Source organism: Mariniflexile ostreae, from assembly GCF_042427585.1.
In the GTDB taxonomy this organism is placed as follows: domain Bacteria; phylum Bacteroidota; class Bacteroidia; order Flavobacteriales; family Flavobacteriaceae; genus Pseudalgibacter; species Pseudalgibacter ostreae.
Window position 1 is genome coordinate 115,343 of record NZ_JBHMFC010000016.1, and the last position, 57,671, is coordinate 173,013.

45 protein-coding genes (2 of these 45 running past the window's edge) are annotated in these 57,671 nt (G+C 35.3%); 8 read left to right on the forward strand and 37 right to left on the reverse strand.

Annotated elements, in window-relative coordinates; translation table 11 throughout:
• The 16 genes from ACFFU9_RS05660 to ACFFU9_RS05735 all read right to left on the reverse strand — a co-directional run.
• Positions 1–309, reverse strand: partial view of an ABC transporter ATP-binding protein gene (locus ACFFU9_RS05660; RefSeq protein WP_379860466.1) — the 5' end (the start) only. It extends 393 nt beyond the left edge of the window; the window shows 309 of its 702 coding nt (coding positions 1–309); the start codon lies at positions 307–309; its stop codon lies beyond the left edge, outside the window.
• A 104-nt stretch (positions 310–413) separates the two neighbouring features.
• On the reverse strand, positions 414–638 hold the full coding sequence (locus ACFFU9_RS05665) for a CAMCR motif-containing small membrane protein (protein WP_379860422.1): 225 nt from the start codon (positions 636–638) through the stop codon (positions 414–416).
• 79 nt (positions 639–717) lie between these two features.
• Entirely contained in the window at positions 718–1,257 is a 540-nt protein-coding gene (locus ACFFU9_RS05670; protein ID WP_379860423.1) for a DUF420 domain-containing protein, read from the reverse strand.
• On the reverse strand, positions 1,250–1,996 hold the full coding sequence (locus tag ACFFU9_RS05675) for an SCO family protein (protein ID WP_379860424.1): 747 nt from the start codon (positions 1,994–1,996) through the stop codon (positions 1,250–1,252). Before ACFFU9_RS05675 ends, ACFFU9_RS05670 begins: the two co-directional genes overlap by 8 nt.
• Positions 1,997–2,064: 68 nt before the next feature.
• Positions 2,065–2,778 carry a hypothetical protein gene (locus ACFFU9_RS05680; protein WP_379860425.1) on the reverse strand — a complete coding sequence of 238 codons (714 nt, stop codon included), beginning with the start codon at positions 2,776–2,778 and terminating at the stop codon, positions 2,065–2,067.
• A gap of 174 nt (positions 2,779–2,952) precedes the next feature.
• On the reverse strand, positions 2,953–3,333 hold the full coding sequence (locus ACFFU9_RS05685; RefSeq protein WP_379860426.1) for a cytochrome C oxidase subunit IV family protein: 381 nt from the start codon (positions 3,331–3,333) through the stop codon (positions 2,953–2,955).
• Between the two features lie 54 nt (positions 3,334–3,387).
• Positions 3,388–4,368 (reverse strand): cytochrome c oxidase subunit 3, encoded by a 981-nt coding sequence (locus ACFFU9_RS05690; protein WP_379860427.1) that lies wholly within the window; start codon positions 4,366–4,368, stop codon positions 3,388–3,390.
• Between the two features lie 110 nt (positions 4,369–4,478).
• Complete coding sequence (locus ACFFU9_RS05695) at positions 4,479–5,060, reverse strand: cytochrome c oxidase subunit 3 (RefSeq protein WP_379860428.1); 582 nt, start codon at positions 5,058–5,060, stop codon at positions 4,479–4,481.
• Between the two features lie 2 nt (positions 5,061–5,062).
• On the reverse strand, positions 5,063–5,956 hold the full coding sequence (gene cyoE / locus ACFFU9_RS05700; protein ID WP_379860429.1) for a heme o synthase: 894 nt from the start codon (positions 5,954–5,956) through the stop codon (positions 5,063–5,065).
• 100 nt (positions 5,957–6,056) lie between these two features.
• Positions 6,057–8,147, reverse strand: coding sequence for a gliding motility outer membrane protein RemB (remB, locus tag ACFFU9_RS05705; protein ID WP_379860430.1), 2,091 nt, complete (start codon positions 8,145–8,147; stop codon positions 6,057–6,059).
• A gap of 207 nt (positions 8,148–8,354) precedes the next feature.
• The gene (locus tag ACFFU9_RS05710; protein ID WP_379860431.1) at positions 8,355–9,080 is read right to left on the reverse strand and encodes an energy transducer TonB; all 726 of its coding nucleotides are present in this window, start codon (positions 9,078–9,080) and stop codon (positions 8,355–8,357) included.
• Between the two features lie 58 nt (positions 9,081–9,138).
• Positions 9,139–9,516 carry a VanZ family protein gene (locus tag ACFFU9_RS05715; protein WP_379860432.1) on the reverse strand — a complete coding sequence of 126 codons (378 nt, stop codon included), beginning with the start codon at positions 9,514–9,516 and terminating at the stop codon, positions 9,139–9,141.
• A complete protein-coding gene (gene gcvH / locus ACFFU9_RS05720; protein WP_379860433.1) occupies positions 9,509–9,889 on the reverse strand; it encodes a glycine cleavage system protein GcvH in 381 nt (126 codons plus the stop codon). Before gcvH ends, ACFFU9_RS05715 begins: the two co-directional genes overlap by 8 nt.
• 66 nt (positions 9,890–9,955) lie before the next feature.
• On the reverse strand, positions 9,956–17,203 hold the full coding sequence (sov, locus tag ACFFU9_RS05725) for a T9SS outer membrane translocon Sov/SprA (RefSeq protein WP_379860467.1): 7,248 nt from the start codon (positions 17,201–17,203) through the stop codon (positions 9,956–9,958).
• An 84-nt stretch (positions 17,204–17,287) separates the two neighbouring features.
• The gene (gene ruvA / locus ACFFU9_RS05730) at positions 17,288–17,869 is read right to left on the reverse strand and encodes a Holliday junction branch migration protein RuvA (protein ID WP_379860434.1); all 582 of its coding nucleotides are present in this window, start codon (positions 17,867–17,869) and stop codon (positions 17,288–17,290) included.
• Between the two features lie 60 nt (positions 17,870–17,929).
• Positions 17,930–20,218 carry an NADP-dependent malic enzyme gene (locus tag ACFFU9_RS05735; protein ID WP_379860435.1) on the reverse strand — a complete coding sequence of 763 codons (2,289 nt, stop codon included), beginning with the start codon at positions 20,216–20,218 and terminating at the stop codon, positions 17,930–17,932.
• 351 nt (positions 20,219–20,569) lie between these two features.
• Here ACFFU9_RS05735 and ACFFU9_RS05740 point away from each other — a divergent pair, with 351 nt between their 5' ends.
• Positions 20,570–22,444 (forward strand): BamA/TamA family outer membrane protein, encoded by a 1,875-nt coding sequence (locus ACFFU9_RS05740; protein WP_379860436.1) that lies wholly within the window; start codon positions 20,570–20,572, stop codon positions 22,442–22,444.
• 31 nt (positions 22,445–22,475) lie between these two features.
• Here ACFFU9_RS05740 and ACFFU9_RS05745 read toward each other — a convergent pair whose 3' ends face one another.
• The 11 genes from ACFFU9_RS05745 to ACFFU9_RS05795 all read right to left on the reverse strand — a co-directional run bounded on the left by ACFFU9_RS05745 (position 22,476) and on the right by ACFFU9_RS05795 (position 38,083).
• Complete coding sequence (locus ACFFU9_RS05745; RefSeq protein WP_379860437.1) at positions 22,476–23,678, reverse strand: GAF domain-containing sensor histidine kinase; 1,203 nt, start codon at positions 23,676–23,678, stop codon at positions 22,476–22,478.
• Between the two features lie 175 nt (positions 23,679–23,853).
• Positions 23,854–24,774, reverse strand: a complete 921-nt coding sequence (gene queG / locus ACFFU9_RS05750; protein WP_379860438.1) for a tRNA epoxyqueuosine(34) reductase QueG — start codon at positions 24,772–24,774, stop codon at positions 23,854–23,856.
• 40 nt (positions 24,775–24,814) lie between these two features.
• Positions 24,815–25,837: a Holliday junction branch migration DNA helicase RuvB gene (gene ruvB, locus ACFFU9_RS05755; RefSeq protein WP_379860439.1), complete on the reverse strand. Its 1,023-nt coding sequence runs from the start codon at positions 25,835–25,837 to the stop codon at positions 24,815–24,817.
• Positions 25,838–26,245: 408 nt separating this feature from the next.
• On the reverse strand, positions 26,246–28,039 hold the full coding sequence (locus ACFFU9_RS05760; RefSeq protein WP_379860440.1) for a cytochrome c oxidase subunit I: 1,794 nt from the start codon (positions 28,037–28,039) through the stop codon (positions 26,246–26,248).
• A gap of 27 nt (positions 28,040–28,066) precedes the next feature.
• On the reverse strand, positions 28,067–29,134 hold the full coding sequence (locus tag ACFFU9_RS05765; RefSeq protein WP_379860441.1) for a cytochrome c oxidase subunit II: 1,068 nt from the start codon (positions 29,132–29,134) through the stop codon (positions 28,067–28,069).
• A 30-nt stretch (positions 29,135–29,164) separates the two neighbouring features.
• Positions 29,165–30,493: a quinol:cytochrome C oxidoreductase gene (locus ACFFU9_RS05770; protein WP_379860442.1), complete on the reverse strand. Its 1,329-nt coding sequence runs from the start codon at positions 30,491–30,493 to the stop codon at positions 29,165–29,167.
• 27 nt (positions 30,494–30,520) lie between these two features.
• Positions 30,521–31,066 carry a c-type cytochrome gene (locus ACFFU9_RS05775; protein WP_379860443.1) on the reverse strand — a complete coding sequence of 182 codons (546 nt, stop codon included), beginning with the start codon at positions 31,064–31,066 and terminating at the stop codon, positions 30,521–30,523.
• 76 nt (positions 31,067–31,142) lie between these two features.
• Complete coding sequence (locus ACFFU9_RS05780; protein WP_379860444.1) at positions 31,143–31,673, reverse strand: DUF3341 domain-containing protein; 531 nt, start codon at positions 31,671–31,673, stop codon at positions 31,143–31,145.
• Between the two features lie 9 nt (positions 31,674–31,682).
• Positions 31,683–33,413 (reverse strand): helix-hairpin-helix domain-containing protein, encoded by a 1,731-nt coding sequence (locus tag ACFFU9_RS05785; RefSeq protein ID WP_379860445.1) that lies wholly within the window; start codon positions 33,411–33,413, stop codon positions 31,683–31,685.
• A gap of 25 nt (positions 33,414–33,438) precedes the next feature.
• Positions 33,439–36,633 carry a TAT-variant-translocated molybdopterin oxidoreductase gene (locus ACFFU9_RS05790; RefSeq protein ID WP_379860446.1) on the reverse strand — a complete coding sequence of 1,065 codons (3,195 nt, stop codon included), beginning with the start codon at positions 36,631–36,633 and terminating at the stop codon, positions 33,439–33,441.
• A 157-nt stretch (positions 36,634–36,790) separates the two neighbouring features.
• A complete protein-coding gene (locus ACFFU9_RS05795) occupies positions 36,791–38,083 on the reverse strand; it encodes a c-type cytochrome (RefSeq protein ID WP_379860468.1) in 1,293 nt (430 codons plus the stop codon).
• A 215-nt stretch (positions 38,084–38,298) separates the two neighbouring features.
• Between ACFFU9_RS05795 and ACFFU9_RS05800 the strand changes: the two genes are divergently transcribed.
• Positions 38,299–38,682: an SPOR domain-containing protein gene (locus tag ACFFU9_RS05800; RefSeq protein ID WP_379860447.1), complete on the forward strand. Its 384-nt coding sequence runs from the start codon at positions 38,299–38,301 to the stop codon at positions 38,680–38,682.
• Between the two features lie 535 nt (positions 38,683–39,217).
• On the opposite strand, the gene ACFFU9_RS05805 is transcribed toward ACFFU9_RS05800, so the two are convergent.
• From ACFFU9_RS05805 to ACFFU9_RS05850, 10 genes are all read right to left on the reverse strand, one after another.
• Positions 39,218–39,682, reverse strand: coding sequence for a DUF4168 domain-containing protein (locus ACFFU9_RS05805; protein ID WP_379860448.1), 465 nt, complete (start codon positions 39,680–39,682; stop codon positions 39,218–39,220).
• A 349-nt stretch (positions 39,683–40,031) separates the two neighbouring features.
• Positions 40,032–42,968 carry a translation initiation factor IF-2 gene (infB, locus tag ACFFU9_RS05810; RefSeq protein WP_379860449.1) on the reverse strand — a complete coding sequence of 979 codons (2,937 nt, stop codon included), beginning with the start codon at positions 42,966–42,968 and terminating at the stop codon, positions 40,032–40,034.
• 87 nt (positions 42,969–43,055) lie between these two features.
• Positions 43,056–44,288 (reverse strand): transcription termination factor NusA, encoded by a 1,233-nt coding sequence (gene nusA / locus ACFFU9_RS05815; protein ID WP_379860450.1) that lies wholly within the window; start codon positions 44,286–44,288, stop codon positions 43,056–43,058.
• A gap of 13 nt (positions 44,289–44,301) precedes the next feature.
• The gene (gene rimP, locus ACFFU9_RS05820; RefSeq protein ID WP_379860451.1) at positions 44,302–44,763 is read right to left on the reverse strand and encodes a ribosome assembly cofactor RimP; all 462 of its coding nucleotides are present in this window, start codon (positions 44,761–44,763) and stop codon (positions 44,302–44,304) included.
• A 410-nt stretch (positions 44,764–45,173) separates the two neighbouring features.
• Positions 45,174–46,334: a hypothetical protein gene (locus ACFFU9_RS05825; RefSeq protein WP_379860452.1), complete on the reverse strand. Its 1,161-nt coding sequence runs from the start codon at positions 46,332–46,334 to the stop codon at positions 45,174–45,176.
• Complete coding sequence (locus ACFFU9_RS05830; protein ID WP_379860453.1) at positions 46,321–47,211, reverse strand: TssN family type VI secretion system protein; 891 nt, start codon at positions 47,209–47,211, stop codon at positions 46,321–46,323. Before ACFFU9_RS05830 ends, ACFFU9_RS05825 begins: the two co-directional genes overlap by 14 nt.
• 116 nt (positions 47,212–47,327) lie before the next feature.
• Entirely contained in the window at positions 47,328–48,257 is a 930-nt protein-coding gene (locus ACFFU9_RS05835; protein WP_379860454.1) for a hypothetical protein, read from the reverse strand.
• Positions 48,251–50,689, reverse strand: a complete 2,439-nt coding sequence (locus ACFFU9_RS05840; RefSeq protein WP_379860455.1) for an AAA family ATPase — start codon at positions 50,687–50,689, stop codon at positions 48,251–48,253. Before ACFFU9_RS05840 ends, ACFFU9_RS05835 begins: the two co-directional genes overlap by 7 nt.
• A 6-nt stretch (positions 50,690–50,695) precedes the next feature.
• Positions 50,696–52,432 (reverse strand): hypothetical protein, encoded by a 1,737-nt coding sequence (locus ACFFU9_RS05845; protein WP_379860456.1) that lies wholly within the window; start codon positions 52,430–52,432, stop codon positions 50,696–50,698.
• A gap of 43 nt (positions 52,433–52,475) precedes the next feature.
• Entirely contained in the window at positions 52,476–52,904 is a 429-nt protein-coding gene (locus tag ACFFU9_RS05850) for a GPW/gp25 family protein (RefSeq protein WP_379860457.1), read from the reverse strand.
• Between the two features lie 139 nt (positions 52,905–53,043).
• Here ACFFU9_RS05850 and ACFFU9_RS05855 point away from each other — a divergent pair, with 139 nt between their 5' ends.
• From ACFFU9_RS05855 to tssR, 6 genes are all read left to right on the forward strand, one after another.
• Positions 53,044–53,499 carry a hypothetical protein gene (locus ACFFU9_RS05855; protein WP_379860458.1) on the forward strand — a complete coding sequence of 152 codons (456 nt, stop codon included), beginning with the start codon at positions 53,044–53,046 and terminating at the stop codon, positions 53,497–53,499.
• 18 nt (positions 53,500–53,517) lie between these two features.
• A complete protein-coding gene (locus tag ACFFU9_RS05860; RefSeq protein ID WP_379860459.1) occupies positions 53,518–54,885 on the forward strand; it encodes a DUF5458 family protein in 1,368 nt (455 codons plus the stop codon).
• Between the two features lie 428 nt (positions 54,886–55,313).
• On the forward strand, positions 55,314–55,808 hold the full coding sequence (locus ACFFU9_RS05865; protein ID WP_379860460.1) for a type VI secretion system TssO: 495 nt from the start codon (positions 55,314–55,316) through the stop codon (positions 55,806–55,808).
• Positions 55,809–55,810: 2 nt separating this feature from the next.
• Complete coding sequence (tssO, locus tag ACFFU9_RS05870) at positions 55,811–56,257, forward strand: type VI secretion system TssO (protein ID WP_379860461.1); 447 nt, start codon at positions 55,811–55,813, stop codon at positions 56,255–56,257.
• Between the two features lie 3 nt (positions 56,258–56,260).
• On the forward strand, positions 56,261–57,199 hold the full coding sequence (locus tag ACFFU9_RS05875; protein WP_379860462.1) for a PKD domain-containing protein: 939 nt from the start codon (positions 56,261–56,263) through the stop codon (positions 57,197–57,199).
• Between the two features lie 44 nt (positions 57,200–57,243).
• Positions 57,244–57,671 carry the beginning of a type VI secretion system protein TssR domain-containing protein gene (gene tssR, locus ACFFU9_RS05880; RefSeq protein WP_379860463.1) on the forward strand. It continues 1,915 nt past the right edge of the window, so 428 of the gene's 2,343 nt are visible here — the first part of the coding sequence; its start codon is at positions 57,244–57,246; its stop codon lies beyond the right edge, outside the window.

Below are 57,671 nucleotides of genomic sequence, written 5' to 3' on the forward strand. Positions count from 1 at the left end.
ATTTTCAAGGGCATTTTTATATTTGATAAGGTTAAACGACTGAAAAATAAATCCCAAAAATTTGTTTCTATAAATAGCTGCTTTTTTTTCTGTTAGATTTTTAATGGGCAACCCATCGAGTATATATTCACCAGAATCGGCTTCATCTAAAATGCCTATGATATTGAGCAAAGTTGATTTTCCTGAACCAGAAGACCCCATAATAGCGACCATTTCACCGCTTTCTATAGCTAAATCTATCCCTTTAAGCACATGCAAACTAGAGTCGCCTATAGGATAAGATTTATGAAGTTGATTGATCTCTAACATATTCATGTTTTAAAATTACAAATAGCTAAGCGATTTGCAACCATATTATGACTATAATTAACGGTATTTATTACAAAAAAATGGTACAGAGATTTTATAAAAATCTACGCTTTGTTTTTCGAGTAAAAATATTTTCTATAAATACTAAAGCCTAACCCTGCCAGTACAATATATGGGATTGACATTAAATAAACGATGCCATCATTAATCCCTTTTGCAGTACCTTGGCCTTCTTGGCTTTCCAATACAGCTCGACACATTGCACATTGCGCATGAATATCTAAAATAAAGAAAAAGACGATTAGAAAAAAGAAAACTTTGTTTTTCAAAATAAACAATTTAAAAGATTCTACTTATTACCAGCATTATCCATAAATGCCAAGATATTACAACCTCAATTAACACCTATTACGCATAGACATAGTATGGCGAAATCATGATATAAACCACCACACCGGTTACCGTTACATAAAGCCATAAAGGAAACGTAATTCGCGCTATTTTTTTATGCCTTTCAATATCATTTGTAATTCCTCTTACAAAAGTAATCAGTACGAACGGAATAACGGCAATAGACATTATAATATGCGTAATCAATATAAAATAATATATATATTTAAGTGTTCCTTCTCCCCCAAATTTGGTAGAATCACTTGTCATGTGGTACAGCACATATAATACCAAAAACATAGCAGATAACGCAATAGCCGTAATCATTAACTGCCGATGCAAATTAATTTTTTTATTCATGATTGCAATAAAAGCCAATACTAAAACTAAGGCTGTTAACGCATTTATAGAAGCATATACAGGAGGTAAAAAAACAGGTAACTCCAGCTCTATCTTTATTCCGAAAAGCGCTGCTACTACCAAGGGTATTATAATGGATAGCGCAATAATTAATTTATTATACCTTTTAGGATCCAATATCTCTTTTGAGTTATTCATTAAGCAAGGTTTTAATATCGACTTTTAGGGCACTTATTTCTTCTTTAACACCATCTTCATCCTCTTTTTCGGTTTCTGATACAATTCCACCGTAATAAATAATCGGATTTCCATAATTATCCATCCTAGAACGAATAAAACCTTTTTTATCTATTAAAGCAAAGTTGCCAGAATGCTCAAAACCACCAGCTGCATTAGCTTCTTCTGCCGTATAAAGATTAAAGCCTTGATTGGCCAATGTGTAGATTACGTCTTTATCACCGGTCATTAAATGCCAATTCTCATTTGTGATACCGTAATTTTCTGCATAAGATTTTAAAACTTCGGGAGTATCATGTTCTGGGTCGATGGTAAATGATGCTACGCCAAAATTTTCAAAATCCTTAAATTCATCTTGGATCTGCACCAAATTTTTATTCATTCTAGGACAAATTGTAGGGCAGGTTGTAAAAAAGAACTCCACAACATATACTTTACCTTCATAATCTGTATTGCTTATCGTTTTTCCATCTTGATTTGTAAAAGAGAAAGAAGGCACTTTTCTTGGTTCTCCATTAATCTCTATGTAAACCATCTCAGGAGCATCTGTTTTTTTATCTTTAGCAAAATCACTTCTGCTCTCATTTCTAATAACATCTTTATTGGAAATTCGATCTACAATTTTCGGAACGAAAATAATACCAAAAACAAGAATGATAAAAGCAATACCTATATAGGAGTAATTTGTTTTTTTGTTCATCGTTTTATAAAATATAATTATTTAAAAAATTGATATGAGACTAATTGCAAAACTACAGAAGGGTTTTATTAATATTCATTTTTCAAATCATCTGCCCTGCGAGATTCAGAATTAAATTCACCTTTTCTTTTTTGCCTATATTCCGTAAATAAGATTCGAATATCTTCACTCATCTTATTTTTTATTTCGGACACTTGTATACAGTTGTAGCTTCTTAAGCCGTATATGGGTTTCTTTTTCGCCAACTCATTGTCTGATCTATCATCAATACGCCCTCTTTGGTTCAAATCTTTATCAATAATAAACACATGTTCTGAAGCAAGATTCTCATCTATAGAGCCATCACTTTTCAAACTCTCATATACTTTATGGATGGCGAGACTATCTCCATACACAAAAGACCAGAATCGGACGTCTTCATAAGTAACTATTTCAGACTTAAGTTGCTCCACTTGCTCTTCTGTGCCATGAGGCATTAATATAACAATTTGAAACTTTTTAAAACCCTTAAACTTATCATAGACCAATTCTTTTAAATTAGAAGCAGCTATGACTTTGTCCATGGGGTTTTTACCAAAAAAACCCAATACTGTAATATGATCTTTTAGCATTATAGGAGCCTCAGAAGTAGATTTAAATGCCTCCAAATCTAAAACATGTTCATTAACAATGTCCAATGGTGTATAGTTATGGGTTGCCGGGTACAGCAACAATAAAAAAGTAACAGGAAGAAAGAACAAAATCCCTAAAATTACGTAACGTTTTATTTTCTTGACATCCATTTTAACGATTATTGCTGTATTTTTAAGTAAGTTGCAAAAATAAATAAAGACGGCTTAAAAACCGTCTTTATTAGTCTATTTAACACTTGTACCAAATTGGGTAAACGGTGTTTAAAAATCTGTAGCGTTGTATCTGTTTGCTATAAAACGCGTATACAAATATTAGTATACGTATTAAAAATCTTGTTTTATATAGCCATTTTGGAAAACATCAAAAACATATCCTCCTTCTTGAAGCAAAATAAAAACCAAGTATGAAATTAAAAAGACTCCAGTCCAAACGATCATACGTCTTAGCGATTTCACTTCATCTCTAACATGCATAAAGTCCCAAGTAATATAGTAAGCCTTTACAATGGTTAAGATGATGAATATCCAATTTAGGATTTTCATGCCTATGAAATATCGCATTAAGATTTCAGGTTTATAAATCCCTAAAACCACTTCTACTGCTGTGATAATAGAAAGCAAGATTAAAACCCCCCAAATTTTTTGAATGTTTGATTTGAATTTTATACTGCCTCTAAAAATTTCTAATTTATGTGTGTCTGCCATTTTGATACTATTTTAGATCCCGATAATTCTTGGGATAACAATACTAATAATTTATTAAACCAGGTAAAAGAATGTAAATACAAATACCCACACCAAATCCACAAAATGCCAGTAAAGACCAACCTTCTCTACCATTTCATAACTTCCTTTTCGCTCATAGGTTCCTACTATAACATTAAAAAATATGATGATATTTAATATAATACCCACAGATACGTGAAAACCATGAAACCCTGTTATAAAGAAGAACAAGTCGGCAAATAATGGTGGACCATATTCATTTACATGAAGGTTAGCCCCTTCTACAACTTGTATTCCATTGTTTTTTAATTGTTGTAAAGACTCGCTTCTAGAAAGCACTGTCTTTTCGCCTTGCGCGTTATTGAATTGAGTTCTTACCAAAAGATTTTCATTGGTTTCAAATCCATGCATGACCTCCTCAAGGGTATAAGATGGCAAAGTACCTTCACTTACAAACCACAAACCGCTTTTACGATCTTGTTGTACTCTTTCTGTAGTACCAGCAATTGCAAAATCTTTTAATGCCACACGATTTCCTTCTGCATCAACAAACTGAAGCATATTACCCCCTTTTGTTTGTATCGCGCCATAATCACCTTTAATAAAAGTAGCCCATTCCCATGCTTGTGAACTCACAAAAACGAGCCCTCCAATAATTGTTAGAAACATGTATAGGGTCACTTTTGCCTTATTCAAATGATGTCCTGCATCTACAGCAAGCACCATTGTTACAGAAGACATGATAAGCACAAACGTCATAAACGCCACATAAATCATGGGGTGTTCTTGACCGTGCAAAAATGGCACGTGTGTAAACACTTCATCAGCGATTGGCCAAGTTTCACTAAACTTAAATCTAGCAAAACCATAAGCGGCAAGAAAACCTGTAAACGTTAAGCTATCGGAAACGATGAAAAACCACATCATCAATTTACCATAACTAGCTTTTAGAGGCTCATTACCTCCACCCCAGGTTTTTACCTCGGTTTCAGTATTTACAACTGTAGTACTCATATATAATGGTTGTTTTTTAGTTCGACAAAAATAATCATTTTATTTATTTAAAGAAATATACACATATAAAATTCAAGAAACACCGATAAAACCTCTATTAATCATGGTTTTTACTTCACAAAGTATAAAAATAGAAACAAATATATCCATAGTACATCAATAAAATGCCAAAAATTAGCAGCCAATTCAAGTCCCAGCATATTATCGGCTTGGTATTTTTGCTTAAAATGGTTATAAATAACAACCAACAAACAAACCATCCCCACAAGAACATGAACAATGTGCACCATGGCAATTAAAAAGATATAAGACATGGTTATATTACTTGTTGGCCCGGTAAAGTTATATCCTAAATCAATAATTTGTTGAAAACCTAAGAACTGATTATAAATAAAAACAATTCCTAAAACCAATGTAGCCCATAACAGCACTGTGGTTTGTTTGGCCTGACCCTTTTTTAAAGCTCTTTTTGCTAATAAAAATGTTACGCTGCTTAACAAAATAACAAAAGTACTTACGATAAAAGCATTGGGCAATTGGAAATCACTTAGCCAATCGGGTCTAGAGCTACTCACCACAAAGGCACTGGTCCACCCTGCAAAGGACATGATTAATGACACAATGCCAAACCAAAGCATCATCTTTTTCGCTCTGCTATTTTTTTCTTTAAAAGTCCCTTGTGTTAAATCCATTTTTATCTTATAAATTTATCGATAACATACACTATTTGAACAAGTGAGATGTATAAAACGCTCACCAACATAAGCTGTCTTGCGGCTTTTTCAGTCATTTTATTGAACAATAAAACAGCATAATAAAGCATCCACAAGCCCAGTAAAAACACAATAATTGCCGCTAATACAGACAGTTCTAATTGCCCTGTAAAACCAAAAACGGGAATAATAGATGTAAGAATAGTCCAGATACTGTACATAATAATTTGTACAGCGGTCCCTTTATCTCGTTTTCCAGTTGGCAACATAAAAAAACCACCTTTCTTATAATCTTCGTATAAAAACCAACCTATAGCCCAAAAATGGGGGAATTGCCAAAAAAACTGTAAAGCGAATAAGGTTCCGGGTTCAATCCCAAACCGATCTGTAGCAGCTACCCAACCTAACATAAAAGGAATAGCCCCTGGAATGGCTCCAGCAAAAACAGCTAATGGCGTTTTTGTTTTTAGCGGCGTATAAACACAGGTGTACAAAAATATCGAAATTGCCCCAAACATGGCCGTTTGCTTATTAATACTATATAATATGATAAGCCCAAGCAGGGTAAAAACAGAAGCTATTACAAAGGCGACGTTAACAGACATTCTTCCCGCGGGAATCGGCCTGTTTTTAGTACGGCTCATTAACGTATCTAAATCTTTTTCAATAATTTGATTAAAGGCATTGGAAGCGCCCACCATAAAATACCCGCCAAACGCTAATAAAACAAGTGTTTTATAATCAACCGTTTCTACTCCTAACAAATAACCAGCAAGAGAGGAAAAGACGACACTTAATGACAAACGCATTTTAGTGATCTCTTTAAAATCTGAAATCACGGAAGGTGTTGCTATAGAAGGTTTTGAGTCGCTCAATGTAAAAGTTGATAATAGGCATTTATAATGCGCGTGCAAAGATACTTTAATAAAGCGTTTTTAACAATGCTTTTTACGTAAATAACTTATGTGTTTATTGTTAAAAATCAAAATACCAGTTAAATAAGTCGGTTCGAATTCCAAAATTCAACCAAACGGTATTGTTTTTAAAAGTAGAAACCGTTTCTGCTTCTGGATCAAAATTTCTAAAAGTAATATCTGCAAAAACTTTTAAATTGGTTGCCGAGTTTACCAAGTACCCTGCTTGCAAATTACCGTTAAAGGTTTTTGCTTTTATACCCTGCCCGATTTTAACACCGGTATCAAAAGGTCTATCATTATAATTTCTATATATATCCCCTCCATAACTAAAATTATCTGTTCCATCATTATAATCCAGCCCCCTTACACCAAAGATAACTTTAGCATTTGCGAACCAACGTTTGTAATGGTATCGCCCAATAACGATAGCCTCAGAAAAATTGGCGCCCCATAAATGAGCCATAGATTGATTATTGTGCGCATAGTTAAGCACCATAGTATTGTGAGAGTATGTATAAGGCCTTATTCTATTGTATTCCACCTGAAGCATTAAGTTATCAACAGTAAAAGCATTAAAGTATTTAATGCCTAATTGATATCCAAATTTATTCTTCCAGCTCTTTTCACCTCCTTTGATATCGCTAAGCGAAAACTCATCCAATATAAACTGGCTGTACAAGTTTATATTGTCATGCCACTTATATTTTGCCGATGCTCCAAGCAGTGCATTTCCAGCACCTTGTCCGCTTTCAAATTCAATGGCCCTATAAAACACAATAGGGTTCAAATAATTAATATCAAATCCTCTATTATTACTGTTCGTCCAAACTACAGACTCAAACAATCCTATATTTAAACGTTTTGAAACATTCCAGCTTAAGTAATGGTTCGCTATATACTTTGTTAAAAACGCCTTGTCTTCAGTAGCTTCAGGCCTCACGTCTTTTAACCACATCCAAGTATTGGTATATTTTATTTTCCAGAATTTCGTGTTGAGTTTGAAAAAAGTATGCGGACTGGCAACATCGCTTAAAAACAAAGACCGATAACCGTCTCCTATAAAGTTTTTGCCATGCCCAAATTGAACATTGATGAATTTTGCAGGGGCATAAGACATATACGCTTCCGCTACTGGATAATCATAAGCATCTTCTTTAAATCGTTTTGCAATACCACGTCCAGGAACAATAGCTGGATCTGGACCAAAGGCTTTCAGGCTTTCAGAATACCGATTCACATAATCTGCAAAACGTCCCTGACTCTCAAACACAGAGGTGTGAAAATTAAAGTTTTTACCTAAGCCGCCATTTATTATCAGTCCTCGCGTATTATTATAAGTAGCTCCAATCTCGGAGTCTGAACCCAATTGCAAATCTAAGATAGGGTCTACAGAAAACCAATAATCTTTTCCTTCCAACTGTACTAAATGCTCATTCCATAGTTTTCTACTTAACCACGTTTCACTTGATTTATCCAATGTTTTTTTTTCTGCTTCGAAATCGTAATACGTTGCCACTTCTTCATACAAAAAAGGTTTTGAAGCGGTATGGCTATTTGTTCCCATGAGATTTAAACTTCTATCGAATTTAGAATAATCTCCGTGAACAAAGGGAATGTTTAATTGACTGGAATAAGCACGATTCGAAAAGGGTTGTAGAGCAGAATTCACTTTATCGAACTCTGCTTTAGCTTCTTGTTCCAGTTTAGAAACCGCTGGTGAAGTGTCCACCTCTCGAGATGGCGTGCTTTGATTTTCCAAAGGAATTTTTATAGCTATGGAGTATTGTTTAAATACGGGACGACCATTATATGTACCAGGTTGTATTTTTGGAAACTCACCAAACACTTTTCTGGTTTCTGCTTCTAAATCATCATACATAGCATCTACATACATCACCTTAAACACCCCGCTTGTATCCACTTCAAAAAGAACTATGACCTCCCCTTTATAGTTAGAATCTTTAATTTTATCGGGGACTTGGAAACCATTAAAAACATGCTCGAATACCTGTTTATCAAAACAAGTCTTTAGAGAATGTACATCTAAACTATCACAGTTTGAAAAAACAGGTGGCTTTTCATAGTGCTCATTTTGAGCATAAATTGCTGCATGCAGCAACAGTAGGAGCAATACAACGAATTGCTTCATAAGATAAAAGTAGATTTAAATTTCTTGCGAAAGATAGTATATTTTATTTAGTCAGGTCTTGACTTATGCATAACAATAGATTTCAGTTTTTATCAGCATCTCTATTTTTTTTTGAATTCATTACCAAAAAAAGAAACCCCCGATACAGTGTTTGTAAAGGGGGTTTTATAGTTTTCTTTTTTTTCTTTAGGAAAGTAAAAAAAGGATTTAATCTTGTACTTGGAAAACGATAGGTAACGAATAAGGTACGGTTACAGCTTTCCCTCTTTGTTTTCCTGGCTTCATTTTAGGTAATAAATTGACAACTCTGGCAGCTTCTTTTTCCAGTCCTGGATGTGGAGCTCTAGCACGAACACCTGTAATACTACCTGTTTTATCTATTTTAAAGATTACGTTAATACGCTGTCTTCCAGACAAACCTAATTCACTAGCTAATTCCGTATTGAACTTTTTACCAATAAACTTAGTAATCTCTTCCGACATACAGTTTTTCTTAGCCTCATTTGTTTTTTCTTTCTCACAACCTGGAAATACTGGCACATTTTCAATAACAGCAAAAGGCACCTCAATATCCTCTTCTACCTCAGCAACTTGAACTTCTTGAACTTTTACAACAATTTCTTCTTTTTGATCTGTCTCGGTAGACTCGATAACTGTTTCTTCAATTTCAATTTCATCCTCAACAATCTCAATAACTTCAGGAGCTGCTGGTGGTGGTGGCGGTGGCGGTGGTGTTTGCAACTGTTGTGTAATAGGTATTTCCTCCTCAAACTCATCCTCGAGGTTTAAAGACCCTATATCAATTGCTTCTTTATCGTAGGTTTTGTAATTAATAGCATAGTTGGTTAAAAATAACATCAGTGCTAAACCGATGGCAAAATAAAGCGAACTGTTTCTTCCAACATTTGCTTTAGGACTTTTCTTGGCTTCCATAATTTATTCGTTTTCTAGATTGCTAAAATAACTATTTATTTCTCAAAAAAGCAAGCGTTTATAATTTTTTAATATTCTTAAAATTATAAAAACTCAATGCAACAACAGCTAACAATGCGCCAAGGGTATTAGCCATCATATCGTATATATCAAACGACCTAACTGTTGTTAAAGCTCCTTGTAATACTTCAATAAATATGCCAAAAGAGACTGATATAATAAAAACATATTTTAAAGCCTTTGTTTTTTTATAATTAAAATTATAAAAAAAAGCCAACACCCATAAAATGGTCAACACAAAGTAAGCTGAAAAATGAAATATTTTATCAGCAAAAGATATCTTTATGCTTGGCAGGCCTCTTAAGTTTATTAAGCTTGCTGTAGTTAACAAAGCAGTATACGCTACTGCAGATAAAATCCAAAAATACTTAAGCACCCACAAGAGATTTATAAGCATCGGCAGACATTAAGCCATCCACTTCAGAAAGATTCGAGCATTTTAATTTAATCATCCAACCTTCTCCGTAAGGGTCGGTGTTTACCTTTTCAGGGGCATCCTCCAATCCTTCATTAAATTCTATAATCTCACCAGATAATGGTAAAAAAAGATCTGATACTGTTTTCACAGCCTCTACTGTTCCAAAAATGGCATCAGCCTCAAGTGTTTCGTCCACGGTTTCCACTTCTACATAAACGATATCCCCTAGTTCACTTTGTGCAAAATCGGTAATTCCAATGGTGGCAACATCACCTTCAATACTAACCCATTCATGATCTTTCGTATATTTTAATTCTGATGGTATATTCATTTTTTTTATTAATTAGTTATATGACAAATGTATTTATTCCTACTATAAATTCAAATAATAAGACTGTTAATTACCAAAGTTATAACGTATAGTAATTCCTGAACGAATACTGGTTTGCGGAAATGCCGTAGATATGGCATACTCTGAAAACGTGTAATCGAAATAGAAGATACCTGTTAGGTTTTTACTAAATGCATAATCTGCAGAATATTTAACACCCCAAATGGTTTGCCCTGTGGTAACTTGATTGTTTTCTAAATCTAAATACCTGATTATGGTCTTATTATCTCTTATCGATACATCTGCTTTCATGTTCAAATCACTAACTATCCTTTGTCTTGGTCCTGCCAATTGGGAGCGAATATGCACATCTTTAATTCTATAGCCTAAGCCTAAAACATATTCTTTACCTTGCACTTCTGTCATTAAATTATTATCAAAACTAAGCGACAGCAATCGGTCCTTCTTAATTTCGGCTAAAATCTTAACAGAATTCATCATTTCAAAATCAATTCTGATAAGCGGGCTGAACATTTCTGTTAAATTGACATTACTAAACAAGGTTTCATTTTTATAATTCCCCGATTGGTCTTTAACACTTTGAGACTGGTTATCATAGTCTAAATTAAAGTTAGGCGCCGTATAATCTAAATTGGATTGAAATTGATTAATGGTATATAAAGAGCGATACCCGTGTGTTAATGAAAACCTTTTAAAATGCTTTTTAAACCAGTTAAACTTCATCAAGCCTGTATATTTCATATCCCAATTAGGAATTGGAACATCTCTAAAAGCAGTGAGCTTAACTTTATCTGCATCCTGACCAGTGTATGCTGCAAGAAAAGATGGCAATAACACTTTCTGACTGTTCTTGCCGAAGCCTTTTGGGTAGCCTTGTGCATCTATATTCACCGGATTATTCAAATCGATACCTGCTTCTTGTGCGATGCGATAAGCCACTTTTATTCTATTAGCTCTAAAATCGTTAAAGGCATCACTTACGTTCTCATCACTTTTATTAAAAGCCGTTTTGATCAATATGGTGGAAATATTAAAATTTCCAAACGTATTTGGACTTAAGGCCACGTATTGATTATCGTTATTAACATCTATACGGTAGTTTTCGGCATAATTCCTAAAATAAGAACGATTCCCTATAATATCAATTTTAAAATCTCTGGCAGGCTCTATACTTGCTGAAACATCCAGTTGTTTGGTCTGGGTCTCTGTATATTGCTGATTAAAATCTTGATAATAAGTAAGCCAGCCCTTTCTTGCCGCCAAATCCCTAACATCACTCTGACTACCAAACGTATAGCCTACACTGGGTTTAAAAGTACCAACAAGCCCAGGTGTTCTAGTATAACCAGGCAAAAAGGTTCCATTATTTTCGCTGTAATTAATCTGTATTCTTTTTATGCTTGTTAAAGCATCAATTCCAACATTCAATAGTTTTGATCCCGAGAGCGTGTTCTTTTGGGGCTTTGCGCTGTTAGCATCTCCAGCTGGAGCCAAGCCTTGTGGTGTGCTTCTAGGTCGCACCGTGGTTCTTCTTACCGTCTTTTTAGTAAGACCTAAATACCTATACAACTTAGTCATATCCAGATTGGTATTCAAATTATGGACATTAGCATTTTGAACGGTATTCCCTAAATCGTAAGTTTCTCCATCCAATTCAATATTCCCATACAAATCAGACCCTTTCTGCCATTGGAAATCTCCACTATACTGATAGGTCGCATCGATAAAACTAAGCGTGGGGATTTTACTTAAAGGTAATCTATAGGTAATGCCCAAATTTTGGGACTGCCTGTTAGGGTCTCCAAAATCAAAAAACCCATCCCACACATCCAAATCAGCATCCTGCTCACCGTTTATAATATTATCTTTAAAATAATTTCTAACAATATTATTATTAGATGCGGCGAAGTTTAACTGCAATGATTTTGTAATATTATAATTTATAGCATATTGAAAATCAAAAGTATAATTTCTTCTAAAAAGCTCCTCTATTCCAATATTATCGCCACCCAAATCTATTTCTCTAAATTTCTGTTTATTAAACTGCCTATTAAAATCGGTATTGAGTGTAAAACTTGCAGGCAATAGGTTTAAATTGAAGTCTTTTAATATTTTCCAATATTTCCCAGTGAACAACGAATCGTTTTTCTTAAAAGGCTCTATAGTTACAGGGTTGAAATTATAAGCATAATTCGCACCCACCCGAACGGTTTTATTTGTAGCATTTTCTATTTCGAAATCACGATGTTCTACTTTATTATACGAGTAATTTAAAGTTAGATTCTCTACATCGTAAAATCTTGGCTTTGCTTCACCTGTCCTGATTTTTCTTACCCCAATAAAATTAATACTTTGCCGCTTGGTATAGTCTTCAGAGTTTTGTTTGATCGTTTCTTTTTCAGAAGCCGAACTTGCAGCATCTAAACGAGAGTCTAATGTCAGGTCTTTATAATACTGATCGTATTTTGGTGTAACCAACTCTTCACTTTGCGCATAGTTAAATGGTAACTGAATGCCCCATTTCTTAGGTAACAACTGCCCCAGATTAACATTGGTTACCACATCATACTGTTGCACATCTTCTAAAGCACGCTGACTTGGCCCTTGTTCAATGCCTCCAAATCCAGACGTGCTTTTGTTTCCTGTAGCACTGATACTTGCAAAATCTGCCAAATTGGTATCCATACTTAAAACCGCAGCCCAGCCGCCATCATTATCCAAGTCTGACAACCGCAACTCATTAAACCACACTTCGCCACAGATGTCATTTCTAGAAGTCGTGTTTTTAACCCCTACCATCAAGCTTCGTATATCGCCAAAATTAGGATTTCCTTTTATCGCGACACGCTGCTGGCCTATAGTATATGGCGAGAATTCTGGAACTGAAGTTTCATTTATTTGACCATCAACAACATCATAAAATGTAGGAGTATCATTGGATAACGTCATATTAGAAATGCCTAATGCTTTCATTTTAGACAACACCTCCATAGATAAATTGATTTCATTTTCTTCGGGCCAAAGCGCCTCTCTTGAAACTCCTGTAGATACTTTTAAAGGTATTTCTATTTGATAATAATTTTGTGTTAAATCACTACCCATTCGAATAAACCCAACCAACTCTTTATCTGTAAGTGTTCCTGTGTCTTCATTGCCTGCATGCATAAACATTCTTATACGTTTATACTGGCGCATATCAATATTGATGTTTTTATAAACCGCACGGGCATCTTGCGATTCTAAATTACAGACTTTTGCAACTAAAGATTGCTCATTTTGTCGTACTACCGTATTATTGTTGAATAATTCTTCAGGCTCAACACTTGGAGGGCTTTTATAACTGCCTTCATTTTCTATAGTACCGATAACACCAATTGAAAAATCAGTAATATCATCGGCAGGATTATCTTTATTAGCTTCTAAAGTTTGTGTAAAACGTCTCCAATCGCTGCGCACCAAATCTAGCGAACCAAAACGAAATATTGTGCTTTCTGTAAATTCTTTAAGATACATTCTAGCAAAGCGCACAGATCTTAAATCAGCTATATCATTTACGGCTTTCACATGGCTGCCTTGTACAGGAATTCTAAATTGATACCACCGTACGTTTTTGGTTTCGCCGTTTGCTAAACTACGCGGTCTGTCTTTAAAGTCTCTTAAAAATTCCTTTAACGGATTTGAATCTGGAATATTATTAAAACTATTTTGATCAACCGGTAAGTTTTGTCTTGTTATCTCCAGCTCATATTCAAAATAGCTATCAATCGTGTTCATGGTATTGTCGCGATTAATATCCTCTACATCGGGTTGTGTATTAGACCCTCTGTCGGTATTAGAAAAGGTATCAGGTGTATTACCCTCAACCCCGTTATATTTTTTATAGCGTTCAAAAATACCGCCTTCAGCATTTAAAAAATAAGCATAATTATCTCGAGAGGGATCGTCTCCAAAACCTGTTCCAAAACGAGCTATCTCTTCATCATCATTAATACCATCATACCCTACATCTTGATTTTTACGTTCTTGCCCTTTAGAATCAAAAGCATAAACTAAAGATTGATTTTGAGGCACTACAGTACCCCACTCTGTGGTTTGCAACAAACTCACATCGCCATCTTTTGGCAAACCGTTTTCGTACAGCTTTCTACCGTCTTTAACAATGTCTTCTGAAATATCTCCAAGATTAAAAACCAATTTACCACCAGGATTACTAGGGTTTTCCTGAAAAGGATCTTGCAACCAAAATTCAATATACTCTACATTCGCCTGCTCCAAATCTGTAGAGGTTAATGCCCGTGTGATACCCGCCCATGCTTGACTTGCGTTTAGAATGGTATTGCCATTAGTATTATTGGGATTAAAATTATAAGGCCCTCTTTCTTTAGGATAAAATGCCAGGTCTAAGGTATTTAATACCGATTGTTGGCCTTGCACTAAATCTCTATTTGGAAACAATTCGTTTATAAACACGCGGCTTGTGTACAGGCTAGACATGTCTTCATCTGTCATACCTTTAGGGCGTTGACTACTATAAAAAATAGGATCGATGTTGTACCAATTAAGCATGGCCCGGTCAAAACCATTTTGAATCCCAATTTCATCTTCACCATCTTGGCCAGGATAAACACGTCCTAATCCTAAAGGCCTGCTTGACATGTGCCAAGACTGTTGCGAACTTAAATCGATAGCATTTTGTGACCCTTCAAAATCATCTACGTACGATGTAGACTCGCCATTGAAATTCGTTCTTTTTGGCGCCCCAGGTGCTAAATAAGCAAACTCGCCACGAAAAGAAATATTTGAAGGCACATCTGTATCTATATTTGGTAATTTATTTACCAATCGTGTTAAAAAAGGGACTTCACTAGCGTAATTTCCATTCACACCAAAAATCGTATTATTTATAGACTCTGTGCCGTAATTCGCTTTTTGTGTGATGGGCCGTTCATTTAAGTTTAAAAGGGTGGCACCTAAAAGAAAATTCTCATTAAACTTATGTTCAACGTTTAAACCTGTAAAGCGTTTGGTTTGCTGCCCAAATACCGCGTTATTTTCTGTAGAAACCTCTATAGGTGTGTTTGAAGCTTTTAAAGCCTCGTCTAGAATTTGCACACGTCCTAATTGATAATCCACGGTATAATCAATACCTTCTACCAAAAGTCGGCCACCAGCAGTCACCTTTACAGACCCCCGAGCTACATTAAATGCACCGATGGGAATCCCGTCGCTTCCTTCAGACTTATACTGTCCTTTTAATTGAAATTTGTTTTTTTCTATTTCCTGCAATGCCGCAGTTTTAGTTTGCTTATAAAGAATATCATAAACATACTTCTCCTGATTGGCGTTGTAAGTGGTATTATCATTATAGTTTTCGGAAGCACTTAAGGATAGTTTTTCAAAAAGATATGCACCAAAAGGCTCGGCACTGGTAAAAACAATTTTCCCATTTTGTGGAATTACGGTAATGCCTGGAACGAAGTCAAAAAAACCATCGCCATTGGATTGCGGATCGTTATTAAAATTAAGTTTGTCTAGATTAAAAAACCTTAATAACGGAACCTCCCTAATAGGCAAGTCATCATTCGTATTGGACGTAAAGTTATCAAATGGTGGAAAAGGTGTACCCGTAACCGGGGTTATAAAGTTTAACGGCGTGTTTTCATTATAAAAAATATTCAGTTTAAAATCATCCTGACTTAATTGATACGCCCCCGTATCATAAATATTTTTCATCATCAAATTCCAAATCGGTTGGTTTACGTTGGTAATACTGCTTTTTAACAATTTCACAACCAAGTTACTGTTCACTACAGAAGTTACTTGCCCAGAACTATTCGTGGAAACATTTGTAGCATCTACACCATCATTTGCAAACTCACCTACTTGATATACTTTTCCTCCAACAGTGTATTGAAAGGCTACCGCCAACACCTCATCGTTATTTAAGCGCTGATTTAAAGAAACATAACCCAACTCTGCATTTAAAGTATACTCTTGTCCGCTAATCAGTTTTCGGGCATTTTCGATTTTAGCATAATCTGCACCCTCTTTAACAATAGAAGACAACGCTCCAAACCCTTGCTGTACGGTAGCCACATCTCTAATAGCATTATTAAGCACAGAACCAGAACCTATGGCCGTAGGGTCATAATCATTATTGGTATTGTCTGGCAATCCACTAGGTTTGTTTAAAAACCCACTAGGCAACGGGTCTAGTAAAAAATTATCGTTATCAGCATTTCCGGGATCATAAACAGATTCTCCTAAATCCTGAAGAGCAACAACATTCCTTACGTTATCCGTTCTATTACTTCTATTGGTTACCCATACTTCCAGACGTGTAATTTGCAAACCCTTTGTATTTAAATACGGATAGGTTTTTAAAGCCTCGTCGTAAGAATCCCTAAAGTACTGTGCTAAGAAATAATGTCGGTTTTCATCATAATCTCGTATAAACAACTCAAACTCCTGTAGTGTGCCGCCCCCTTGAGCTACTACTGTTGTAGCTTGCGATTTCTGTTCAGAAAACACACCTGTAACCGTTGTTTTTCCAAACTGCAATTGAGTTTTTACCCCAAACAAACTCTGTGCTCCCGTGATTAAAGAGCTGTTTAAAGGCATACTTACATTACCAACTTCTATTTTTTGAATTATAGAATCTTCGCCACCACCAGCCGTGGGATCATATTCTAATTTTACTAACTGTTGAAAATCAAATGTAGATTGGGTGTCATAATTAGCAGTTACCTGAAGTCTAGTTCCCACCTTACCCATTAAGCTTAAGCTGATGCGCTGATCAAAATCAAAATTAAAATTACTTCTATTTTTAGGTGAAAATGAAGGGTTGTCCTGCTTAGAAAATAAAACCCCTAAATCCATTTCTACAGACCCTTGAGGAACAACCTGAATAGTATCACCTCCAAAAATAGATCTAAAAAGTCCAGACCTTACATAGAAATCTGGCAATAAGTTCTTTTGCTCTTCTTCTGCTCCTTCTTTTTTACCGTCAAAAGCATCTATTTTTTGTTTATAATACGCTTTAAGATTTTCTTTTGCCACCAGTTCATGGTATTCTTTTGGTGTTAAAATAATAGGATAATCAATATTGAAATTCCCTACCTTTTGAGTGTAAATGTATCGATCGATAACAGGGTCGTAGGTATATTTAGCTTCAACACTATTAGGGTCTGGTATTTTCATATAACCCAAATCAAAACCTGTTTCTAAAGAGTCTTGAGGTATAGGTTCTTGTGCTAAAAGACCTGTAGAAAACAATAAACCAATAATAGTCAATAGAACATTCCGATTGCGCGTAGCAGCATAACATCTTTTAAAACTTTTAAAAAAAACAAGGCGAATTAATCTATTCAAAATCTATTATAGGTTTTTTAAAGCTAATTTAATAATGTTTTCAACCGTGGCTTCTGGTTGCGAAACCATAATTTTATCTACAACGCGTTCGGCTTGTTTTTTTACAAATCCTAATACTTCTAATGCAGATAACGCTTCATCTTTATTCGTATTGTTCTTTGAAACAGAAACCTCATCAATATCATATATTTTGAGGATTTTATCTTTCAAATCGATTATCACACGTTGAGCTGTTTTAGCACCAATACCTTTTATGGATTGAATCAAGGCCACATCGCCAGTAGCAATACCTTCTCGAACCTGTTTAGGTGTTAAAGACGACAGCATGGTACGAGCAATACTAGGCCCAATACCACTTACGGAAATTAAGAGCTTGAATATTTCACGTTCTGCAGTAGAAGAGAAACCATATAGCGTATGGCCATCTTCTTTAATTTGAAGATGTGTGTATAATTTTAGGTGGTCTTGATCAGGAATTTGTGAATAGGTATGTAGTGAAATGTTCAATACATAGCCTACACCGTTACAATCAATAACAACATCTGTTGGATTTTTTTCTACAAGTTCCCCTTGAATATGTGTTATCATCTAATACAGTTGGTTTTACGACCAAATGTAAGGAATTTATTTGCATCTCAAATACATTCCTTATTGGCCTTTAATGGTTTCTTTTTGTTTTTGTTGCGCATCGATAACAGCAATAGCAGTCATGTTTACAATTTCATCCACACTGGCATCCAATTGAAGAATATGAACTGGCTTCTTCATCCCCATCATTATTGGGCCTATAGACTCTGCTCCATTAAGTTCTTTTAATAACTTATAGGTAATGTTTGCCGCATCTAAGTTAGGAAATACTAAAGTGTTGACCTTTCTTCCCGCCAATTTAGAAAACGGAAATTTATCTAAGAGCATTTCATTGTTAAGCGCAAAATCTGTTTGCAACTCACCATCTACCAACATGTTAGGAAAACGGCTGTGTAAATAAGAAACCGCTTCTCTAATTTTTGCAGCTCTTGGATGGTTTGATGATCCAAAATTCGAATAAGATATCATGGCTATAACTGGCTCTAATCCAAACATTTTAACCACTTCTGAAGTCATTTTAACTATTTCAGCAAGTTCTTTAGCATCTGGATCAATATTAATAGAGGTGTCACTTAAAAATAAAGGACCTCGTTTGGTCATCATTAAATTAGTAGTTGCTACACGCTTAGCTCCTTTAGCCATACCCACAAGCTCTAACATAGGCTTTACAACAGATGGATAGCTCGTAGAGAAACCAGAAATTAAAGCATCGGCGTCGCCTTCATTCACCATCATTGCAGCAAAATAATTACGCTCTCTTAATAATTTTTGGGCAGCATAGTAAGTAATCCCTCTACGTTTGCGTTCCTGCCAATACACTTTAGCATATTTATTTTTTCGCTCTATTTCATCATCAGACTTAGGGTCTATTATCGGTACATCGGCATCAAATTCAATTTCGGCCATTAAACGCTCAATCACATCTTTTCGACCTAATAGGATAGGAAAAGCAATGCCTTCTTCATAGGCTATTTGTGCAGCTTTTAGAACCTTTAAATGATCTGCTTCAGCATAAACAACTCGTTTTGGGTTTGTTTTTGCACGATTAATAATCATTTTGATTATTTTGTTATCCGATCCTAAACGTTCTAACAAAGTGTTTTTGTACTTCTCCCAATCTAAAATAGGCTCCTTGGCCACACCACTCTCCATCGCTGCTTTTGCTACTGCAGGTGGGATTTCGGCAATTAAACGAGGATCAAAGGGCTTAGGGATAATATACTCTTTGCCAAAGGTTAAACGGGTTTCTCCATAAGCAATATTTACCTGCTCTGGAACGGCTTCTTTAGCTAAATGAGCCAATGCTTTCACTGCGGCCATTTTCATGGCTTCATTTATTTTTGTAGCCCTAACATCTAAAGCGCCTCTAAAAATGAAGGGAAATCCTAATACATTATTAACCTGATTAGGGTGATCACTTCTACCCGTGGCCATGATAATATCTTTACGAGTGGCTACGGCCAACTCATACTCTATTTCTGGATTTGGATTTGCCATAGCAAAAACAATAGGGTTTTTAGCCATGGTTAACAGCATTTCTGGTGATACGATATCTGCTTTAGACAAACCTATAAACACATCGGCCTCTTCCATGGCCTGATCCAAGGTGTCTATTTTTCTATGCGTAGCAAATTCTGCTTTTTCTAAAGTTAAATTGTCACGATCGTCTCTTATCACACCTTTGCTATCCAACATCACCATATTTTCACGTCTTGCCCCACAAGCCTGGTATAAACGTGAGCATGAAATAGCAGCAGCACCAGCACCACTGATGACTATTTTCACCTCATCCATTTTTTTCCCACTTATTTCTACTGCATTTATCAAAGCTGCTGCAGAAATAATGGCTGTCCCATGTTGATCATCGTGCATAACCGGAATATCCAACTCCTCTTTCAAACGTCTTTCGATTTCAAAAGCTTCAGGAGCTTTAATATCTTCAAGGTTTATGCCCCCAAAAGTTGGGGCTATCTTTTTTACGGTTTGAATAAACTCTTCTACATCTTCCGTATCAATCTCAATATCAAACACATCAATATCAGCGAAAATCTTGAATAACAGCCCTTTGCCTTCCATAACCGGCTTCGACGCTTCAGGCCCAATATTACCTAAGCCTAAAACCGCCGTTCCATTAGAAATTACAGCAACTAAATTACCTTTCGCTGTATACTTATAGACGTTGTTAACATCTTTCTGTATTTCTAAACAAGGTTCTGCAACACCTGGTGAATACGCTAAAGATAAATCTCTTTGTGTGGCATATTTTTTTGTTGGAACAACTTCAATTTTCCCTGGGGTTGGCTTCGCGTGATAAATAAGGGCTTCTATACGCTTGCTTTGTTTGCTCATATGTTTTGGATTGTTTAGTATTACAAAGATAATAATCCAATTAAGGTAACACCTAATCTTTTAAAAAATTGATATACTGCTACAGCATCCTTTTTACGCAAATAGTGTTAAATTTAAATGCGATATAGCTCATATAACTTTCTATTATCTTTACTTTAAGCCTTATTAAATAGTTTCTGCCGCAAGGTAGAGTATTAAAAATTAGTTATTTTAGATATAGACTTTCTCTTGATTAAAGCAACTAATTGGCAAATTAAAAACACATTCAACTGAAAATCTATGCCTTACAACTATTATCCATTACTAAAACCCTATTTTGTAATTCAAATTTTTGAAGTCCTTTAAGCATACATGAAACTCAAGTCTCTCATCATATATATAATATTACTACCTCTAGGAGCCGTGCTTTTTGCACAGACAAAACCTGTAAAACAAGATACTGTTCCGGTTTATGAAAAAATCGAGACCTATTCAGAGCGCCATAGACTTACCAAAACCTTATACAAACTGATATTCAAAAGCTCTAGAAAAAAAAAGGCGCGGCATAACACCCCAACCGAACAACCAGACTATAGCGTATACCAAGGAAAACCTATAAGGCGTATTATTATAGAAACCTTAGACCCTTTTGGTTACGCTGTAGAAGACACTACCAAGCGAGCGAAAAACAGATTAGGAGAATTAGGCAATAAAATCCACATTAAATCCAATAATATCGCAATAAAAAATTTATTGCTCTTTAAAAAAAACACAGCATTAGACACTTTATTGCTTACGGAATCCAAACGGTTAATGCGTTCACAAAAGTTTATAAGAAGCGTGCAGATAGAGGTAAGCAAGCCCCATACTGAAAACGATTCTGTAGACGTAAAAGTTCGTGTTTTAGATTCGTGGAGCTTAATTCCTGAAGGCTCTATTTCAACATCAAAATTAAACTTCAAACTTAAAGAACGGAATTTCTTAGGATTTGGCCATCAGTTTAATAATCAATTTATAGAACGGTTTGATGATAGCAAATCTGCATACAGCTTTGAATATATCATACCTACGATAAAAAAAACCTACATTAACACAGCATTAGCCTACGAAAAAAGTGTAGAAGGCTATTACAAGAAGAGCATACGTGTTGAAAGGGATTTTATTTCACCATTAACAAGATGGGCTGGCGGTATTTATCTGGAGGAACGCTTTAGACAAGATTCCTTGCCTAATACTGCACTTGAATTTAAAGAACAAAACTTCAAGTTTAACACACAGGATATCTGGATAGGACATGCTTTTAACATATTTAAAAAGTACACGTCCCAATCCCGAACCACCAATCTTATAACCGCTTTACGGTTTGCCAATGCTAATTATAAAGAAGATCCTAAAATCGAGTATGATCCTATCGATTATTTTGCTGATGAAGTATTTTATATGGGGCGTATCGGCGTAGCTTCAAGACAATTTGTGGAAGATGCCTATATTTTTAGGGATGGCATTGTTGAGGATGTACCCATTGGCTTTGCTTATTCCATCACATCGGGAGTCCAAAGAAAAAACAGCAATAATAGACTGTATTTTGGTGCTGGTATTTCGGTAGCGAAATATTCGAAACGAGGCTATTTTAATGCGCGCTTAGAATACGGTACGTTTTTAAATCATCGTAAAGCAGAACAGACGGCGGTATCCTTAGAGTTAAATTATTTTACCGATTTAATGTCCCTGGGCAACAATTGGAAAATGCGCCAATTTATAAAACCTCAGATATTATTAGGCTTTAACCGATTAAATAGCATTGGAGACCGACTAAATTTAAATGAAGACGTTCGGGCTTTAGGTTACGATCGAAACGAGTACAGACGCAATCAAGGGGCTGGAATCCCTGGTTTTGATGCCGAAATATATGGCTCACAAAAAATGCTTTTATCGCTTCAAACCCAATTTTATTCTCCTTGGAACATTCTAGGCTTTAGGCTTAACCCTTATATAAACATTACATCTGGCCTTATGGGGAAAACGGACAATCCAGCGTACAATAAAAAACTATATACATCTGTAGGCGTAGGTTTTATTATTAGAAATGATTATTTGGTATTTAACTCTTTTCAGCTGTCTCTATCATATTACCCAACCATTCCTGGCCAAGGCCACAATCTGTTTAAAACAAACTCTCTCAGAACGCATGATTTTGGTTTTCAAGCCATTGAAATAGGAAAACCCAGTACCGTTTGGCACCAATAAAGAAACATTAGCTTTTTTACTCGGATGCTGTCTATTTTTCAAGTGAAAAAATAAACCTAGCACCTTTTCCTACCTCTGATTCTACACGTATGGATCCTCCAGATTTTTCAACTATCTTTTTTACTGTCGCCAAGCCAATACCATTACCATGTTGGCCGTATTTATCATAAACAGCTCCTTTTTCAAAGATATTAAATATTTTATCCTGAAAATCCTTAGCAATGCCTAATCCGTTGTCTTGCACATAAAAGTGATAATGTTTATCACTTTCTGAGATTCCCATCTCTATCTCTACTATGTCTTTTTCATTATACTTAATAGCATTTGTAAACAAGTTAATTAAAACTTGATGAATTGCTGTCCTGTTTACATGGATTCGGGTTAAAGATGATTTTAGAGTTATTTTTAAATTATGGTCCGAAATAAAAAGATCGGAGATATCATTTTTCAAAGTTTCTACACTAATACTTAACTTGTCTTCTCTTAAAATATTTTCACTTTTGCTATAACTTAATAAGCCATCTATTAAACTACTTAAACTATCAGACGAACTTATAATGGCTTTCAACATCTCTTGCCCCTCTTCATCAATTTTCGACTTATAATCGTCTAGCACCAATTCTGCCAAACTTGAAATATTATATAAAGGAGATTTTAGATCGTGGGCCGCAATAAAAGCAAAGCGCTCTAAAGCAATGTTTCTTTCCTCTAAATGCGTTAAGGTTTGCTCCAGTAATAATTTACTTTTTCGGAGTTCTAACAAATTCATGACCTGGTTTGAAAGTGCTCGCAACGACTTAATTTGACTAGAAGTAAGCAAATTGGGTTTATGATCAATAACACATAAAGTACCTAAAGGAAATCCGTTTTTACTAATCAAGGGCATCCCTGCATAAAAAACCACATGAGGATCTCCTGTTACAAAAGGATTATCATGAAAGCGCATATCTTTTCTAGTGTCTTGTATCACAAAAACATCTTCGGGATAGTTTATAGCATGAGCACAAAACGCATATTCCTTAGGGGTTTCCTGAACATCAATTCCATGGTGCGATTTAAACCATTGTCTTTTATCATCAATAAAACTAATAAGAGAAATAGGAGCGCCACATATTTCTGCGGCTATTTCTGTTAAATTATCGTAATCCGCTTCAGAAATAGTATCCAGAATAGAATATGTTTTTAAATCCTTAATTCTGTCTTTTTCATTAGCCTTTTCTTCGGGTTCAATCACAATAGTTTAATTTAGGTAAAAACAAAAATAACATATTTCTATTGGTTAAATGTGAATAAAGCACTATAGATTTTATAATGTTTAGTTAAAACAATATGAAATAGATTTTTAAAACACCTTCAAGTGCGAAAGCTCTTTCAGATAAAATAATAACACTATAAACCACCACATGAGTCTATTTTAAAAAATCAATATTCCGCTTTAAGCCAGAAAATTTTGTTCGTTTAACTGCCGATTTTTGAAATACTTTCTTAAACGTATCTTCAGTAATTTCTTCCCAATCTTTTTTAGATAATGATAACAATTCTGGGTGTGGATTAAATAAAGGTTCCCGATGGGATTTTGAAAACCGGTTCCATGGGCAAACGTCTTGGCAAACGTCGCATCCAAACATCCAATCGTCCATTTTCCCTTTAAACTCTGACGGAATGTTGTCTTTTAACTCAATCGTCAGATAAGAAATACATTTATTGGCATCTACCACATAAGGTTCTGTTATGGCTTGTGTTGGACAAGCATCAATACAAGCTGTACACGTGCCACAATGATCTGTGGTAATGGAGTCGTATTCTAAATCTAAATCTATTATCAATTCTGCTATAAAATAAAACGACCCTGTTTGTTGCGTTAACAACAACGTGTGTTTCCCTACCCATCCCAAACCTGATTTCGCAGCCCAAGCTTTATCTAAAACAGGTGCTGAATCTACGAACGCCCGCCCGCTTACTTCGCCAATTTCATCCTGAATAACGTTTAAAAGTGATTTAAGTTTGTCTTTGATGATAAAGTGATAATCGGTACCATAAGCATATTTGGATATTTTAAAAGTGTTTTCAGATTGAGTCTCTTCTGGATAATAATTAAATAATAAAGACACAACACTTTTTGAGTCTTCAACAAGCTTAGTAGGATCTAAACGCTTATCAAAATGATTTTCCATGTATTGCATTTGGCCATTTCTATTTCCCTTTAGCCACTTTTCCAATCGTGGGGCCTCTTCTTCTAAAAAACCTGCTTTACTTATACCACAGGATAAAAAACCAAGACGTTTTGCTTCGGTTTTAATAAGGCTCGTATATACTTGCTTTTTATTCATGTATTAGAAATTCACAAAACACCATTAACAAGAGACTGCCTTAAAACAACCCGCCTTGAACAGCACCTTTAATTCTTCCTAAATGTTTATAGGCAAGTTCTGTAACCTCACGACCACGGGGGGTTCGCATAATAAACCCTTGTTGGATTAAAAAAGGTTCGTAAACCTCTTCAATCGTTTCGGTGCTTTCACTTACAGCTGTAGCAATCGTTGAAATACCAACAGGACCACCTTTAAATTTCTCGATAATGGTAGTCAAAATCTTGTTATCCATCTCATCTAAACCATGTGCATCAACATTTAAAGCGCCCAAGCCAAATTTAGCAATCGTAATATCTATAGAGCCATTACCTTTTATTTGGGCAAAATCTCGAACCCGTCGTAATAATGCATTGGCAATTCTAGGAGTACCACGACTACGCCCAGCAATTTCTATAGCGGCTTCCATAGATATAGGTACATTTAAAATTGTAGCACTACGTTGCACAATGGTAGTTAACAGATCGGTGTTATAATATTGCAACCTACTTTGAATACCAAAACGAGCGCGCATAGGTGCCGTTAACAACCCAGAACGCGTCGTAGCACCTACTAGGGTAAACGGGTTTAAATTAATTTGAACAGAGCGTGCATTAGGTCCTGATTCGATCATAATATCTATTTTATAATCTTCCATAGCAGAGTACAGGTATTCTTCTACAATAGGACTCAACCGATGGATTTCATCTATAAACAACACATCACGCTCATCTAAGTTAGTAAGCAACCCTGCTAAATCTCCAGGCTTATCCAGAACGGGGCCTGAAGTCACCTTAATACCAACATTTAATTCGTTAGCAAGAATATTTGCTAGGGTTGTTTTTCCTAAACCGGGAGGACCATGAAACAAGGTGTGGTCTAAAGCCTCTCCTCGTAGATTAGCAGCCTGAACAAAAATTTGAAGATTTTCCAAAACCTGATCTTGCCCTGTAAAATCATCAAAAGTTAAAGGTCTTAATTTTTTTTCAACATCCAATTCTTCTGGAGAAAGGTGGTCGTTAGATGGATCTAGGTTCTCATTCATAAAACAAAGATAACAGAAATAAAATTCCTAACTCACAAATCTTTTTTCACACTACAACAACGCTTGCTTTAAAACACTTAAAACTAAAAAAAATGAGGATTTCGAGAATTACAAGGTGATATAATCTCACGCTATGCAATGTTGTAAGTTTTATTTAATAATACGCTTTATAACTAAAAAGGGTTCATGTAATAGATGCACGAGACTTACAAACCATTTGTTTTTAAAGCATGCCCTTTTAAATTCCTTTATGCTGATATGCAGAACATAGGAAATTAAAAACTCGACATAAACGAAACGGGGTTCCTGTAGGAAAGGCCGTTGCTTGGCATAATTTAAAAATTTTCAAAAAACAAAAACCCCTATCTTAAAAAATAGGGGTTTAAAGTATATAAATTTATGATAAACTTAATGCTGAAGTTCCTCTTCCCCTTCTTTTAAGGGAATATTTTGAGGTACGAAATCAACATCATGTCCTGGTTTGCTATAATCATAAGCCCAACGGTATACATGAGGAATTGCCCCTGGCCAGTTACCATGTATATGTTTAACAGGTGCAGTCCATTCTAAAGTAGTCGATTTCCAAGGATTTTGAACAGCTTTTTTACCGTAAAAAATACTAACAAAGAAATTGTATAAATAAACGATTTGAACAATACCTCCTATTAAGGCAAATATTGTAATCACCACATTTACGTTTGCTAAATCATCAAATAGAGGGAAGCTACTATTACTATAATAGCGACGTGGTAATCCTGCCATACCTATAAAGTGCATTGGAAAAAACACTCCATAAGCACAAACTGCGGTAATCCAAAAGTGGATATAACCTAAATTTTTATTAAGCATACGTCCAAACATTTTTGGATACCAATGGTAAATTCCGGCAAACATTCCATATAGAGCAGAAATACCCATTACCAAATGGAAATGTGCTACCACAAAGTAAGTATCATGTACATTAATATCTAAAGCACTATCCCCAAGAATAATACCTGTTAATCCTCCTGAAATGAATGTTGAAACAAAACCAATTGAGAATAACATCGCTGGGTTCATTTGAATATTCCCCTTCCAAATAGTAGTTATCCAGTTAAACGCCTTTACAGCAGATGGAATTGCAATCAATAACGTAGTAAAGGTAAAAACACTACCTAAAAAAGGATTCATTCCCGACACGAACATATGGTGTCCCCACACGATTGTAGAAAGAAATGCAATCGCTAAAATAGAAGCAATCATGGCACGATACCCAAATATAGGTTTTCGCGAATTGGAAGCCATTATTTCCGACACAATACCCATTGCAGGCAAGATTACGATATATACTTCAGGATGACCCAAGAACCAAAATAAGTGTTCGAACAATACGGGAGACCCCCCTTGGTAATGCAATACTTCACCTTGAATAAAGATATCTGACAAGAAGAATGATGTACCAAAACTTCTATCCATAATTAATAACAAGGCGGCAGAAAGTAAAACAGGGAAAGAAACAACGCCAATAATAGCGGTTACAAAAAACGCCCAGATAGTTAAAGGAAGTCGTGTCATAGACATGCCTTTTGTACGCATGTTGATAACAGTAACAATGTAATTAAGAGATCCCATTAAAGAAGAGGCGATAAAGATAGCCATAGAAATTAACCATAACGTCATTCCCATTCCAGAACCTCCTTGAGCCATTGGTAGGGCACTTAAAGGTGGATAAATAGTCCAACCGGCAGCTGCAGGCCCTGCTTCAACAAATAGTGAAAACACCATAATGATACTGGATAAGAAGAACAACCAATAGGATATCATATTCAAAAACCCAGAAGCCATGTCGCGTGCTCCAATTTGCAATGGAATTAATAGATTACTAAAGGTTCCACTTAAACCAGCCGTTAAAACAAAAAAGACCATAATAGTACCGTGGATGGTAACTAATGCCAAATAAACATCTGCATCCATTACGCCTCCTGGAGCCCATTTTCCTAACAATGCTTCGAACAATACATTAGGTTCTTCCGGCCATGCAATCTGTATACGGAACATCATAGACATTAAAACCCCAATAATCCCCATGATAGTACCTGTTATGAGGTACTGCTTAGCAATCATCTTGTGATCTTGACTAAATATGTATTTAGTTATAAAGGTTTCTTTATGATGATGCACCTGGTCGTCTTCGTGAGTGTGAGTATCTGCGTGTGCTGACATAATCTTATTTCGTATTTATCTTTTTTATTAATTAATTAGAGAGTCTTTGAATTCCTTTTGTTCTTTCATCCAAGCATCATATTCTTCTTGACTTTCTACAATAATTTTCATTTGCATATTGTAATGGGAAGTCCCGCAAATCTTATTACATAACAAAAGGTAATCAAACTCGTAAGGCTCTAGCGGATCTTCGCCTTTTGCCACTAAATCTTTACTGTTTTCAACTCTAATCTCATTGATATTAGCTACTTTTTTAATCATTTCAGGGGTAAGGCGCATATCGGCAGTGGTTACTGTTGGTGTAAAACCAAATTGAGTAATCATACCTGGAACACAATTCATTTGTGCCCTAAAATGAGGCATATAAGCAGAGTGCAACACATCTTGAGAACGTATTTTAAACAAAACAGGTCTGCCTACGGGTAAATGCAACTCAGATGTAATAACATCATCCTGTGCATTTGGATCTGCTTCATCTAAACCTAATATATTAGCGCGATCAATATCGATTAGGCGCACATTCGCTTTTCCTAAGGTGTTGTCATTTCCACCATATCTAGCTTTCCAGTTAAACTGTTGTGCATATAGCTCTACTATTAATGGGTCGTCGCTTTCATCAACACCCATGATATTAATCCATGTGTTCAACCCATAAATAACCAAACCAGCTAAAACGATTACTGGTATAATAGTCCAAATGGCTTCGAGCTTATTGTTATCTGCGTAAAACAAAGCCTTTTTACCCTTTTCTCCTTTGTATTTATAAGCAAAATAATGTAATAAGAATTGAGTAATGGTTTGTACAAAGAATATGACAATCATAGAGACAATCATCAAATTATCAATTGTAGAACCATGTTCTGAAGCAGCGTTTGACATTAATGGTAAATCGCCCCACTTAGCAAAAGAATAAATGGTGAGTATATAAATGAATGCTAAAAAAGCAATCATTAAATACGCATTCACTTTGTTATCCTTATCTGTGGCGATTTGAGAATTTTCATTTTTAGCTTGTGCCAAATCAAAAATCTTCACCATTTGCCAAATGGCAACTAGAATAAATACTAAAACTATAATTGTTAATAAAGCAGTCATTGGTATCGTTCGTCTTTATTTATATCTTGATTAATAATGGAATTCTTCACTTTCTTTTCTAAAAGGATAACCTTTTACAAGTAATGGAGCTTTTGTTAAAGCTGTAAACACGACAAATATGAATAAACCTAGAAAAAGTAATATGGAACTAATTTCAGGCACACCAATAAACCATCTATCTCCTACGGTTGCTGGCATAATCATCACAAATACATCTAAATAATGCCCAAATAATATAATGATTCCAGACATGACAACAAACCAAGACATACGTTTGTATTCTGCATTCATTAATAATAACAATGGAAACACGAAATTAAGTACGACCATTCCTAAAAACGGCAATTGATAATCGTTAAAACGTGCTATAAAATAAGTCACTTCTTCAGGAATATTGGAATACCAAATAAGCATAAATTGAGAAAACCATAAGTAAGTCCAGAAAATACTAAATGCAAACATGTACTTAGCTACATCATGCAAATGATTTTCATTTACAAACTCTAAAACTCCTTTTGTTTTGAGATATATTGTAACTAGAGCAATAACAGTAATCCCGCTTACAAACATACTAGAGAACACATACCATCCGAATAAGGTTGAAAACCAGTGTGGATCCACACTCATAATCCAGTCCCAAGACATAACAGACTCTGTATAGATAAAGAACACTAAAAACGCAGCAGCAATTCGAAATGATTTTTTAAAGTTACTTCTGTCTTCGGCTGTATCTTGTGCGATAGAAAATTTACGGGCAAAATGACGATATAAGCTCCATCCTGCAATAAATATTAAGCCACGTATAATAAAACCAGGCAAGTTTAACCATCCTGATTTACCTTCAATTAATTTATCATGGGCAACCACATCTGGGTCCATCCAGATAAATAAATTATAATGTCCTATTGTACCAGAAGCCGCAGCTATAAGCAAAACGATAAGAGCCCCAGGCAATACGTATGCAGTAATGCCTTCCATAACTCTAAATAACACAGGAGACCATCCCGCTTGTGATGCTATTTGAATAGCATAAAATGCTAATACACCTAAAGCAATCATCATAAAGAAAAATGCAGCTACATATAATGCAGACCAAGGTCTATTGGCTATTTGGTGTTGTACATGTTCCACGTGTTCTTTATGAGCATCAATCTTGGATTCTCCAGGTTGGTGGTCTTGAGAGGAAAGAGCATGTGCTGTTTCTTCATCATGACTATCATGTTGAGATTCTTCTGCAAGTAAGTGTTCAACTTCTTCAAAAGATTTATGAGATGTTATAAAACCATAACCAACACCTAACAATCCTAAAACCATTAGAATGATAGAAAATGTTTTTAATTTATTTGAAAATGTATACATATCTATATAATCTTATCAATCTTACTTTTATAAATCTGCTTTCAACTTTAACACATAGGCAATGACTTGCCAGCGTTCTTCTTCATTTAACTGATTTGCATAAGAGCCCATCGCGTTTTTGCCGTAGTAAATAGTGTGATATATACTTCCAGCAGTAATAGCTCTACCTGCATCATCAAAACTTGGTATGCCAAGTATTTTTTCACGTTTCACAAGGTTTCCTTGTCCGTCACCTTTACCTCCATGACAAATACCACAATAAATATCATACAGCTCCTTTCCCCTAACAAGGTTTACTTGCGTAGAATCTAAAGGGCTGGTTACATTTGTTTTAGCTAAATTGAAATCTTCTGTAGAGTTTTCATAATCAAAAGGAACAAATCCTCTTGCCACCGACCCTTCTGCTGGCAACTGGGCTGCAACCCCATCTGGAAAAGGCGCTTCACTGTACGTTTCATACCCTACAGATTCATACATATCGGGCATGAACTGATAGTTAGGTGCTGTACTCTTATTACAAGATACAGTTACTAAAACGACTGCTATTACTAATATTTTAAATAAGCTTTTCATTTGTCGATTTCTATTGTCTTTATTTATAAAAGATAATGTGTAAAGTATTAAAAAACACCTCTTTATTATCCTTTTCTTAATCTGTTTTATCAATTACATTAATCTCAACTGCTCCAGTATCTTTAAGCAAGTTTTCTAATTCGTCACCATTGCCTTGAACAGCTAATTCCATTAAAAAATGATCATCAGTTGTGCGAGGGTCTGGATTTTCAGCATTTTTAAAAGGCCACATTCGACTACGTAGATAAAACGTAATAACCATTAAATGCGCTGAAAAAAACACGGTTAATTCAAACATAATAGGTACGAAGGCAGGCATGTTTTCTATATAACTAAAACTGGGCTTCCCTCCGATATCTTGAGGCCAATCATCGATCATAATATAATTCATCATTACAACAGCCACAGCTAAGCCTAATAAACCATAAATAAAAGCTGTAATTGCAAGACGTGTTGGCGCTAATCCCATTGCTTTGTCTAGTCCGTGGACAGGAAATGGTGTATATATTTCTTCAATGTGATAGCGTTCTGCCCTAACTTTTTTAACAGCAGACATTAATACATCATCGTCTGTATAAATAGCGTGAATAACTTTTGAAGTTTCCATTGACTATGTTTAGTTTATTAATTTTTTAGCTTGTCCTGACCAATCATCACGTTCTGCCCTTCCTGGGAAAGACCCTGTAATATCGTCTAACAAGTCGTATTCTCTTTTTGTCATCTTACTTACTTGCGCATAAGTATAAATACCGATGCTATTAAGGAGTTGTTCCATTTTTGGACCAATACCATTAATAACCTGTAAATCATCAGGTGTTTGTAATGTGGGGTTAAATGTACCAACACCTTTCAATAAATTATCTAATTTTTCAGTATGATCTTGATGAGCTGCTTTAGCTGTAGCCGATTCTTCAATCTTAAAATTAGAAGTTCTTGCATCTGCGCCTGTACCAACTAAGCTTTTTCCAGACTCTCTTATTCTCTTATAGCTTTCACCCGAAGATTTTAAAATAGTTTTAACCTCGGCTTGGGCAATTACTGGAAATGTTCTAGCATATAATAAAAATAGCACAAAGAAGAACCCAATAGTTCCTACAAACGTTCCTATATCTACATATGTTGGAGAGAACATCGTCCATGAAGACGGCAAATAATCTCTATGTAATGAAGTTGCTATAATTACAAATCGCTCAAACCACATCCCTATATTTACGATAATAGATATAAAGAAAGAGAACATGATACTTGTTCTTAATTTTTTGAACCACATGAATTGTGGTGAAAAAACATTACAAATCATCATAGACCAATATGCCCACCAATAAGGACCAGTCGCTCTATTTAAGAAAGCATATTGTTCATATTCTACACCAGAGTACCATGCAATAAATAGTTCTGTAATATATGCTACACCAACAATAGAACCTGTTATCATGATAACAATGTTCATTAATTCGATATGTTGTACTGTAATATAATCTTCTAGGTTACACACCTTACGCATAATAATAAGTAGTGTATTCACCATAGCAAATCCTGAGAATACAGCCCCAGCAACAAAGTATGGTGGAAATATAGTGGTATGCCAACCAGGAATTACCGAGGTAGCAAAGTCAAACGATACAATAGTATGTACAGAAAGTACAAGAGGCGTTGCTAAACCAGCAAGTACCAAAGACACTTCTTCAAAACGTTGCCAATCTTTAGCACGCCCAGACCATCCAAAGCTTAATAAGGAATATATTTTTTTCTGAAAAGGTTTAATAGCTCTATCACGTAACATGGCGAAATCTGGTAATAAACCTGTCCACCAGAACACCAGGGATACCGATAAATATGTAGAAATAGCAAACACATCCCAAAGTAATGGTGAGTTAAAGTTTACCCACAACGATCCAAATTGATTTGGAATGGGTAATACCCAATAGCCCAACCAAGGTCGCCCCATATGTATAAGCGGGAACAAACCAGCTTGAACAACCGCAAATATTGTCATGGCTTCCGCAGAACGGTTAATAGCCATTCGCCATTTTTGACGGAACAATAAGAGTACCGCAGAAATAAGTGTTCCTGCGTGGCCGATACCTACCCACCAAACAAAGTTAGTAATATCCCAGGCCCAACCAATAGTCTTGTTTAAACCCCAAGTTCCAATACCTGTTGATATGGTATAAATGATACATCCAACTCCCCAAAGGAAAGCTGCAAATGAAATACCAAAAACTATCCACCATTGTTTATTGGCTCTTCCTTCTACAGGCCTTGCAACATCCAGAGTTATATCATGGTATGATTTTTCGCCTGTAATTAAAGGTCTTCTAATAGGTGCTTCGTAATGAGACGCCATAATCCTTTTATAATTGTTAATTAATTTATGATTCGGTTGTATTTCTCACTTTAGTATGATATTGTACATTAGGTTTTACCCCTAAATACTCTAACAAGTGATACATACGATTATCCTCTTTTAGTTTTGCAACTTTACTCTCTTTATCATTGATGTCTCCAAACACCATAGCGCCATTACTACACGCTGCTGAACAAGCCGTTTGAAACTCTCCGTCTTTAATCTCACGACCATCGCGTTTAGCATCTAAAATTGTTTTCTGTGTCATTTGAATACACATCGAACATTTTTCCATAACACCACGTGAACGAACTACAACATCTGGATTTAATACCATACGTCCTAAGTCATCATTCATATGGTAATCGAACTCGTCGTTGCCTGCATATAAGAACCAGTTAAAACGACGCACTTTATAAGGACAGTTGTTGGCACAATATCGAGTCCCTACACAACGGTTATAGGCCATATGATTTTGCCCCTGGCGGCCATGTGATGTTGCAGCTACAGGACAAACCGTTTCGCAAGGCGCATGATTACAATGCTGACACATTACCGGCTGGAATACCACTTGAGGATTCTCCGCAGGATGTTCCAATTCACCAAACTCACTCAATGAACTACTTAAACCAGATATGCCTTCTTTTTTATCAATATCAGCTGTAAAGGTATCTTCAGATGAATAATATCTATCAATACGTAACCAATGCATATCACGGCTACGACGCACCTCTGATTTTCCAACAACAGGAACATTATTTTCTGAATGACAAGCAATTACACACGCTCCACAACCGGTACACGCATTTAAATCGACAGATAAATTGAAGTGATGTCCAATAGAACGATCAAAACTATCCCATAAATCAACATCTGGAGATGTTACAGGGGTTTCTTTATGGTTTAAAGATACTTTTGGCACTTTATTCCATCCGTGTTCTTTATCTTCTCTATCGTAAGTATTAAAAATCTCTAAAGTGGTTTCTTTAATAATATCGCCACGTCCCATTAAGGTTTTATGCAACTGAACTGAAGCAAATTCATGCTCACCAGAAGCGGCTTCTACAGTAACGTTTTGAACATTATTAAAGCCTTGGTATAATACATAAGCATTTACACCCGTTTGCATTTCTTCTTTGAGACCTAGGGTTTTACCATATCCCAAAGCTAGACCTACAGAGCCTTTTGCTTGGCCTGGTTGTATCATCACAGGTGCAGTAATGGTTACCCCGTTTACCGTTACATTAGCGTAACTACCGTTTAAACCTCCATTTGCAACATGTCTGTTAATTAAGCCCAATGCGTCTGCATCTGCTTTAGAAACGGTTAGATAGTTATCCCAAGACGCTCGTGAAATTGGGTCTGGAAACTCCTGTAACCATGGGTTATTGGCTTGTTGGCCATCACCCATACCTGTTTTAGTATATAATGTTAATTCTAAACCTTCACTTTTAGCTGCTGCCAAAGCTTTTACTGCTCCTGTAATGGAAGCAGCAGGGTTAGCGACACCAGAAGTGGTATTTGAATCGTTTTTCTTAAGTCCTAAACCTTCTGCAACATCTTCTATAATACCACCTACAAAGGTTTTATCATCCTTTTTGTTAGAAATGGCATTGTTTTCCACTGATGCAATTTTTCCAACATATACCCCATCGTGCAAGGCTTGATTAAAAGAACTTTCTCCTAAAATGTTAGTTCCCCAAGTGTCTTTGATATAATCATGATAAGACATATCATTTCCAATCCATTTTAATAAGACATCTTGAAATTGTCTGGTATCAAATAATGGACGAATTGTAGGTTGTGTTAACGCGTAGTGTCCTTTTTTAAACTCAACATCTCCCCAAGCCTCTAAATAGTGAGGGGTTGCTGCAATATATTGTGTTAAAGAAGACGTTTCGTCTTCTTTCATAGAAAACGCAATCGATAATTCTGTCTGTGCTAACCCTTCCGCAAAATCTTTAGCATTAGGCAATGTATAAATAGGATTAACACCACTCATAATAATGGCCCCTATTTTACCTGCTTTCATATCGTTGACTAAAGCAGCAACATCTTTATCATTTCCTTGTCTAATTTTTATAGGCGTTTCTTTATCAAAAGCTTTACTATTTAAAGCTTCATTAATTTCTAAAACTACCGTTTGGGCATTTACATCCTGAATTCCTGTTACAACAACACCTTCAGACCCAGCACGCTTAAGTTGCTCGGCAGCATTTTTAATAGCCGATTCAATATGTTCCGGAAGACTTGCTGAGACAGACCCTCCCAACACATAAGCATGTAACTTAGCTAATGCTACTTTTTGCTGACTAGGTGTTAAAGGCACGCGTTTATCGGCATTGGCACCAGTTAATGATAAGTTAGACTCAAATTGAATATGACGAGACATTTTGCCGTTAGTGGGCACTCTGCCTTTAGAATAGTCTGAGTCAAAACCACCTCCTTGCCAATCGCCTAGGAAATCTGCACCAAAAGAGACAATAGTCATGGCTTTTGAGAAGTCGTAATTGGCTAATCCGCGTTCATTATATCTCGCTTGGTAAGCATCCAATGCAGCAGACTCTGAAACAGCGTCATAAACGACATGGCGTACTTGACCATATTTCTCCTTAAATTCTGAAATTAGCCTAGTTGTTGAAGGGCTTGCAAAAGTTTGTGTTAATAACGCAATTTCTTTATTCGCTGCAACAAGATCGGTTAATTTCTGACTGGTTTCTACATCAAAATCACTCCAAGATATAGAAGCTTTTGACTTTCTAGGCCCTTGAACCCTTAAACTATCGTACAATCCTAAAACCGAAGCATTTACCCTAGCGTTCGCACCACCTTTAGTAGCGGCCATGGTATTGTTTTCAATTTTAATAGGACGTCCTTCTCTAGTTTTAACTAAGATACTAGCAAAATCAAATCCATCAGCAATGGTTGTAGCATAATAGTTGGCAACGCCAGGAATAATCTCCGTGGGTTGTACAACATAAGGAATCGATTTTTTAACAGGGCCCTCACACGCTGCCAAAGATGCAGCAGCTGTAGTAAAACCGACATATTTTAAGAAATCACGACGTGTTGTAGAAGTGGCTTCTAAAGTGTTTTTATCACCCAAAAACTCATCTGTAGGGATTTCTTCCACAAATTCGTTTTGTCTTAGCGCCTCAACAATAGAACTATCTTCGTTTAGCTCCTCAACACTTTTCCAGTATTTCTTGTTTGATGACATATTGTTTATTTACGATTTTAGATTTTTGAGTTACGATTTCAATTTACAGATTTTTAAAATACGCTACAATCGTAATTCGTATATCGTAATTCTAAAAAATTATACCTTTTATATATATTTATTTGTATTATCCTTTACGGATATTTTACTTTTTAATTTAATAATGGCACTTTCCACACTCGAGCCCGCCCATTTCGGCTACCGTTAATTTTTCTACACCATACTTTTTAGATAATTCCTCATGTATTTTAGTGTAATAAGCGTTATCCTCTACGTTAACATCAGTTGTTCGGTGACAATCAATACACCATCCCATAGTTAAAGGAGCATGCTGGTACATAACTTCCATTTCCTGAACAGGACCGTGACAGGTTTGGCATTCCAAACCACCTACAGAAACGTGTTGTGAATGATTAAAATAAACAAAATCTGGCAAATTATGAATACGAACCCATTTTACAGGTTGGGACTCGCCAGTATATTTTTGTTCGGCATCACTCCATCCTGCTGCTGCGTATAACTTTTGAATTTCACCATCATAGAATTCCTTTGTATACTCTGCCGAGGTCTCTCCTGTATATTCATAAACCGATTTATGGCAATTCATACATACATTTAATGAAGGAATACCAGACGTTTTACTAACTCTGGCCGAAGAGTGACAGTATTTACAATCAATGCCATTATCGCCAGCATGTATTTTATGTGAAAAATGTATAGGCTGGACTGGTTGATACCCTTGATCAACACCAACTTGCATTAAATAACCAAAAGCAAAATAAGCACTAGCCAATAAAAAGAATACGGCTACTACTAACAGTAAAAACTGATTTTCTATAAATGCCTTCCATAAAGGCTTTCTTTTTGAATCTTCTGGGACTTCAATATTTTGAGCTGCGGCAAAACGTCGTAGTGTTTTGTTTACCAAGTACAGCCCTATTGCTAAAAGTAGGAACAGAATAGCTAATGCTCCTAAAATGATTTCGTTTGAAATACCTCCGGTAGTTTCTGAACCTGAAACAGCCCCTGCAACAGGTGCAGGCGTAGTAGGTGCAGGTTTTTCCTCAGCGGTATAGGCCAAGATATTGTCTATATCTTCATCAGACAATTGCGGAAATGGCGTCATTGCTGCGCCACCATACTCATTATAAATTTTGTTTGCGTAAGCGTCACCAGACTTTATAAGCCCCGAACTATTACGAATCCATGCATAAAGCCAATCTTTATCCAGACCTTCTTCATCGGCCAAACGGGCTTCCATATTACGCAATGCAGGACCTGTCATTTTTTTATCCAATTGATGGCATGCTGCACAATTGGAATTAAACAATGTCTTTCCTTTTGCTGGATCTCCTGTCTGAGCAGAAAGCGAGGCTGTAAACGCTAATAGTACAATTAAGCCAAGACCGATAATTCTTGTGCTCAATTTACGGTGAATCACCTGTTTCATATTGTTGGTCAAATTAACTTCTAAACTTTGGTATGGTTTTTTCATTTAACAATTGAAAAAATATACAGTTAAAAAAATCTGTCGCAAAAGTAACATTTAAAGTCGATTCTGGAAATGTTAGCGAACCGTTAATTACTAATTTAGAGAGGTTCTAAATAATAAAAACCCCACGAAATAAGTTTAGAACTTATACATTTGCACTAAATATATAAAAAATGAAAACATTGTATTTGAAAATTAGCTTGTTAACTGTTTTTTGCTTCTTAGCAAACCTTCACATTTGCTCTGCTCAGCAAGGAAATGTTGTTTTAAACCAAGATAAAAAAATAACGCGTTTATTAGATGTGAAAAAAGAAATGAACAGAAACGATGCCAATCGTTATAAAGTACAAATTTATTCAGGTAGCCGAAGAGATGCCGAATCGGCAAAATCAAATTTCGAATCTACTTACGACCAATGGCCGTGCACACTTCAATTTGAAACCCCCAATTATAAAATTTGGGCTGGTAACTTTACCACACGATTAGAAGCCGATAGAGCTTTAAGAAAAATTAAAAACGATTTCCCAGGTGCTTTTATTTTTAAACCTAAAAAATAAGCCCACCATATTAAAAACAAGCGAAAACTTAATTTTTTAGCCATGCTGCTTTTTAAATTTTAAAGAAACCACCATGGCTATAACTTTTAATTAATATCGCTTTAAGTTCATAAAAAAAAGGGATTCCAAGTGGGAGGACACTGAAAAAGCACCTCAGTCAATTGGATTAAAAATGAATAAAAAGGAGTTAGAACGATAGTGTTCTAGCACCTTTTTTGTTTCTTTTTTTTGATTAACCCAAACTTGGGGCTGTTATTACAGCAGTAAAGAATTCAATTATATTTACTGTAAACCTGAAAAGAACCCTCAAACTACAAGCATAGTGGAACAATACAGTAAACCACAGGTTTTAGAGCTGAAATATGCCTGTTAAAGCTGTTGTAAGACACTATAATCCACCAAAATAGATAGAGCAAAAAGGCGATTAAATAAAATCTGAAGTTTATTTAATCGCTTTTTTAAAATGCTACCTGAAAAAGGCTTGGTTTTTCAGTGCCCGCTCTACGTGGCTTCCCTTTTTTTATCCTAAATAAGATTAATGGTCTTGGTCTTGACGCTTCATTAAAATGGTCTTCAAACGCTGCTGAAGACTTTGATTCTCCTGAATTTTTACAGCTAAAGACTCATAGTCTTTTAGCGAAATACCAGTAGACTCCAAACGTGCAATCGTTTTCCTTTCGATTTCAGGTTGCATCTTTTCAAGCTTAATTGTTACATTTTCATGCTTTTCTTTCTCTACGGCAGTAGCATCGGATGTTTCGTTTGGATTCATTACCGCCTTTTGAATTTCATTAAAACGCACTACCTCTAACCCTTCATCCTCTATAACGGCAATCATTTCCTGTTGGGATTTTTGGTTTTGCAGTTGCACCTCTGTAAAAGCCTCAGCAAATTGATGTAATTGCTTATCAGACACCTGTTCTTCCTGAGCTAACAGGGTTATAGATCCGAAAACAAACGTAAATAAAAATAAAATATTGATTTTCAATGTCTTAAACATAATAACTATTTATAAGATTTTATCAAACTTAAAAGCTATGGTTTTTACTGCCAACTAAAACAGACTTCTTAACGTTATTTTATAAGTTAGGTCATGCGTTTTGAGTTTTTTTTTAAGAAAAAATATACTTTAAGGCGTTAATAGCAGGTGATTAAAACACCTCTATTTTAAGAAAAAAATTCTTTTGGGCATTTTAGTGTTATTAAATTTGTAGCATAACGGATAAGAGAACCATAATGTTTTCAAAACACCCGACCTCAGTTTAACTTATAGACTAGCTATAAAACAAAAAAGGCAACTATTAAAAATAGATGCCTTTTTTGTTTAAATACCTAAAACGGTAGTGGACTTATTTAAGTTTCTTTTTCACTTCAACTTGATGGAAACCTTCGATAATATCACCTTCATGAATGTCGTTATAGTTTTTAATTTGCATACCACAATCGTAACCTTTAGAAACCTCTTTAGCATCGTCTTTAAAACGTTTTAAAGAACTAAGTTCCCCTGTGAACACCACAACGCCATCTCGAATTAAACGTATGTTAGAGTTTCTAATGATTTTTCCGTTAGTTACCATACAACCTGCTATAGTTCCAATTTTAGAGACCTTAAACACCTCTCTAATTTCGGCAGTACCTGTAATCTCTTCTTTAAGCTCTGGAGATAACATGCCTTCCATAGCATCTTTAAGGTCATTGATTGCGTCATAGATAATAGAATATGTTCTAATATCGATTTCTTCTTTATCTGCCGTAGTTCTAGCATTTCCTACAGGACGCACATTAAATCCAATAATAATAGCATCGGAAGCTGAAGCTAACAAGACATCACTTTCTGTAATGGCTCCCACACCTTTATGTAAAATATTAATTTGAATTTCTTCTGTTGAAAGTTTTTGGAATGAATCTGTTAAAGCCTCCACAGAACCATCCACGTCTCCTTTAAGGATAATGTTCAATTCTTGGAAATCTCCTAATGCGATACGTCTTCCAATTTCATCAAGTGTAATATGTCGTTGCGTCCTAACAGATTGCTCACGTTGCAATTGTGCACGTTTAGTTGCAATTTGCTTGGCTTCTCGCTCATCTGCAAAAACACTAAATTTATCACCGGCTTGTGGCGCACCGTCCAGTCCTAAAATAGACACTGGAGTAGAAGGGCCTGCAGCAAGAACATCATTACCACGTTCATCATGCATGGCTTTAATTTTACCACTATTTTTTCCAGCTAATACATAGTCACCGATACGTAAAGTTCCGGCTTGTACTAATATTGTAGACACATAACCACGGCCTTTATCTAAAAACGCCTCTACAACAGTTCCTGTAGCACGTTTATTTGGATTGGCTTTTAATTCTAGCAATTCTGCTTCAAGTAACACTTTTTCCAACAACTCTTTTACACCTGTACCTACTTTCGCAGAAATGTCATGAGACTGAATTTTTCCGCCCCAATCCTCTACTAAAAGATTCATTTGTGCTAAACCTTCCTTAATCTTTTCTGGATTTGAGTGTGGTTTATCAATTTTATTGATGGCAAATACAATAGGGACTCCTGCAGCTTGTGCATGGGAAATAGCCTCTTTGGTTTGCGGCATGATGTCATCATCTGCTGCTGCAACAATAATCGCGATATCTGTTACTTGAGCACCACGTGCACGCATTGCAGTAAACGCTTCGTGACCAGGCGTATCTAGGAAAGCTATTTTTTGACCACCATCCAATTCAACACCATAAGCACCAATATGTTGGGTAATACCTCCAGATTCACCAGCAATTACATTCTCCTTACGGATGTAATCCAATAACGATGTTTTACCATGATCTACGTGACCCATAACGGTTACGATGGGAGCACGAGGTTCTAAACTCTCTGGGGTGTCTTCTATTTCTTCAAAAGATTCTTCAATACCTGCCGTTACAAATTCGACTTGATATCCAAACTCATCTGCAACAATAGACAATGTTTCAGCGTCTAAACGTTGGTTCATGGTCACCATCATACCTAATGACATACATGCCGATATAATTTGTGTTACCGGAACATCCATCATGGTAGCAACCTCACTAGCCGTAACAAACTCGGTTACTTTAAGTATTTTGCTTTCAGCAGCTTCTAACTGTTGATCCAGTTCTGTCTGTTCTCTATGAAGGTCTCGTTTATCTCTTCTATATTTTGCGCCTTTACCTTTACTTGTTTTACCTTGTAATTTCTCCAAGGTTTCCCGTACTTGTTTTTTTACATCTTCTTCACTTGGCTCTTCCTTTACAATAGTACGACGTACTCCAGGTTTCCCTTTAAATCTATCGTTACCACCACTTCCAGGTCTAGCTGCTCCAGGTCTATTGTCCTGTGGCCCTCCAGTTTTACTAATGCGTCGGCGTTTCTTTTTATTAGCTGCTGCATCAGATGGTTTATTGCCATCTGCTTTTTTCTCTTCTTTCTTTTTCTTTGGCTTATTAAATTGGGAAAGATCTATTTTATCTCCAGATATTTTTGGGCCAGTAAGCTTCTGATATTTAGTTTTCAAAGTTTCTTCTCCAGGAAGCACTTCTCTTGGAGTTTCTTTTGTCGCTGCTTTAACAGGCCCTTGCGAGGTTTCTTTTGGAGTTTCTTTTGCCACATATTTAGGCGTCTCTTTAGTAACGTCTTTAGGCGTCTCTTTTAAAACGGTTTTAGCAGGGTCTTTTGGAATCTCTTTTTTAATTTCTTTCTCAAGAGGCACCTCTTCCTTAATCGTTTTTTCCTGTTTAGGCGTCTCAACTATAGGTTCTGGTTTAGCCTCCGCAGCTTTGTTTTCAACCGCTTCGTTTTTAACAACAGGCTCAACTTTTGGTTCCTCTTTTTTAGCAACAGGTGCTTCTATAACAGGAACTTCCTCAACTGCTTCTTCTTTAGCCACTATAGGAGCTTCTTTCTTCTTAGGATTTAAGTCAATCTTACCAACTTGCTTTGGCCCAGAAAGGGGCTTAGCTGCTCTAATCACCTCCTGCTTTGCAGTTTGCTTCCTTAAGTCCTCTTGCTGTTTCGCTTCAAGCTCACGCTCGCGCTGTTCACGCAATATTTCTTTTTCTTTTAGCTTCGCTTCCCCAACTTCTTTAGACGCTACTTTTTTACTAGCATCATTTTCAAATTCATCAGAAAGGATAGCATATACATCCTGAGAAATTTTTGTAGTAGGTCGCTTATCAATTTCAACCCCCTTAGAATCCAAAAATTCTACGGCGCGGTCTAAAGAAATATTTAACTCACGTAATACTTTATTTAATCTTATTGTTTCAGCCATAAATTGCCTTTAATATACTCAAATATATACTTTATACCAAATTCTATCATATAAAAACCCTACAGCTTTCACATAATAAGTCAGGTATTATTCTTCAAACTCTTCTCTAAGGATTCTAATGACATCCCTAATCGTTTCTTCTTCTAAATCCGTTCTTTTCACTAAATCTAGAACGTCTTGCTCTAAAATACTTTTTGCTGTATCTAGACCGGCTTTGCTAAATTCTTGGATAACCCACCCTTCAATCTCATCCGAGAATTCAGATAGTTCAACATCCTCTTCAACACCTTCCCTAAACACATCTATTTCGTAACCTGTTAACTGTCCCGCTAATCGAATATTGTGCCCTCCTCTACCGATAGCTTTACTCACCTCTTCTGGTTTGAGTATGACTTCTGCACGTTTCGTTTCTTCATCAATCTTAACAGATGTTACTCTTGCAGGGCTTAAGGCTCTTGTGATGTATAATTGTAGGTTATTAGTGTAATTAATAACATCAATATTTTCATTTCCTAACTCACGAACAATCCCGTGAATTCTTGATCCTTTCATCCCTACACAGGCACCTACGGGATCAATTCTATCATCATAAGAATCGACAGCCACTTTTGCTTTTTCACCTGGAATCCTTACAACCTTCTTAATAGTTATTAAACCATCAAAAACCTCTGGAATTTCCTGTTCAAACAATTTCTCTAAAAAAACGGGCGAACTTCTAGACATGATAATAGTAGGCTTTGCACCTTTAAGCTCTACGCTATCAATGACGCCTCTTACATTATCTCCTTTTCTAAAGAAGTCGGATGGTATTTGCTTTTCTTTTGGCAAGATAACTTCATTGCCATCATCGTCCAACAAAATTATTGCTCTATGGCGAATATGGTGTACCTCTGCTGTATAAATTTCTCCAATTAAATCTTTAAATTGCTTGTAGATAATGGTATTATCATGCTCATGTATTTTAGCAATCAAGTTTTGGCGCAATGCTAAAATAGCACGTCTACCCAAATCTACCAACCTTACCTCTTCAGACACATCTTCTCCTACTTCAAAATCCGGCTCAATTTTACGCGCTTCACTTAAGGATATTTCTTGATTTGGCTCTTCCACTTCTCCATCGGCCACTACAATCCTATTTCTCCAAATCTCCAAATCGCCTTTATCTGGATTTACAATAATATCAAAATTATCATCATCTCCAAATTTTTTCTTTAAAGCACTTCTAAAAACATCTTCTAGAATTGCCATTAAGGTTACACGATCTATTAATTTGTCGTCTTTGAATTCTGAAAACGATTCAATTAACGCTATATTTTCCATAACTCCCTTTGAATTAAAATTTAATCACCACTTTAGCTTCTAAAATATCGCTATAAGCAATATTTTCTTGTTTTGTAACGGTTATTTTGCCTTTACCCACAGGTTTCGGCTCCCTAACCTTCCATTCTAGTGAAACGGTTGTTTCCGTTGCATCTGTAACAACACCTTCGGTGGTTCCAGAAGCGGTTTTTACAGCCAGTGTCCTGCCTATATTTTTCTTATACTGCCTAACATGAACCAGAGGAGATGTGGCTCCAGCAGAAAACACTTCTAAAGAAAACTCGTGTTCTTCTCTATCCATATTGTGCTCAATCGCCCTACTGATGTACATACAGTCTTCTACAAGAACACCGTTATCTCCATCTATTACAATTTTTATCTGATTTTCACTCCCAATAGAAAAATCAATCAGAAATAAATCTGGACGCTCTTTTAATGCGCTTTCTAGTAAATCTGTAACTGTAGTTTTAAACATTTTTCAGTATAAAAAGAGGGGACTTCTCGTCCCCTCATTTTGTTTTTTCGCCTTACAACGGTGCAAAGATATAAATTATTATTGGTTTTTTAAGTATATCTTTATATATTTATACACATTGCTGATCTTAAAAACACCAAAAAGCCACTCATTACTAACTACTTTGCTTAATCTGCGAAAAGGCCTTTGCGCATAAACCCATTCCTTTTAAAAAAAATAAGCCGTATATTTTACCTTTCAAAATTCTGGTTACAGAAAACAGACACGCAACGTAGATTTATTGGCTTTAGCTTACAGCTCCATTGATAGCATTTTGTTTTATCATCAAGATTACAACCTCCGCAGTGGAGAACTTCTAATTGAAATAAAGCCCTTCATTCATTTTAATACTGTATACACAAGCCGTAAATCTAATCAAAAATAGACCAAGACGATTTTCCTGGCTTTGTTCTCTTAACAACGGAATCTTCGCTAATAACAATATTATCTTTGCGTTGTCCAATATACTCCAATGCACTCATTTTATTAAACAAACGATCAATAACAGAGATAAATTCACCCAAAACATCGACAGTTACAGCAATGTCCATATGATTGTAACGGTTATTTAGCACGTCATCAATTTTGTCATTAAAAGTAGATGGTTTTATATCTGTCCATTCAAAATAATACTGAAGCAATTCTTCTCTTTCCTTCTCATCCATGATATGCAATGAAGTGGAAAGTTGATTCGCTAAAATTGAAATTTGGTTGGCTAACAAAATAGGAGACTCTTCTGAAGCTATTTCTTCTAAAAAATAGATGCTTTGTGCGTAGAACTGATTAAAGTCACTACAAAGGGCAAAGGTATTTTCTGCTAGACGGTTAATCCTGTTATTGCCTCTATTTTTTTTAATGATTAGAATAGCACTTTTTCGCATTCTTATAAAAACCTGAACAAGATTTAGTCTAAATTTTGTTAATTTATCATTGTAAACCACTTTTTTTACTGGCGGTATATATGCTTTATTCAAAGAGAACATACCACTTTCCGACTGCACTTCTCCAACGATTATAAAATGACCTTCTAAAAAATGAGTGTTCACCTGGTTATAAGGCACAACATCTAAAGCTATCTTAGGCAAGGCATAAGGATGGTGCAATGGCACAACTTCAGGGTCTGGATAACCAACTGGCAACAATTCAAAAGGACTTATGCTAACAATTACATAATATTTATGAGTAGCAGCATCTTCTGCCTCCTTAAAATCTATGGTTTTTTTCGGTTTAAAATCTTCACCGTACAGACCGTTATAAAAGAGGATTTTGTATCCGTTTTTAGTTATCGCATTACAAGCAGTAAGGCTAACCGTCATGGTATTGCCCGTATCCGATGAAAGCTCCAGCTCTAAAGCGTCGGTATACTCATCAATAGGTTCTAAAACACCAAAATCGTAATTCTTTTGGCCCGTAGAGCTATAGTTTTTAATAGTCTCCATCGTATTGTAATACTGTTCAAAAAAATGCTTTTCTGAAAGTTTTACACCGTCTTTCCAATTGATGGGTAAATGTTGTAATTTATTCGTTTTCATCCTGTTTTATTTTAATACGTCTAACAAAAATAACTTGTTTATCGTTTATGTTATTTTCACTTCCCGTTTTATCGGCGTCTAATACGCGTGTAAATAATGGGAAGCTAAACCATTTACTGGTATAAAAAATCCAGCCCATACCGTCGCCCGATTCGTCTGTTGTTCTAATCACATCTTGAGGGAATCTAACATTCTGATCTTCAATAAACCTATCGAACCATTTACCCAGTATCACTTCCGTAGGCAATTTTACGGCAAAAGAAGCATACTCTTCATCCGAGGGTTTTCGTTTAACTTTGGCCGTAACTTGTATTAAAGTAAAGGTGTCTATCTTATCCCAATACGAATCGTTATTAGCATCGCTTTTCACTTGCCATGCTTTAAAAAACGGAGGTGTTATTTTTAAGAACACATCTCGTGTAATAATGTAAAACAAGGGCACCATAGACCATAAAACTGATGTCATGACCCAAATAGAATAAGGCAATTTACTTAGCCAATTAAACAATAAGTAATAGCCCCATGCTGCCAAAATGAGAATGATTAAAATAACGATATAGAAGTAAGTCTTTTGCTCCTTTTCGTCGATTAAACCTAAACTTTTAAAACTGTTAGAGTTTGTATAAAAAACCAAGCCTACACCTAGAAGCAGATAAATGACCATAGTGATCAATAAACCGCCCCATATAAATTCGTACTTAAGCAGCCCAAAGAATGCGGGCAACACTAGAATTATTGATGCTATTAAAATGAAGAGTATCACCTTCTTCATATTTAATTTTTTTTTGACTTTAGAGAATTTAAGAATTATAAGCAAAAAAAGTACCGCTAAGGGCGCTAGTAAGTATTTTAAAAAAAATGTTATTAATGTATCCATTTCAAGAACGTTCTTTATATCGAACCTTTATTGATTTAATAATTTAAACTTAATTCGCAAAAATATAACTTTTGAATTAGTACTTCACATAATATATCTCTTACATCTTTTTATTTTTAATTCAAGTAACTATCATACCCCAAATATCTTTCATTAAGCACAAATTGAGACGCCCCTGTAACCCGGTACGTTACAAAAGTGTCTCGATTTGAAACTATCAAAAAACTCAAGATCCACTTTATATTTTTAATGTTTTTTAATAGTTCTGCATAATCAGAAACAGGTTTATCAAGCAAGATGCAAACTTTCACATCATCCATTTCGCTTGTTACAGAGCCGTGCAAACCAAAATCAATTCCCAACAAGGCAGCTCCTAATTTTTCAAAAGGAATTTGTTCAAATATTTTCGGCACAAATTCTAGTATTACTTCTAAATCTAATACTTCAAAAATTAAATCTTGAATTGCAGGCAGATGCTCTTTTAATACCTCCGAGTGGCACAGCTTAAAAAACAGAGCATAAAGTTTAGCATTAGGGATTTCTAGATCGGCATCCAGAATTATTCGTGCCACACGTAATAAATTCTCATTAGCTGTATCATCTGTAAGAAAATTAAGGTGTCGGTTTGTTATTTTTGAGCTCTCTTTAAAAAGGTCAGTATCAAAAGGTTGAAAAAAATCTAGATTTCTCTCTTCTCTCCTTTTGTTTTCTTTTATGGCCTCAACCACTTCCCTATTACTCATAGAAGGCGTTCTTATCACTAAAGGATGAAATAACACCTCTGGAAGTTGATGGTAGATACTATTTCTACTTAAATGCAAAATCAAGAACTCCTTATACCTATTGGAAATCGATTTATAATCGGTAGTTACATCCAAAATATCTTTCGACAGGGCACGACTGTTCATACCGTAATTTTGCACGATGAGCATATCCTCTAAATCACGGTCTAAAATAAATTTCAATTCCTCATAAAACACTTCTGCAACAAAGTTTGCCGTTTCATTTCGCTTCAGAAGATCTATATTAAACGCTTCTTCTAACATTTATCCCAAATTAACTGATCCTCTTTATAATTGAGAATTATCTTATCTCCCTTGATGATTTCTTCTGAAATAATAAACTTAGAAACCACCTTTTTTATATAATTTCTAATCACACCAGCAATGGGCCTTGCCCCATATTTTTTTGAATACCCTTTATGCGCAAGGAATGTTAAGGCTTCGTCGGATAGTACAAGAGAAATGTCCTTTTGATCTAAGAGTTGTTTTTGTAAATTAGAGAAATGCAGCTTAAAGATAGCTTTGGCAATAGCTTCATCGATAGGAGAAAAAGGCACGACCTCTGTTAATCTACCTAAAAACTCAGGCCTAAAGTGCTGGCTCATGACTTCAATGAGCTGGTTTGAGGTAGGCTTTATACCTTGCTCGATCTGCTCTACGATCCATTGACTTCCAATATTAGACGTAAAAATGATTATAGCATTAGAAAAATCGCCACTTCTTCCAAGTTTATCATGTATAGTCCCTTCATCCATAATTTGAAGGAACACATCGTAAACCGAGCTATGCGCTTTTTCTATTTCATCAAAGAGCACTACAGAATAAGGCTTTTGTCTAATTTTATTAACCAGCATTCCTCCTTCTTCATAACCTACGTAACCAGGAGGCGCACCATAAAGTAACGCCGCAGAATGCTCCTCTTTAAATTCAGACATATCAAAACGGATCATGGCAGTATCGTCATCAAATAGTAGCTCTGCAAGCGATTTGGTAAGCTCTGTCTTACCTGTTCCTGTGGGGCCTAGAAAGAAAAACGAGCCAATAGGCTGCTTTGGGTTACCCAACCCACTCCTAGATTCGATAATAGCGTCCGACAAGGTTTGGATAGCACTTTGTTGCCCCTTAACCCTTTCTTGGAGCTTGTCTTCTATACCCAGTATTTTTTCTTTTTCTCCTGCTTGAATTTTACCAATAGGAATACCTGATATATCTGCCACAATAGATTCTATTTCATTAGGTTCGATAACATCTATTCTCTTTGAGGCAACGGCCTCTAACGCGTTAAGCAGGTTGTGTATTTTTTCTATACCCACTTCTACAGTATCATTCTCTAAAAATGTAAAATCTTCTGAAATTTTAGAAGTTAGTACAATACTTATTTTTTTATAGATGGTTTTAAAAAGCAATTCTAAATCATCTAAAGAAATGACTTCACTGTCTTGAATCTCTTTGAGTTGTTGTTTGAATTTTTCAATCTCTTTTTGCGCATTTTTATTGCTCATTTTTACGGCTGCGAGCGTTCTATCCAACAAATCAATAGCCCCATAGGGCAGTTTACTTTCTTTAAAATAACGCTTAGAAAGCTGGATGGTTTCTTTTAAGGCACGGTTTGAAATTTTCACATCATAAATGCCTTGCAAACGGGCTTGGTGCTTTTCTAAACATTTTAACAATAGAAATTGGTCGAGTTCTTCTAAAAAGACCATTTCCAATTTACTGCTTATAGGATGTTTTTCGATGTTTTTTCTATAAGCATCGGAAGTAATCGTGAAAACCAAGTTTGTTGAGCCCTCTGTTAATTGTGCATTTAAAATATTAGTTATCAGGTTAGATTTCCCCGAAGTGTTTTCTAATAATATTTGAAGATCGTCAATCACTAAAACGGTTTGTGTTTCAAGCTTATGTAATTTCTCGAACAGTTCTACCATTTTTTTTGAAATCTCATTTTCCGAACTACAACTTGCCAGTAATTTTGAAACATTTAAGCCAAAAACCAAGGTGTTTTTAATAAAATCATCTGCGTTGTTGGATAATTCTGAAACAAAAGACCGAACCACCGCTGTTTTACCTACTCCAGAATCCCCTATCAATAAAGTACCTTTGTTTTCGGACCGTTCTAGATTTTCTAATATAGATCTTACCTCTTTTTCCCTGCCGATAATTAAAGCGCCCTCTTGTATGATTTTTTCAGTTTTGAGACTTACAGAAAATGGTGTTGAAGATACCACTTCATCTTCTGCGCTGGAGCCTGATAATTGGTTTAATTTAGGAACATTATACTGGTTTAAAATCTCCTTTTCATTTATCCCCAACGATTCGATCTGTGATTTAGAGTACACCACACCATCTCTTACAATAGCAGTAAATACACAAATGGGATCTATAAAATCTGTACCCAGCTTAATTTTAGACCGTATGGCATCTTCTAAAACAATTTGAACCTCGTGATCCTGAAATGTTTCTTTATCAAAATCGGATGGTGAAGCATACATTTCACGTCTTACTTCAAACCATTCCGAAATATAGCCTATATCTTTCCCTAAGCCTTCTAGTATTTCTTTAAGCCCTGTTGGCTCTATAAGCATGGCCATAACTAAATGCGCCACGCCATAGGCGCTGTGTTTTTCATTCACGGCTTTATGCTTAGCCATTTTCATTGCAGATTGCAATCCTTGACTATAATCTAATTCTTTCATATTTATTTACTGAATTATCACTTGATAAGGAATATTACTAATGGATTTAGAGGTCAATTCATTTTCCAGATAGAAGCTTAACCGCTCTAAATCCAATTTTGACAAAAACATACTATTTAATGTTATGATAATATCTGTTGTGCGTATAATCCCTTTTTTCTTATCTTTAGAAATTTGCGCTCCTGGTTTTACGTCTATAGTTAAAATTCTGTTTCCTATTTGTTGATGGATATAACTTTTAACATCTGCAACAGAAACAATTCGTTCTTTTGTTAACAGGCCATATCTTAAACTATCTATTTGCTCTCTTTCCCCTTTTCTAATTTTACCACCAACAGTTTTAGTTAATAAACGTGTTTTTTTCATATCGAATTGATTGGTAGCATATTGGTTAAAGATATGTTCCTCATTAAACCCATTCGCAAGATCTGCATTGGTAGTCCAATATTCTATTTCATAATTGGTAGCATTTGGATACGGATATGTGAGTAAGAAGGAGCGCTCTATGGTGTCTATCTCCTTTATTTTTTCTACAGCTTTTTGCTCTAACACATCGAGTTGCTTAACCAATTCTGTTAAATATGTATTTAGCTTTTCAGGATTCATGGCCGCAAAGGCATTACCCTCCTCTCTGATAGCTTGCGACACTTTATTAACCAACACTTTAGCACTTCGAGTATCAAACTTTTCTAAGTCCCCAAAATAGAGAGAATAGGTTCCGTTTGTATTCGTGTTGTAATGGCTTAAAATGTTTTTCAGATAGTTCCCGATATCATCCTGTAAAGATTTAATATTTAGAAAAAAATTATCGTTTTCACTGGGAAGCGACACAATTCTTCCGTTTTTCTTAAAATTATGCTGTTTGTAAAGCCTTCTTCTATTCACTACTGGCACCACATTAAGAAAGGCATTCAAGCCTTTAATTTTTTGCTTTGTAAATACTTCCGGAAGTTTTATTTTAACCCAAAAAAGTTTTTCTTCATAATCCATCCCATCGACACCTTTTTTTGCATAAGGAAATAATTCGTCTATTGATTTTTTCACATGAGCATCATGAACTAAAGTAAGCGTATAAAAACAATCGGTATAATAAGTAATGATCTCATTAAAATAATGTGTTTCGTCTAGTTCATCTGGCTTAAAAATCGTTTTTTGATGGTTGATATGGATGCCATTTTCTCCATGAATTGACATTGTGTTTAAAAGAGGATACAACCCCACGTCTTCACTAAGAAAAGTAATAGCTAGGCTGTCCAGCTTATTTAAAGTATCTTGTTCAATTGCAATTCCCAGCCATAAGTGGTTGTCTTCTATCTTGTTTTCTGTTCCTAAAAAGGGTTTAGTATCGCTATTATCTAAATCAGCTAGACCAATATCTGTGTTGTATAGTTTATACCTTATACACGCACGGTGTAAAGGGCTTGCCACCAAAGGCGTAAAATAGATGCTCGAGTTCTCTTTTCCATACTGACTTGTATTGAGGTAAAACTGACTCTCTGTAGTTAGCGCACAAGGTTCTTCGTTAGGATAAATATGCATTAACCCATGAGAAGGCATTGGCGAAGACCATTTATTACTCATCAAAATTCGTGAAAGCCTATGTAGCAATTGGGTGTCGGATGCTTTTATTTCATGGTGGAGTTTGGCTTTTTCAAAAGCAAAAACATCAATCAAAAGATCGATTAAAGGATCGATTTCTGCAACCTCTTTTATACCCCATAAGGCCATAGAATGTTTTAACATTCTTTTTTTCAATGTTAAAAATGTTTGATCTCTCATAGTAGGTTTATTGGGATAAGGGACTTATATATATTAAGGTGTTAAAATTAAAGACCATATCGTTTTCTGCCAATTTTGCTATAACAGAAATTTGTGATCGCCGTCTTATTTGCGTGTTATCACCCTTTGACAAATCACCATCTACTTCAGACAAAACCACAGACACTTTAATGTCTTTAAGCCTGCGTTCATATTTCGTTACAGCTTGAATTAAAGATTTTTCCACACGCTCTTCCCAATCTTTCATTCGTATCAATTGACTAAATTCCAACTCCCAAATTTGAGACCCAAAATCCTCTCTACCAACAACTTCCCCATATCTCGATGTGATTAGCATCATAATATGCTGTGCTATAGATTCTTCTTTAGAACAGCGATCTGCAGCTTTATCAGTGAGTATCTGAGAAAAGTCTATTGGTAATTTTAAATAATTCATAAAACAACTAGTTTTAAACTTAGGTAGGTGATTGTATTTATTTTCTTATTTAATACAAATATAATTTTATTGTTTTGATTAAAATACTATATTCGTAAATTCTTACAAACAAATATTTTTAAATTTAAATACAGACAATATGGCAATGTACAATTATGGTATTGGAGGGAATGAGGTCAAATTAGATGCTAACGAATCTATTGCAGACATTCCTTCAAACAGGACGTTATTAGTTCAAAAACTAACCGATGAAGCTCCTGTTTCACCAGAAGCAATACATGGTTTACAGACAGTAGAACAGGTTTTCGAAAAATTTTCTCCGTCAGTAGAACTGGAACACCAAGACGAAAATGGTAGTGAGATAAAAGAGGTGATGACATTCAAGAATATTGGTGATTTCGACTCTAAAAAAATAAAATCGAATAGTGAGTTTTTAAGCAAATTGGATATTGAAAAGGAACAGAATATTAAAATTTCCCGCCAACTGTCTTCAAATAGGGCTTTATTAAAAGCGTTGGAAAATGAAGATTCTAAAAGTGCCATTATCCGAATTCTCGAACAATCGCTCGAGGAGATTAAAAATGCTGAAAAATAAACATTAAACCCCCAAATAATGTCAGAAAAAACACAGACACAAAAGTCCATTATAACTCAGTCTCAAGAATCCAAACAAACTGAAGCTATCGATGCTTTAGACGCTTTAAAAGAATATGGCGGATTTGCCTTCTTAGAAAATGTGATTGATGGATACACCAATCTAAATCCAAACAAAAAAGCGAGACGTAATATTTTCCTGAGCGACAATCAGTGGTCTCATGAACGCAAAAACCTAACCAATAGGTTAACCGTTTGGCTCGATCTTTTAAAAAGCAATAAGAATAGCGAAGAAATGCGTGATATTGCCAAGGAAAAAGCATTAAAAATTGAAGACATTTTAAACGCCAATATAAAAAAAGCATTAAAACGAACTAATGAACTTGAAACCTCTTATCGATCTTTAGCTTTTTTTTATAAAAATACAGAAAGCGATAAGGTTAAAAACGTAACGATTGTTAATGCCAGTTTAGATCAGTTAAAAGACCTAGATAATCCTTACTTTATAAACTATATAGGGGATGAATTAAAACAAAATTTTGACCGATTAGATTTAAGACAAAATTACTCTTTATTAGTATTACCAGGTTATCTGGGATCAAACTCTGTGCTAGACACTTGGTCTAAAATAGCATATGAAAATAAAGCCTGTTTACTTACCGATTTTCAAGACCTGGATTCTCCTGATGATGTGGTCGATCTTTTTTTCAATTCAAATCATACGGGTGGTGATGTTTACAAATCCAACACCATGATGACCTGTAATTGGCTATTGGGCAGAAAAAAAGACGATGTGGTTGGCGAAGAAGAAAACCTTTATGTACCACCATCTTCAGCTTTGGCAGGAAAAATCTACAACACCCTAATGTCTCAAGTGGTTGCAGGTAAAAAGTTTGGTGGCCTTAACGACGTAGAAAGCGTGCGTTTTGATCTTAAAAAAAGTGAAATCTCAGAATTAGAGCGGATGGGCTTGGTTCCCATGGTTAATGAGTATAGTAAGGTTATGGCTTTTTCTGCAAAAACTTTATTTAATGGGGATAACTTAGGCTTACAAACTTATTCTGTAGTTCGTGTATTCGACTACATTACAAAAGTATTGTTCGACTTTTTAAATAGAAGGGCTTTTGAAAACTGGACCACTAGAACCGAAGCAGACTTAAGAAGCCAAATCGTAAAATTTCTAGATAGCATACATGGCCCAACAAAGCTTATCGAGAAGTTTAAAATAATGAAGATAGAACAGGATCCAAATCAAAAAGACAGAGTGCTAATAGACATTCATATCACACCCTATTTTCCTGCAAAAAGTTTCGTAATTCAGTTGGATGGGCACAAAGGTGATGGTCCTGAAGAAGCTGTTTGGCAAAGCGAATACAATCAACAATAATTTTTAGCACTATATAAAGAGAAGATGGTCTTTAAAATTTGACGTTTTTTAGACCATTTTTTTCAAAACTAATACACCAATAGTTTAAACATGCCTCATTTTACCTACCCCTATTTACAGAACAATTTCAGAAATACGGACTATATACCACCGCTAGAAAACTTCAAAGAACCAGTAGTCTTTTGCGCTTCAAGCTTGTTGTTTACCTTATGGATCCAACAGAAAGACACAGACCTACTATGCTAACCACCATATCTACGTAAAAGGAAAACGGCCATTTTAATGCTCTGAAAATGAATTAAACCGCTATGCTATTACACTTCATTTTACCATTCTTGAACACCTAAACAGAACTTGCTTTTACCCTTAAATGTTATGTCTTGCCATACAGATGAGAAATCTACACCCTTATTAAAAATCATCACTCAATGAAACCATTAAATTACGTAAAGAGAAGAAAACAGATTTTAATATTCTCTCTATATTTTAGCTTTTTATTAATTATTCTATTCTTATGCAGCTTCCTCACTTTATCTACGGCATCTAAAGGCATAAGTCTTTTAAATGAAAAAAAGAACAGTTACGACGCTGTTTTTCATAAGCAAGCAGAGCTCAATTTTCAATTAGAGGACATCTATAAAAATCTAAACAATTTAAGAAGTAAAAGGCGGACTTTAGTTGAACATAGGGAAATGCAAAAACTTATTTCAGACACCCGCATCATGTTAGAAAATGATATTGGCAACAATGCCCAAAGCAAGCAATACTATACGCTCTATGAAGCGCTTTTTGCACATTTAAAAGAAATACAATCGATTATGGATGTTTATGAAACAGAGGAAAATAGAAGAATCCACAACATAGATCAATTGGAAAAATGCAAACAAAAATATAAAGAGATAAACAACAATAAGTATAATTAATTATGGAGTTAAGTGAGAATTCATGGAAGAAAATCCGTTTTACATTAATCTTTTTATGGTCTGCGGGTGTTTTATTTATCCTAATAACCAAGTTCTTCATTACTGTCCCTATGTTAGAAAGCAAAGAGATTTTAAGTGATATTCGCCATTCAGAACAGATATTAACAGCTCAAAAACAGTATGCATCAAGAGTAGTTGCTATTCATGACACCATAAAAACAATAGCATTTGAAATTAATCAAGTCCAGAAATTAGACGACATAAAAAGAGACATCTATGCTCTTGAAGATATTTACAAAATTAACAATAGAAACAATAAATATCTTTTTGGAATACAAGCTTCACGCATCTTGAAAATTTATTTTGATAGCAATGAGGCTTTAAACAAGTCTATAAAAAACAATCAATTAATTGAGAGAAATCTAAATGAATGTAAAGCAAACCTTTAAACTATGACAAATAAAAACAAAATCCTTTTACTCACTGCGCTCCTACTCGCCTCACTTTTGATTATCTTTTTTAGCTTCTATCAATTCAATTCAAAGTTAAAAAACTTAGATTTTCACATATTCGATTCAAATGACAACAATCATTACGAACAAAACGAAGTGTTAGAGTTTTTTATAAACGACTCCTCTGCTATAAGAGACAAGACACTCATTTGGCATTTTGGCAATGGCGATACACTTCGTCGAAATCAAAATATAAAATATAAATATAAAGAACCTGGGAAATATTTAGTAACCGTTAATATAGACAATACCAATAAAATCTCTAAATACATTAAAGTTATTTCTACAAAAGAACGAAACGTTATAGATTCCATTCCAAAACTTTTTGGTCCTGATGATGGCTATGTTGGCGAAGAATTAGTGTTTACATCTCAAGGCCCCGGAATAGAAACATGGTATTGGGAGTTTGGAGAAACAGGCTCGGTAGATTCTTATGAAAAACAAACCGTATATGTGTATACAGACCCAGGAGTTTATAACGTTAAACTCACGACCAATACCACACAATACCCCTTATACCATACCATAAGAATAATGTCTCGCTTTGAGAAGTTTGAAGGCATGGTAACACAGGACTCTCTTGCATTAGCAGAAAATGACATCAAAAAACACCTGCAAGCTTTAGCAGATACAGATGTTTCTGACAGAAAGACTTTTAACGAGCTTTTTAATTATATTAAAAACACCTATACCTGTGGTGCTGCCAATGAAGTGGTGGTGGTTATTAATGACAATAAATACAATGATTTATACAGCTTTTGCCAAGGACTACATTATCTAGATAGCAAACGCAATCAGAAAATAAACATTAACAAGATAGAATTAGAGACTTTTAAATGTATTAAGAGAATTAATGTAACCCAAAGCATGTTGAAATGAAACATATCAAACTCAAAACTAATCTCCTATTTTTAGCATCTTTTATGTCATTAGTTTTTTATAATGGCGTATCTGCGCAAGTTTCTAAATATGAAAAAATAGAAAAAGTAGGCAGAACTAGTTTCAATTACTCCAATGAGAATACAAATAAGAAAAAACTAAAAAAAGACAAGAATATTTTAGTAATATACTCTGATAGAGCTGATAATTCTGGCTATGCAGACCCACATTTACAGGTAAAAGAAAGCACCCAAGAATTCTTAAAGCCTTATTTTGTTATAGATTCCAAAACTGACGCCTATGAAATAGTAGTTGCAGACTCTACTTTAATAGGAAAACCTAAAGGACTATTCTCTTTTTTAATGGGTAAGAACTATCATTTTACAGACACCAAGGCACTTCATTATATGGGGTGGCTACCCAAAAAACATACTTTAGAGTATAAAAGTGCCTTAATTAGCGAAATAAACAA

What these genes read in the sequence shown, in the direction of transcription:
- ACFFU9_RS05670 (WP_379860423.1), bottom strand. Translation starts at nt 1,257, where the DNA reads ATGAATAACTCAAAAGAGATATTGGATCCTAAAAGGTATAATAAATTA.
- ACFFU9_RS05675 (WP_379860424.1), bottom strand. Translation starts at nt 1,996, where the DNA reads ATGAACAAAAAAACAAATTACTCCTATATAGGTATTGCTTTTATCATT.
- ACFFU9_RS05680 (WP_379860425.1), bottom strand. Translation starts at nt 2,778, where the DNA reads ATGGATGTCAAGAAAATAAAACGTTACGTAATTTTAGGGATTTTGTTC.
- ACFFU9_RS05685 (WP_379860426.1), bottom strand. Translation starts at nt 3,333, where the DNA reads ATGGCAGACACACATAAATTAGAAATTTTTAGAGGCAGTATAAAATTC.
- ACFFU9_RS05690 (WP_379860427.1), bottom strand. Translation starts at nt 4,368, where the DNA reads ATGAGTACTACAGTTGTAAATACTGAAACCGAGGTAAAAACCTGGGGT.
- ACFFU9_RS05695 (WP_379860428.1), bottom strand. Translation starts at nt 5,060, where the DNA reads ATGGATTTAACACAAGGGACTTTTAAAGAAAAAAATAGCAGAGCGAAA.
- remB (WP_379860430.1), bottom strand. Translation starts at nt 8,147, where the DNA reads ATGAAGCAATTCGTTGTATTGCTCCTACTGTTGCTGCATGCAGCAATT.
- ACFFU9_RS05710 (WP_379860431.1), bottom strand. Translation starts at nt 9,080, where the DNA reads ATGGAAGCCAAGAAAAGTCCTAAAGCAAATGTTGGAAGAAACAGTTCG.
- gcvH (WP_379860433.1), bottom strand. Translation starts at nt 9,889, where the DNA reads ATGAATATACCATCAGAATTAAAATATACGAAAGATCATGAATGGGTT.
- ruvA (WP_379860434.1), bottom strand. Translation starts at nt 17,869, where the DNA reads ATGATAACACATATTCAAGGGGAACTTGTAGAAAAAAATCCAACAGAT.
- ACFFU9_RS05735 (WP_379860435.1), bottom strand. Translation starts at nt 20,218, where the DNA reads ATGAGCAAACAAAGCAAGCGTATAGAAGCCCTTATTTATCACGCGAAG.
- ACFFU9_RS05740 (WP_379860436.1), top strand. Translation starts at nt 20,570, where the DNA reads ATGAAACTCAAGTCTCTCATCATATATATAATATTACTACCTCTAGGA.
- queG (WP_379860438.1), bottom strand. Translation starts at nt 24,774, where the DNA reads ATGAATAAAAAGCAAGTATATACGAGCCTTATTAAAACCGAAGCAAAA.
- ruvB (WP_379860439.1), bottom strand. Translation starts at nt 25,837, where the DNA reads ATGAATGAGAACCTAGATCCATCTAACGACCACCTTTCTCCAGAAGAA.
- ACFFU9_RS05760 (WP_379860440.1), bottom strand. Translation starts at nt 28,039, where the DNA reads ATGTCAGCACACGCAGATACTCACACTCACGAAGACGACCAGGTGCAT.
- ACFFU9_RS05765 (WP_379860441.1), bottom strand. Translation starts at nt 29,134, where the DNA reads ATGACTGCTTTATTAACAATTATAGTTTTAGTATTTATTCTAGTTGCC.
- ACFFU9_RS05770 (WP_379860442.1), bottom strand. Translation starts at nt 30,493, where the DNA reads ATGTATACATTTTCAAATAAATTAAAAACATTTTCTATCATTCTAATG.
- ACFFU9_RS05775 (WP_379860443.1), bottom strand. Translation starts at nt 31,066, where the DNA reads ATGAAAAGCTTATTTAAAATATTAGTAATAGCAGTCGTTTTAGTAACT.
- ACFFU9_RS05780 (WP_379860444.1), bottom strand. Translation starts at nt 31,673, where the DNA reads ATGGAAACTTCAAAAGTTATTCACGCTATTTATACAGACGATGATGTA.
- ACFFU9_RS05785 (WP_379860445.1), bottom strand. Translation starts at nt 33,413, where the DNA reads ATGGCGTCTCATTACGAAGCACCTATTAGAAGACCTTTAATTACAGGC.
- ACFFU9_RS05790 (WP_379860446.1), bottom strand. Translation starts at nt 36,633, where the DNA reads ATGTCATCAAACAAGAAATACTGGAAAAGTGTTGAGGAGCTAAACGAA.
- ACFFU9_RS05795 (WP_379860468.1), bottom strand. Translation starts at nt 38,083, where the DNA reads ATGAAACAGGTGATTCACCGTAAATTGAGCACAAGAATTATCGGTCTT.
- ACFFU9_RS05800 (WP_379860447.1), top strand. Translation starts at nt 38,299, where the DNA reads ATGAAAACATTGTATTTGAAAATTAGCTTGTTAACTGTTTTTTGCTTC.
- ACFFU9_RS05805 (WP_379860448.1), bottom strand. Translation starts at nt 39,682, where the DNA reads ATGTTTAAGACATTGAAAATCAATATTTTATTTTTATTTACGTTTGTT.
- infB (WP_379860449.1), bottom strand. Translation starts at nt 42,968, where the DNA reads ATGGCTGAAACAATAAGATTAAATAAAGTATTACGTGAGTTAAATATT.
- nusA (WP_379860450.1), bottom strand. Translation starts at nt 44,288, where the DNA reads ATGGAAAATATAGCGTTAATTGAATCGTTTTCAGAATTCAAAGACGAC.
- rimP (WP_379860451.1), bottom strand. Translation starts at nt 44,763, where the DNA reads ATGTTTAAAACTACAGTTACAGATTTACTAGAAAGCGCATTAAAAGAG.
- ACFFU9_RS05825 (WP_379860452.1), bottom strand. Translation starts at nt 46,334, where the DNA reads ATGAAAACGAATAAATTACAACATTTACCCATCAATTGGAAAGACGGT.
- ACFFU9_RS05830 (WP_379860453.1), bottom strand. Translation starts at nt 47,211, where the DNA reads ATGGATACATTAATAACATTTTTTTTAAAATACTTACTAGCGCCCTTA.
- ACFFU9_RS05835 (WP_379860454.1), bottom strand. Translation starts at nt 48,257, where the DNA reads ATGTTAGAAGAAGCGTTTAATATAGATCTTCTGAAGCGAAATGAAACG.
- ACFFU9_RS05840 (WP_379860455.1), bottom strand. Translation starts at nt 50,689, where the DNA reads ATGAAAGAATTAGATTATAGTCAAGGATTGCAATCTGCAATGAAAATG.
- ACFFU9_RS05845 (WP_379860456.1), bottom strand. Translation starts at nt 52,432, where the DNA reads ATGTTAAAACATTCTATGGCCTTATGGGGTATAAAAGAGGTTGCAGAA.
- ACFFU9_RS05850 (WP_379860457.1), bottom strand. Translation starts at nt 52,904, where the DNA reads ATGAATTATTTAAAATTACCAATAGACTTTTCTCAGATACTCACTGAT.
- ACFFU9_RS05855 (WP_379860458.1), top strand. Translation starts at nt 53,044, where the DNA reads ATGGCAATGTACAATTATGGTATTGGAGGGAATGAGGTCAAATTAGAT.
- ACFFU9_RS05860 (WP_379860459.1), top strand. Translation starts at nt 53,518, where the DNA reads ATGTCAGAAAAAACACAGACACAAAAGTCCATTATAACTCAGTCTCAA.
- ACFFU9_RS05865 (WP_379860460.1), top strand. Translation starts at nt 55,314, where the DNA reads ATGAAACCATTAAATTACGTAAAGAGAAGAAAACAGATTTTAATATTC.
- tssO (WP_379860461.1), top strand. Translation starts at nt 55,811, where the DNA reads ATGGAGTTAAGTGAGAATTCATGGAAGAAAATCCGTTTTACATTAATC.
- ACFFU9_RS05875 (WP_379860462.1), top strand. Translation starts at nt 56,261, where the DNA reads ATGACAAATAAAAACAAAATCCTTTTACTCACTGCGCTCCTACTCGCC.